At 47.9% G+C, this 57,671-nt stretch carries 47 protein-coding genes and 4 tRNA genes (2 of these 51 only partly in view); 18 read left to right on the top strand and 33 right to left on the bottom strand.

What is annotated here, in order from left to right; genetic code table 11:
• From larE to HZA49_08990, 4 genes are all read right to left on the bottom strand, one after another.
• Positions 1-1,204: the 5' portion of an ATP-dependent sacrificial sulfur transferase LarE gene (gene larE, locus HZA49_08975; GenBank protein ID MBI5779572.1), read on the bottom strand. Its footprint begins 35 nt before the window's first position; 1,204 of the gene's 1,239 nt are visible here — the first part of the coding sequence; the start codon lies at positions 1,202-1,204; the stop codon falls past the left edge of the window.
• Positions 1,204-2,049 (bottom strand): hypothetical protein, encoded by an 846-nt coding sequence (locus HZA49_08980; GenBank protein ID MBI5779573.1) that lies wholly within the window; start codon positions 2,047-2,049, stop codon positions 1,204-1,206. Before HZA49_08980 ends, larE begins: the two co-directional genes overlap by 1 nt.
• A 4-nt stretch (positions 2,050-2,053) precedes the next feature.
• Positions 2,054-2,455, bottom strand: coding sequence for a PilZ domain-containing protein (locus HZA49_08985; GenBank protein ID MBI5779574.1), 402 nt, complete (start codon positions 2,453-2,455; stop codon positions 2,054-2,056).
• A 120-nt stretch (positions 2,456-2,575) separates the two neighbouring features.
• Positions 2,576-2,665, bottom strand: a tRNA-Ser gene (locus HZA49_08990).
• A 232-nt stretch (positions 2,666-2,897) separates the two neighbouring features.
• Here HZA49_08990 and HZA49_08995 point away from each other — a divergent pair.
• From HZA49_08995 to HZA49_09020, 6 genes are all read left to right on the top strand, one after another.
• Positions 2,898-4,088, top strand: a complete 1,191-nt coding sequence (locus HZA49_08995) for an HD domain-containing protein (GenBank protein ID MBI5779575.1) — start codon at positions 2,898-2,900, stop codon at positions 4,086-4,088.
• A 121-nt stretch (positions 4,089-4,209) separates the two neighbouring features.
• Positions 4,210-4,286 (top strand) — tRNA-His (locus HZA49_09000).
• A gap of 28 nt (positions 4,287-4,314) precedes the next feature.
• Positions 4,315-5,451 (top strand): type III PLP-dependent enzyme, encoded by a 1,137-nt coding sequence (locus HZA49_09005; protein ID MBI5779576.1) that lies wholly within the window; start codon positions 4,315-4,317, stop codon positions 5,449-5,451.
• Positions 5,452-5,529: 78 nt separating this feature from the next.
• Positions 5,530-6,654, top strand: coding sequence for a deoxyhypusine synthase (locus tag HZA49_09010; GenBank protein MBI5779577.1), 1,125 nt, complete (start codon positions 5,530-5,532; stop codon positions 6,652-6,654).
• 25 nt (positions 6,655-6,679) lie between these two features.
• Positions 6,680-6,752, top strand: a tRNA-Lys gene (locus tag HZA49_09015).
• Between the two features lie 90 nt (positions 6,753-6,842).
• Positions 6,843-6,916: transfer RNA gene (locus HZA49_09020), tRNA-Arg, on the top strand.
• Positions 6,917-6,918: 2 nt separating this feature from the next.
• Here the strand turns inward: HZA49_09020 and aroB are convergent.
• Positions 6,919-8,010, bottom strand: coding sequence for a 3-dehydroquinate synthase (aroB, locus tag HZA49_09025; GenBank protein ID MBI5779578.1), 1,092 nt, complete (start codon positions 8,008-8,010; stop codon positions 6,919-6,921).
• Between the two features lie 56 nt (positions 8,011-8,066).
• Here aroB and ligA point away from each other — a divergent pair, with 56 nt between their 5' ends.
• Positions 8,067-10,052, top strand: coding sequence for an NAD-dependent DNA ligase LigA (gene ligA, locus HZA49_09030; protein MBI5779579.1), 1,986 nt, complete (start codon positions 8,067-8,069; stop codon positions 10,050-10,052).
• A 610-nt stretch (positions 10,053-10,662) separates the two neighbouring features.
• Here the strand turns inward: ligA and HZA49_09035 are convergent.
• The 4 genes from HZA49_09035 to HZA49_09050 form a co-directional block, all read right to left on the bottom strand.
• Positions 10,663-12,318, bottom strand: a complete 1,656-nt coding sequence (locus tag HZA49_09035) for a hypothetical protein (protein ID MBI5779580.1) — start codon at positions 12,316-12,318, stop codon at positions 10,663-10,665.
• 1 nt (position 12,319) lies between these two features.
• Positions 12,320-13,921, bottom strand: a complete 1,602-nt coding sequence (locus tag HZA49_09040) for a hypothetical protein (GenBank protein MBI5779581.1) — start codon at positions 13,919-13,921, stop codon at positions 12,320-12,322.
• Between the two features lie 4 nt (positions 13,922-13,925).
• Positions 13,926-14,711 carry a metallophosphoesterase gene (locus HZA49_09045; protein ID MBI5779582.1) on the bottom strand — a complete coding sequence of 262 codons (786 nt, stop codon included), beginning with the start codon at positions 14,709-14,711 and terminating at the stop codon, positions 13,926-13,928.
• 68 nt (positions 14,712-14,779) lie between these two features.
• Positions 14,780-16,120: an acetyl-CoA decarbonylase/synthase complex subunit gamma gene (locus HZA49_09050; GenBank protein MBI5779583.1), complete on the bottom strand. Its 1,341-nt coding sequence runs from the start codon at positions 16,118-16,120 to the stop codon at positions 14,780-14,782.
• Between the two features lie 306 nt (positions 16,121-16,426).
• On the opposite strand from HZA49_09050, the gene HZA49_09055 reads away from it, so the two are divergent.
• The 7 genes from HZA49_09055 to HZA49_09085 all read left to right on the top strand — a co-directional run bounded on the left by HZA49_09055 (position 16,427) and on the right by HZA49_09085 (position 22,905).
• The gene (locus HZA49_09055) at positions 16,427-16,819 is read left to right on the top strand and encodes a RidA family protein (GenBank protein MBI5779584.1); all 393 of its coding nucleotides are present in this window, start codon (positions 16,427-16,429) and stop codon (positions 16,817-16,819) included.
• A gap of 32 nt (positions 16,820-16,851) precedes the next feature.
• Positions 16,852-17,619, top strand: a complete 768-nt coding sequence (locus HZA49_09060) for a HEAT repeat domain-containing protein (GenBank protein ID MBI5779585.1) — start codon at positions 16,852-16,854, stop codon at positions 17,617-17,619.
• A gap of 70 nt (positions 17,620-17,689) precedes the next feature.
• The gene (locus HZA49_09065; protein ID MBI5779586.1) at positions 17,690-18,643 is read left to right on the top strand and encodes a metal-dependent hydrolase; all 954 of its coding nucleotides are present in this window, start codon (positions 17,690-17,692) and stop codon (positions 18,641-18,643) included.
• A 111-nt stretch (positions 18,644-18,754) separates the two neighbouring features.
• Positions 18,755-19,741: a hypothetical protein gene (locus HZA49_09070; protein MBI5779587.1), complete on the top strand. Its 987-nt coding sequence runs from the start codon at positions 18,755-18,757 to the stop codon at positions 19,739-19,741.
• A gap of 98 nt (positions 19,742-19,839) precedes the next feature.
• Entirely contained in the window at positions 19,840-20,322 is a 483-nt protein-coding gene (locus HZA49_09075) for an NAD(P)H-dependent oxidoreductase (protein MBI5779588.1), read from the top strand.
• A 77-nt stretch (positions 20,323-20,399) separates the two neighbouring features.
• Positions 20,400-22,571: a hypothetical protein gene (locus tag HZA49_09080; GenBank protein ID MBI5779589.1), complete on the top strand. Its 2,172-nt coding sequence runs from the start codon at positions 20,400-20,402 to the stop codon at positions 22,569-22,571.
• Between the two features lie 124 nt (positions 22,572-22,695).
• Positions 22,696-22,905: a hypothetical protein gene (locus HZA49_09085; protein ID MBI5779590.1), complete on the top strand. Its 210-nt coding sequence runs from the start codon at positions 22,696-22,698 to the stop codon at positions 22,903-22,905.
• Between the two features lie 303 nt (positions 22,906-23,208).
• Here HZA49_09085 and HZA49_09090 read toward each other — a convergent pair whose 3' ends face one another.
• The 6 genes from HZA49_09090 to HZA49_09115 all read right to left on the bottom strand — a co-directional run bounded on the left by HZA49_09090 (position 23,209) and on the right by HZA49_09115 (position 28,731).
• Positions 23,209-24,210: a hypothetical protein gene (locus tag HZA49_09090; GenBank protein ID MBI5779591.1), complete on the bottom strand. Its 1,002-nt coding sequence runs from the start codon at positions 24,208-24,210 to the stop codon at positions 23,209-23,211.
• A gap of 47 nt (positions 24,211-24,257) precedes the next feature.
• On the bottom strand, positions 24,258-25,157 hold the full coding sequence (locus HZA49_09095; GenBank protein ID MBI5779592.1) for an HNH endonuclease: 900 nt from the start codon (positions 25,155-25,157) through the stop codon (positions 24,258-24,260).
• 37 nt (positions 25,158-25,194) lie between these two features.
• Complete coding sequence (locus tag HZA49_09100) at positions 25,195-25,728, bottom strand: hypothetical protein (protein ID MBI5779593.1); 534 nt, start codon at positions 25,726-25,728, stop codon at positions 25,195-25,197.
• Positions 25,729-25,740: 12 nt separating this feature from the next.
• Positions 25,741-26,652 carry an FRG domain-containing protein gene (locus HZA49_09105; GenBank protein ID MBI5779594.1) on the bottom strand — a complete coding sequence of 304 codons (912 nt, stop codon included), beginning with the start codon at positions 26,650-26,652 and terminating at the stop codon, positions 25,741-25,743.
• A 71-nt stretch (positions 26,653-26,723) separates the two neighbouring features.
• Positions 26,724-28,058 carry a tetratricopeptide repeat protein gene (locus HZA49_09110; GenBank protein MBI5779595.1) on the bottom strand — a complete coding sequence of 445 codons (1,335 nt, stop codon included), beginning with the start codon at positions 28,056-28,058 and terminating at the stop codon, positions 26,724-26,726.
• Positions 28,059-28,131: 73 nt separating this feature from the next.
• Positions 28,132-28,731, bottom strand: a complete 600-nt coding sequence (locus tag HZA49_09115; GenBank protein ID MBI5779596.1) for a sigma-70 family RNA polymerase sigma factor — start codon at positions 28,729-28,731, stop codon at positions 28,132-28,134.
• Positions 28,732-29,060: 329 nt separating this feature from the next.
• Here HZA49_09115 and HZA49_09120 point away from each other — a divergent pair, with 329 nt between their 5' ends.
• Both HZA49_09120 and HZA49_09125 read left to right on the top strand, forming a co-directional pair.
• Positions 29,061-29,864 carry a hypothetical protein gene (locus tag HZA49_09120; protein ID MBI5779597.1) on the top strand — a complete coding sequence of 268 codons (804 nt, stop codon included), beginning with the start codon at positions 29,061-29,063 and terminating at the stop codon, positions 29,862-29,864.
• A gap of 82 nt (positions 29,865-29,946) precedes the next feature.
• Positions 29,947-30,882: a hypothetical protein gene (locus tag HZA49_09125; protein ID MBI5779598.1), complete on the top strand. Its 936-nt coding sequence runs from the start codon at positions 29,947-29,949 to the stop codon at positions 30,880-30,882.
• Positions 30,883-31,088: 206 nt separating this feature from the next.
• On the opposite strand, the gene HZA49_09130 is transcribed toward HZA49_09125, so the two are convergent.
• From HZA49_09130 to HZA49_09175, 10 genes are all read right to left on the bottom strand, one after another.
• Positions 31,089-31,415, bottom strand: a complete 327-nt coding sequence (locus HZA49_09130) for a YbaB/EbfC family nucleoid-associated protein (protein MBI5779599.1) — start codon at positions 31,413-31,415, stop codon at positions 31,089-31,091.
• A gap of 221 nt (positions 31,416-31,636) precedes the next feature.
• A complete protein-coding gene (locus tag HZA49_09135; protein MBI5779600.1) occupies positions 31,637-34,717 on the bottom strand; it encodes a fibronectin type III domain-containing protein in 3,081 nt (1,026 codons plus the stop codon).
• A 233-nt stretch (positions 34,718-34,950) separates the two neighbouring features.
• Positions 34,951-35,679: a nucleotide exchange factor GrpE gene (locus tag HZA49_09140; protein ID MBI5779601.1), complete on the bottom strand. Its 729-nt coding sequence runs from the start codon at positions 35,677-35,679 to the stop codon at positions 34,951-34,953.
• Positions 35,676-36,806, bottom strand: coding sequence for a molecular chaperone DnaJ (gene dnaJ / locus HZA49_09145; protein MBI5779602.1), 1,131 nt, complete (start codon positions 36,804-36,806; stop codon positions 35,676-35,678). The genes HZA49_09140 and dnaJ overlap by 4 nt, the downstream gene beginning before the upstream one ends.
• Before the next feature lie 88 nt (positions 36,807-36,894).
• Positions 36,895-38,517, bottom strand: coding sequence for a chaperonin GroEL (groL, locus tag HZA49_09150; GenBank protein ID MBI5779603.1), 1,623 nt, complete (start codon positions 38,515-38,517; stop codon positions 36,895-36,897).
• A 111-nt stretch (positions 38,518-38,628) separates the two neighbouring features.
• Complete coding sequence (gene groES / locus HZA49_09155; protein ID MBI5779604.1) at positions 38,629-38,916, bottom strand: co-chaperone GroES; 288 nt, start codon at positions 38,914-38,916, stop codon at positions 38,629-38,631.
• A 136-nt stretch (positions 38,917-39,052) separates the two neighbouring features.
• Positions 39,053-40,756: a chaperonin GroEL gene (gene groL / locus HZA49_09160; GenBank protein MBI5779605.1), complete on the bottom strand. Its 1,704-nt coding sequence runs from the start codon at positions 40,754-40,756 to the stop codon at positions 39,053-39,055.
• A 725-nt stretch (positions 40,757-41,481) separates the two neighbouring features.
• Positions 41,482-41,706 (bottom strand): hypothetical protein, encoded by a 225-nt coding sequence (locus HZA49_09165; protein MBI5779606.1) that lies wholly within the window; start codon positions 41,704-41,706, stop codon positions 41,482-41,484.
• A 42-nt stretch (positions 41,707-41,748) separates the two neighbouring features.
• On the bottom strand, positions 41,749-43,035 hold the full coding sequence (locus HZA49_09170; GenBank protein MBI5779607.1) for a hypothetical protein: 1,287 nt from the start codon (positions 43,033-43,035) through the stop codon (positions 41,749-41,751).
• A gap of 59 nt (positions 43,036-43,094) precedes the next feature.
• Positions 43,095-43,955: a site-specific DNA-methyltransferase gene (locus HZA49_09175; protein ID MBI5779608.1), complete on the bottom strand. Its 861-nt coding sequence runs from the start codon at positions 43,953-43,955 to the stop codon at positions 43,095-43,097.
• Between the two features lie 224 nt (positions 43,956-44,179).
• Here HZA49_09175 and arsB point away from each other — a divergent pair, with 224 nt between their 5' ends.
• Positions 44,180-45,619, top strand: coding sequence for an ACR3 family arsenite efflux transporter (arsB, locus tag HZA49_09180; protein ID MBI5779609.1), 1,440 nt, complete (start codon positions 44,180-44,182; stop codon positions 45,617-45,619).
• Between the two features lie 11 nt (positions 45,620-45,630).
• Here arsB and HZA49_09185 read toward each other — a convergent pair whose 3' ends face one another.
• Together HZA49_09185 and HZA49_09190 are read right to left on the bottom strand one after the other, a co-directional pair.
• Entirely contained in the window at positions 45,631-46,539 is a 909-nt protein-coding gene (locus tag HZA49_09185) for a hypothetical protein (GenBank protein ID MBI5779610.1), read from the bottom strand.
• A gap of 7 nt (positions 46,540-46,546) precedes the next feature.
• Positions 46,547-48,286, bottom strand: a complete 1,740-nt coding sequence (locus tag HZA49_09190; GenBank protein ID MBI5779611.1) for a hypothetical protein — start codon at positions 48,284-48,286, stop codon at positions 46,547-46,549.
• Between the two features lie 285 nt (positions 48,287-48,571).
• Between HZA49_09190 and HZA49_09195 the strand changes: the two genes are divergently transcribed.
• On the top strand, positions 48,572-51,847 hold the full coding sequence (locus HZA49_09195) for a PDZ domain-containing protein (protein ID MBI5779612.1): 3,276 nt from the start codon (positions 48,572-48,574) through the stop codon (positions 51,845-51,847).
• Positions 51,848-51,938: 91 nt separating this feature from the next.
• On the opposite strand, the gene dinB is transcribed toward HZA49_09195, so the two are convergent.
• The 6 genes from dinB to HZA49_09225 form a co-directional block, all read right to left on the bottom strand.
• The gene (gene dinB / locus HZA49_09200; GenBank protein MBI5779613.1) at positions 51,939-53,126 is read right to left on the bottom strand and encodes a DNA polymerase IV; all 1,188 of its coding nucleotides are present in this window, start codon (positions 53,124-53,126) and stop codon (positions 51,939-51,941) included.
• 21 nt (positions 53,127-53,147) lie between these two features.
• Positions 53,148-54,371 (bottom strand): DEAD/DEAH box helicase, encoded by a 1,224-nt coding sequence (locus tag HZA49_09205; protein ID MBI5779614.1) that lies wholly within the window; start codon positions 54,369-54,371, stop codon positions 53,148-53,150.
• A 63-nt stretch (positions 54,372-54,434) separates the two neighbouring features.
• The gene (asnB, locus tag HZA49_09210) at positions 54,435-56,333 is read right to left on the bottom strand and encodes an asparagine synthase (glutamine-hydrolyzing) (GenBank protein ID MBI5779615.1); all 1,899 of its coding nucleotides are present in this window, start codon (positions 56,331-56,333) and stop codon (positions 54,435-54,437) included.
• A 106-nt stretch (positions 56,334-56,439) separates the two neighbouring features.
• A complete protein-coding gene (locus HZA49_09215; protein MBI5779616.1) occupies positions 56,440-56,874 on the bottom strand; it encodes a PilZ domain-containing protein in 435 nt (144 codons plus the stop codon).
• Between the two features lie 12 nt (positions 56,875-56,886).
• Positions 56,887-57,315 carry a PilZ domain-containing protein gene (locus tag HZA49_09220; protein ID MBI5779617.1) on the bottom strand — a complete coding sequence of 143 codons (429 nt, stop codon included), beginning with the start codon at positions 57,313-57,315 and terminating at the stop codon, positions 56,887-56,889.
• Between the two features lie 19 nt (positions 57,316-57,334).
• On the bottom strand, positions 57,335-57,671 hold the end of the coding sequence (locus tag HZA49_09225) for a glycosyltransferase family 2 protein (protein ID MBI5779618.1). The gene runs 743 nt beyond the window's last position; the window shows 337 of its 1,080 coding nt (coding positions 744-1,080); its start codon lies off the right edge, out of view; its stop codon occupies positions 57,335-57,337.

Genomic DNA, 57,671 nt, shown 5'->3' on the forward strand with positions numbered 1-57,671 from the left:
TGAATATTCCGCGTGCCTGAAGTTTAGCCACCTCAGAACCGTTAATCCATCTGCCCTGGCAGATCATACAGGCCGAGATCTTTACGTCAGGCAATTCCAGGCCTCTGATTACCGACATATTGGTAAAGCAAGCCGGACATTTGGCGGTGGTCATGGTTTCCTGTGGGGTGGCCGACTGGGGCAGATTGAATCTAATTTTGTCGCCGACCGCCTTTTCCATTTCGTTGATATTAAACCAGATGCCGCCGCACTTCTCGCACTGTCGGTAGCGGGTATTCTTGGTGACGGTCTCGTAGAGTTTCTGGTCCTGGCAGTGCGGGCAAGTAAAATAGGCTACGGCCAAATCCATTTCGGCGCCGGGTGTCTGTGCTTCCTGAACCGCTTCTTCCGTTGAGAGAGTCGAGATATTCTTATTCATACTACCGCTCCTGTACCCTTCCAAGTCAAGGGTCACGTAATCAAAACCTAAGTCCTGGAGTTTGGTAACAATCGGCTCTCTCTGGCTGATGAGATTAGTTAACTGCGAGACCTCAACCTCAATCCGGGCCATATTCTGATGAGACCGCACCCGGCAGACCCTGAAGCCCAGTTTATGCAGCAGTTCTTCTGCCTCTTCCACCCTTTTCAGTTTGTCAACCGTGATTTCCTCGCCATAAGGGAATCTTGAGGCAAGGCAGGCATAAGCAGGTTTGTCCCAGCTTGGGACATTGAGTAACTGGGAAAGTTCTCGAACCTCCTTTTTGTTCAAACCGGCTTCTGCCAGCGGCGAGCGGACCTTCAATTCGCACGCCGCTTGTCGTCCGGGTCGATAATCTCCTTCATCAGAGAGAGTCGTTCCATCCAGAACATCTGGAACGTCTTCTTTATCGGCAATCTCCCGTAATTTCTTGAATAATTCTTGTTTGCAATAATAACACCGGTTTACGGGATTGCGGGAAAACTCCTCTGATGACAGTTCCGAGGTGTGGATAATGCGGTGGTTTAATCCCATCTGGCGGGCGAAGGCAACGGCTTCTTCGTACTCTTTTTGGGGATAGGTTTCGGAAACGGCCGTGACGGCAATACTCTTATTTTTCAGGATGGCATTGCAGGCAAAGGCCAGGAAGGTGCTGTCCACGCCGCCGGAGTAGGCCACCACAGCCGAGGGCATCCGGCGGATGATATCCTGGAGCTTTTGGTACTTTTGTTGCAACTCTTTTTCCATCAGGAATTGTTTCTCTTCGGAGGAGGCGCGTCTTTATGCTTGCTGAAAAGTGACATGGTTTCTTTTCTTTCTTTACGACCGGTGCGAACCACATAAAAGAAAATAAACATCAGGATTGCCCCTAAAACAACCGCGATCAGCCACTGGAATTTTCGGGCGGCTTCAGGCGGCGGATGGACCACTTTGGTTATCTTCCGTCCGATGATAAACGGCGCGGAATTATGGGTCTTGCCGCTTCGGCCTTTGGCCCGGGCATCCAATTCATATAGCGCTATTTTCAGGAATGCCCCTTCCACCTCCACCTCATCAGCCAGAGAACGGTCTTCCGCCAGGTTCTTCAACGGCTCATTGGGCTTGTCAATAAGATGGAAGAAATAAAATTCATCGGTGGATGGGTTGCCGATCATCCCCGAATAGTAAACGTCCACGCCGGCGGTATTGGTCCGCAATGTGTAAGGATTCAGAAATAAAAGGACTCCTTTACAATAGATGAGTTCTCCGCGGTATTTTTCTGGCGTCTTCATCAGGTTTTCAAAGGTGATTTCCGGCCTTATTTTTGCGGAAATCTTATCCGGATTAAGGCGGCTGATGTATTTAAGAAGCACGTTATACGGGGCGTCCTGTTCTATCGGCGTGCGGTCATTGACATTATCCAATTGCCCTTCAAACATTTTTATTATTACTGGCGGAGTGCCTGTAACCGGGGTCGGAGTAGTCGGGGAAATAGCCGTTGGTTCCGGCGGTAAGGTTTCTTTTGGTTGCGGAGACTGGGTAGCATTCTGACCGAAGACATATAACGGCAGTATTAGTAATGCCGACAAACCGATAATGTTAAGCAATCTCATAATTTTAAGACGGCAACTGGTTACGGATAATAAACCTGAATATTTTATCGGTGTCTTTAGTGGTGATTTCCTTAAACTTTAATCCCATTGTGCAGATATGGGCGTTCTCGTCAACGGTTTCAATCCAGGCGGCCCGGGTTAGGATTTTTATCGGCTCTTCTTCATTCGGCAGCGAGAAGTTAATCCCGATAACCATTCTCTGCATCAGGAGTTCAGGCACCCAGCGTGGGTCAGGGATGGGACCAGAAATCATAATACCGCCGCCGCTGATATTAGTAACCTTACCTTGGTAGATTTTGTCAAGGTTTGGGTCAGAGATACTGGAGCCCAAGAATTTATAGCGGACCACCAGTTCGCTTCTGATACGGACATATTCCCTGCGGTCAGAATCAAATAAACTTCCCATAATTATAATCTCCTTTTACTGCCCGTGCGATACGTAGTGAGTTTGCGGACAGTTAGACCCCGATGAATATCGGGGTATGCAATAATTCTTACTTCGCTGGCGTAACTAACCGGCTCTAAACGGAGAGGCTGGGATTTGAACCCAGGGTAAGGGAAAACCCCCTACAACGGCTTAGCAAGCCGCCGCCATCAACCACTCGGCCACCTCTCCTTAGAAGTTAGTTAGGACTCAGCTACTTACTAATTCTTATCTCAGCAGTTTTTGCCGGGATTAGTCAGTCACATTGTGTGACATCTAACTATATTTGTTAATTTATTTACCAATAATTAGCCAGCCTGTCAAGAAACTCCCGGACCAAAATAAAGGGTGTTATTTTGTGCTCGGTAATAATTAGAATGCTAAATTGTTTGATATTTCCGTTCCTTAATTATATTATTAGAATATGCCCGAACAGATAAGATTCTCGTTTAATAATCTAATCTCGGCTTTATCACTTTCTCTTGATTTACTCACTACTGAGACTATTAATCATCACCGCCGGGTTACCCTTATTGCCACCCAATTGGCTAAAAACCTGAGATTAAGCGAGGAAGAATACACAAAAGCCTTTTACGCATCACAACTCCACGATGTTGGCGTGATTTCTTCCAATGATAAACTTAATATAATGAAGTTTGACTATGTGGACAGCCAGCCGCATTGCGAGCGTGGCAGTTCGGTTTTACAGGAATCGGCGCTTCTCCGGGATTTATCTTTTATCATAAGGCATCACCACGATCGCTGGCTCGGCCCCAATAAATCAGGGTTAATTAAAGACAGCATCCCGCTACTGAGTCAGGTTATTTATCTGGCTGACCGTCTATCGGTCCTTATCTCAAACAGCAAGTACGTCCTAGAGCAAAAATCAGGCATCATTAACAAGATTAAAAGCTTCAGCGGGACATTTTTTAATCCTGATTTAGTCTTGGCATTAAATCGGGTATCACGCCACGACGGGTTTTGGCTTGACCTGACCAGTGGAATGATAGAACACCAGCTTATTTATTTTACGCCACCGAAAAAGAGCGAGGTGACATTGGAACAGGCAATAGATATCGCCCGCATTTTTGAGATTATTGTTGATAACAAGAGTCATTATACGCACACCCATTCTCAGGGCGTGAGGAAATTAGCCCTGCGGCTGGCCAAGGAATTGGGGTTCAATGACGATGGTTTGAAAAAGATAGAAATCGCTGCCTCATTGCACGATCTGGGCAAGCTGGCCGTGGCTGACGAAATATTGGAAAAACCCGCATCTCTGACCCCGACTGAATACAGCATGATAAAAAAGCATTCTTATTATACATATAATATTCTGCGGTTGATAGGGGGGTTTGACGAGATTACCAAATGGTCGGCCTTGCATCACGAGCGGCTTGACAGCAGCGGATATCCTTTCAGCCACGACCGGGATACCTTGCCTCTGGGTGCCCGGATTATTGCTGTGGCCGACGTCTTTACCGCGCTAACTGAAGACCGACCATACCGGCGCAAGTTGCCGGCCGACCAAGCCGTCAGGTTAATGGAACAGCAGGTCAAACAAAGCATCCTGGACGGGAATATCGTTGAAGTCCTCAAAAAAATCATATCATAAAAATCGTCGCTAACCGCATCTTAATCGCAGCCTCATTTAGAAATGTTGACATAGTTTTAATATTTAGTATAACTATGCACACTAAAAATATGTTTGCCTGTTTTAAAGTAGGTAACATTTGGTGGGTGTAGCTCAAATGGTTAGAGCGTCAGACTGTGGCTCTGAAGGTTGCGGGTTCGATCCCCGTCACTCACCCCACATTTGAAGCTTGCGAGAGAAAGATGCTATGAAGTTACAACATGATTGCAATAACCAGGTGTCTGAAAAAGAGATTGCCCGGCTGGTCCGTAAAAATGGAACACCGCTATTTATTATTAAGCGGTCCGGTTTATGCGCCAGTTTGAAAAGGTTTAAGACGCTACTGCCTCGGGTTGAGCCGTTTTATGCGGTTAAGGCCAATTCGCACCCCGAGATTCTTAAGGTCTTTGCCCGCAAGGGCGCCTCGTTTGACGTGGCCTCCCAGGGCGAAATGGAGTCGCTTTTTAAACTGGGCGTGCCGGCCAACCGGATGCTCTTTGCTAATACCATGAAACGGGCCGAGACATTGAAGTTCGTTAAGAAAAATGGTATTAATCTGATGACCTTTGATTCGGAATACGAGCTGTATAAAATAAGCGAAGTGGCGCCAGGATCCAAAGTCATGGTTCGGGTCAAGGTGTCCAATGTCGGTTCGATCGTAGAGCTTTCCGTAAAATTCGGGGTTGAACCGTCTGATGCGATTGCGTTGTTAATCAAGGCCCATAAATTGGGTTTAAAACCGGTGGGTGTGAGTTTCCATGTAGGTTCCCAATGCCTTAAGGTGGAAAACTACATCGAGGCCCTGGAAATGGCTTCCATTATTTTCCGCGACGCCAAGCTCAAGCAGCTGCCTCTTCAAATGCTCGATATCGGCGGCGGATTCCCCATCAGTCATTTTGATTTCGAGAGCGATTACTTCGCCGAGATGGCGCCGACGATCAACAAAGAGATTAACCGGCTCTTTGATCCGTCGGTCCGGATTATCGCCGAACCGGGCCGGGCTCTGGTTGGTTCGGCTTGCACCCTGGCCATGAAGATTATCGGCAAGTCCATTCGCTTTAACAAGCACTGGTATTATCTGGACGACGGCATTTACGGCTCGCTTTCCGGATTGCTTTACGATCATTGCAAATACCAGTACCGGGCGCTGAAGAAGGGCAAGCCCCAGATATCCACCCTGGCCGGGCCGACCTGCGACGGGCTGGATGTGATTTCCAATACCGAGGAAATGCCGGAATTGGAGATAGGCGATATTATTTATACACCGAATATCGGAGCATATAGTATTGCCAGCGCCACGGATTTCAACAGTATTCCCAGGGCCAGGGTCGTGGCCATTGATTAGTAATTTATAGGTTTTTCTAAATAAGGAAAGGAGACCATAATGAAACGAGACCATCGCATGCGAGAGGACTTGTCCGATATGCCGGACTGGCTAAAGAAAAAACACTGCCCGCATAAAGCCAAATATTTATCAGGCAAGAAAATCTGTCCTCCTCCGATTACTGGAAAAGAAACTCTGGTTACTTTAATTGACGAATCATTTTTGGCCTATAATTCAGCCCGACTCAAAGAGGGTTGCCGTTTGTTTACCGAGAAGATGTTGGGTAAGGATGTAACCGTGGGTATGAGTTTGGCCGGCGCTCTGACCCCGGCCGGTCTGGGTTCGGCCGCCATCGTGCCGTTAATCAATGCCGGGTTTGTTGATTGGATTGTCGGGACAGGAGCCAATATGTATCACGATATGCATTTTGCCTTTAACGTCCATCCTCGGGTCGGGACCCATTTGGCCGATGATGCGGACCTGAGGCGCAATGACGTGGTGCGTATTTATGATATCTTCCTGAGTTATTCTGATTCGCTCATGGGTACGGACGAAATCCTGCGCAATATCCTCCGGAGCCAGGACTTCCAGAAGGAAATGGGCACCGGTGAATTTTACTATTTACTTGGTCGATATATGAATGAATGGGAGGGGAAGACCAAACAGAAAAATGTTTCAGTGCTGGCCGCGGCCTACCGGGCCGGCGTGCCGGTCTACACCTCATCGCCGGGCGACTCAACCATTGGTATGAATATCGCCGGGGTGGAACTGGAAGGCAACAAGCTGCGTATCAATCCGTCCATGGATGTCAATGAAACCACGGCTATTGTGCTGGAAGCCAAGCGTTCAGGTGGAAAGTCTGGGGTATTATTAATCGGCGGGGGCAGCCCCAAGAACTTTATGCTCCAGACCGAGCCACAGATTCAGGAGGTGCTCAGGATAAAAGAAGTCGGGCACGACTTTTTCTTCCAGATAACCGACGCCCGGCCGGATACCGGCGGCCTTTCCGGCGCCACGCCGCACGAGGCGGTCAGCTGGGGTAAGATTGACCCGGATATGCTGCCTGATGCCTTGGTCTGTTATTTGGATGCCACCGTGGCGTTGCCGTTATTGGTTCATTATGCACTGGCCCGGCATAAAAAGCGGCCGTTAAAAAGATTGTATTTCAGACGTCAGGAATACCTGGAAAAATTGGTTCGGGAATACTTTGCGCATAATAAGTAGGTTTGATATAATCGGTGAATGTTATACGCCCGTAGCTCAGCTGGTAGAGCAGCTGATTCTTAATCAGCGGGTCGCCCGTTCGATTCGGGCCGGGCGTACTTTCAAATACAGAATAGAGATGAAAGCGGAAAGATGATAGGCGGATAATCTTTCATCTGTTTTCTCCCATCTTTTATCTCTTCATAAATGTCCCCGTAGCTCAGCTGGATAGAGCAACTGATTTCTAATCAGTAGGTCGTGTGTTCGAATCACACCGGGGATATTTTACTTAAATTTATTAAGCGGTATTTGATATGCATTGGCTAGGCCGATGCGATTAGGCAAGATTTCTGTAATCTTACCTGCTATAATCTTTTTATCCTGCTCTAAGAATTTTGCTATTCGTGAAAGCTTGATTGGCTCTCTTGGCCGAACAGGTAATCTATACGCATTCAGTATGGTTTCTTGCTGTCCGATAAAATCTTTTCCGATTAACCCCATCCGGCAGGCGATGCGGGCTGCGGTCATCATTCCAATCGCGACTGCTTCGCCGTGCTTGTAATTCCGGTATTGGCCCAGGGATTCCAGGATATGTCCGATGGTATGCCCGTAATTCAGCAGAATTCTTTTGTCCTTGGTGTCATATTCATCTTGTTCTACTAGGGCTTTCTTGACCATTATGGCGCGCATAATTATAGTTTCTAATATCGCCGGATTCATATTTATTATCTGCTGCTGATTGTCTAACAGCAACCTGAACAGTTGGGCGTCTTTTATGACAGCCACCTTAATCACCTCAGCCATTCCGTTTGAGAATTCCCGTCTGGGCAGGGTTTTGATGGTCAGCGGGTCAATCAGCACTGCCGATGGCTGGTAAAACATCCCAATAAGGTTCTTGCCCAATGGATGGTTGACTCCGGTCTTTCCGCCGATACTGGAATCCACCTGGGCCAATAGCGAGGTTGGTATCTGAATAAGTTTTATTCCACGCTTGTACGTCCCGGCCACGAAACCGGCAATATCGCCGACTACTCCGCCGCCTAAGGCGATTATTGCATCAGAACGTTCTATTTTATTCTGTATGAGAAAATTGTAAATCCGGTTAACCGTAGCCAATGATTTTTGTTTCTCTCCGGCCGGAATTACATAATAAAGGCATTTCAGCCCGGATTTTCCGAGTGAGGAAACAACTTTGTTTAGATACAGGGTCGCCACGTTTCGGTCCGTAATGATGACAAATCTACGGGCGTGGAGTGTAGCGTTCCGCTTTGAGCGGGATAAATTCCGAGCGCTAATCGTTCCGATCTTATCAAGCAATCCGTTTTGGATTATTATCGGATAACCCCGGGCACCCAAATTGATTCTAATAATAGACATATTATCTGTGGTTTCTTTTCCCTTGACGATTTATATTTAGCAATTATACTACCCCTATGTCAAAGATTCCGGCTGATATAAAATTCAGGGCTGACGCCCTGCGCCAGCAACTTAATTTCCACAACTACCGCTATTATGTCCTGGATTCGCCGGAGATAAGCGATATTGAATACGATCGCTTGCTCAGGGAATTGACCGGCATGGAAAAGCAATACCCTGAGTTAGTCACGTCCGATTCACCCACCCAGCGGGTTGGCGCGCCGGTCCAGGACACCTTCAAGACCATCGAACATTCCCAGATGATGCTCAGTTTGGAAAACGCCATGGATGAAGCAGAAATTCGGGAATGGTATGAACGCCTGGGCCTGATGGCTGAACTGGCCTGCGAGCCCAAGATTGATGGCACAGCCGTGGAACTGGTCTATAAAGACGGTATATTTGTCTCCGGTTCAACCAGAGGCGACGGCAAGACCGGGGAGGATATCACACTCAACATCAAAACCATCAAGAGTGTTCCCTTGCGGTTGATGGGCGACAGAATCCCGGAATATTTGGAGGTCCGGGGCGAGGTCTTCCTGCCCAAAGAGCCGTTTAACAAATTCAACCGCCAGCGCATCGAGGCCGGCGAAGAACCATTTGCCAATCCGCGCAATGCCGCGGCCGGAAGTTTGCGTCAACTGGACAGCCAGGTCACGGCCCTGCGGCCTTTGGACATCCTGATTCACGGCTCCGGCCAAATCAAGGGTATTGCCTTCAAGACCCATTCCGAGGCAATGGAGTATTTCACCAAACTTGGCTTAAAGGCCGTTAAACCGGTGTTGGTCTCCTCATTATCCGGCGCGGAAAAATATTTCTTCGAGATGGCCCTCAAGCGCGATGATCTGCCATTTGAGATTGACGGTATCGTAGTCAAGGTGGATGATTTGCGGGTCCGGGAGCAGTTGGGCCTACGGGCCCGAAGTCCGCGCTGGGCTATTGCCTATAAATTCCCGGCCCAGGAAGCCACTACCCAGTTACGGGAAATAGTGGTCCAGGTCGGCCGGACCGGCACGCTGACGCCGGTGGCTAATCTCAAGCCGGTCAGTATCGGCGGGGTTGAGGTCTCGCGTGCCACACTGCACAATGCCGGGGAAATCGCCCGGCTGGATTTGATGATAGGCGATTGGGTGATTCTCAAGAGGGCTGGCGACGTTATCCCGAAGATTATCAAGCCTATCCTTTCCCGCCGGACCGGTAAGGAAGAACCATTCATTATGCCCGTCAAATGTCCGGTCTGCGACAGTAAGGTCATCCAGGAGGAAGGCGAGGTGGCGTATCGTTGTCCCAATATCTCCTGTCCGGCTCAGGTCAAGGCTGGTATCGGTCACTTTGCCCAGCGTGAGGCCATGAATATTGAGGGCTTGGGCGACCGGCTGATTGAACAACTCATTGACAAGGACATCATCAAGGATGCGGCTGACCTCTATACTTTGGAAAAGAAAGACATATTGAAACTTGAACGGATGGGTGACAAACTCGCCGCAAATATATTGGATGCGATTGGCCGTTCCAAGAAGACCACCCTGGTCCGGCTGATTTATGGACTGGGCATCCGGCATGTTGGCGAGGCCATAGCCAAGACCCTGGCTGATAATTACAGGAACATAGACGAATTTATGGAGGCGGACGAAGTGGCCTTGCAGGAGATAGAGGAAATCGGGCCCATCGTAGCGCAGAGCATCAGGCAATTCTTTGACAATCCCAATAACCAGCGGTTGATTTGCAAACTAAAAGAGGCCGGCATTAATCCGCAGGGCGCGGCAAAGAAAAAAAGCGGGAAGTTAGAAGGCAAGGTATTTGTCTTTACCGGTGAGATGGTCAAGTTCAGCCGTCCAGAGGCAAAGCAGATAGTGGAAGACCAGGGCGCCAAGACCTCAGAAAGCGTCAGCAAGAAAGTGGATTATCTGGTAGTCGGCGCCAATCCCGGTTCTAAGTATCAGCAGGCCCAGAAACTGGGCATTAAGATTATTAATGAAGAGGAATTCCTGACTATAATTCGCTGATATAATAGTGCTTTACTGACAATCCTAAACGATTTTCCGACACACCGTATTCTTTTATAAACCGATACGGTCTCTGTTGATAACTATTTGCACACCTTATATACTGTATGTTTTAGTAAGTTTACAAGAGATAGCGCCTGTCTTGATTAGAAATGCCGTTTGTTTGTTAATCAGATGCCGGTCCTTCATCAATCAGATGCCATTTCTTTGCCTATCAAATGCCATCCCTTATATACTGTATGTTTTAGTAAGTTTACAAGGGATGGTGTCTGTTTACCAGACTGATGCCGGTTCTTTATCAATCAGATGCCATTTCTGAGGAGCAGAATGGGAATGTAAGTTGATAAGGGGGGTGGGGGGACTCCCCCCTGCACTATTTTATAGTAGGAAGGGGGCAAAATGGACAGGCATGGCGTGGAGTTTATCCCGCCTCGGCGGGAGCGCTAGTGGTGAAAGGGGCTATACCCCTCTTTGCAGCCGTTTCCACAACATCTGGTCCAGTTCGGCAATGCCCTGCATCCGGCTGACGGTCTTGTTGATGTCGTATTCCACCCGGTAGTGCGTGACATTAAGAAGGGTAGGAGACAGATCTTAAACTTTCCAAAATTCTTTATTTTATTCCAGCTAAATCAGCGTTGATAGTTATTTCGCAATGAGCGCCTTTGGTCCGCTTGCCCAGGTCAATCATTATCAGATTATCAAGCGCCAGGATTTTGAGTCCTTCCGGCACTGATTTAACCTGCGGATTACGGATGAGTTCAGGCAGGAATGCAGCGGCCGGCTGGCCTTCATAATCCTTATTGAAATCTATGGTGAAGGTAATCGTAACCTGCTTGTCCTTTTTGTCGAACTTGAGCGATTGATTATAAGGCGGCTCAATCTCGGGGCTGAGCCGGGCTTCCCATGCCGGGTCGCCGTAGAGAACTGTGCTCCGGCAGCATCGGTCAGAATCACCCTTGAAAACTATGGCCGCCCGGTTGAGATAGATTGATTCGGAGAATGTAAAACGCCCCTGGAGCGCCATAAAATATTCGGTAATATTAAATGAACGGCAGGAGCCGTCTGAAAACTGCCAGAGGGTGTGGCCGTAAAATTGGTTTGCTCCGCTATGCAGCCACGCCAACGCCATGCAATCCATATTCGCCGAGATATGGGCTATCAGGCAATTGCCTGGTGCATAATATATCTTGGAGTTGGTGGTGATAATTGGGTATTCATTGTTAGTCAGGTCCCGGCCGAACAATTTGCCTTTCTCCGGGAATAAGCGGCCATTCGGGTAACTATAACCGATTTGCCAGTCGCGCTCGGTGGCATGCCCGCTGGTGGACATGATTTGGTATTTATTGGTGTTAAGCGCATCCACGAAAGATTTGGTGGTGTCGTCGGGCCCCGGCTGTCTTTCCGGCGGTTTGCCGGCCTTCTTGACAAACATGGCATTCTTCTCGCCTTCGGAGAAAGCCAGCCCTTCGTTAAAATATTCCAGCCAGCCGCTGCCAACGCCGCTTAAGCCGTTTTTAATCACCAGTTTATCAGCCCGGGCCATGCGCAGGCAGTCTTCGTAATCATATCCGGTAATGATGCCCCAGAGCGCGTCTTCATACGGGTCCTCGTCTATGGTGCACATCATCTGTTTTGCCCGGGTGATGAAAGGAAAGGTGACTTCGGCCGGCGGAGCGATAAAAGCCACGTATTTGGGCGCATAGTTGACCAGCTCTTTCATTATTGCGGCCGGGTCAATGCCATCGTAAATAAATGCTTTGGCCTTGTATTTTTTGGTAAAGGCGTCAACTACCTGGGCCCAATCAGTATCGGCATTGGTAGATTTACCGACGATAATGGCATAGGCGAGTTTTGCCCGCTCCGTTGGATATGTCGGGCGTGGATAGGAATCCTTATCCATAAATTTTATTATTTGCTGATAACGCACCTCGGTGCGGATATTTTCAAAAGCCGATTCGGCTTTTATCCGGTTAAAATCATTCCAGCCCAAGCCGATGCATTTCTCCAGATAATCCAGGGCCACGGTTTTCCGGCGCAGGGCTGAATTAACCTGGGCCGCGGTAAAATAAATATCCGGATTGGTCGGGACGATTGCCAGAATTTCATCGAGCGCCGTGGCGGCTAATTCATACTCTTTATCCTGCAAAAATGTATTAACTAGCTGTTCCAGTTTATTAAGCCGTTCCGCTTGGTTGGATTCCCGGCTATACAGCGCCGAGCTGATTATCAGGATGAATATCAAGGTGGAGCACACTATCTTTCGCATCTTATCGGCCTTCCATCAACTTTTTAAATCTCTCCTCGTTACGAATGTTATCCAGGTCAGTATCTTTTTTGATATGCGTGAAATCATTCCAGCCGGCGCTGATGGCTTTTGCCAGGTAATCTAGCGCCTCACTTTTTTCTTCCAGCAATGAACAAACGCACGCCATATTATACAGCACATTCGGGTGAGCGGGATAGATTCCGGTCATCTTTAGGAATATTGTTTTCGCCTCTTTGAGCTTGCCGGATTCCAGCAATTGAACCGCCTGCTGGCTTAATAAGAGGATTTCATCACCCGGGTCAGGCGGGGTTGTTTTCATTGAGCCGTCCGGCTGAACACTTATTACCTGCGAGCAATATGCCGGCGTATCATTATTCCAGGTCATCAGGCGATAGCGGACCTCGCAGCCGACCTTTGGGAAAGTTACTTGGCCGTCCGGAGTTGACCGCGCGCCGGCTACCGGTTTCCACACGCCGGAATTTTGGATGGCCAGCCAGATAAGCGTATCGGCCGGCACATCAGCCCATTTCAGGTCAATGACGTTATTATAGCGTTCGGTCATATCCGTCATCGGCTTGGCAATGAGGTATTTTTCTATGCTGGGCGGGTAGGCCTCGCTGCCCTTAAGTTGCAGGTCGGTGAAGGTTGGCCCGGTTTCGTCGCCGGGCGTGACCCAATAAATCTTGGCGGCTTTCTTTTCCTGGTGATGGATGAATTTGCGGAAGTAATCTGGGTCGGACGCAGTCCCGCCCTGGCCCGAATCAATATCCAGCCATTCTTTGGTAACCGGATTGTAAACCGCGGTCCAGGTGTGGTTGTCGTTATGCTCAGGCCACCAGACCACGCGCACGCCGGTGGCCGCAATCCCGAAGGTCCGCAGGATGGCAATCAGCGTATTGGTCTGGTCGGTGCAGCGGCCGGTCCTGGCGTTAATCGCCTCAATCGGATTCATATCCGGCATCCCGCGTGGGGCATAAGGCACATTCTTGCCCACCCAAGCAGTGTTAATCTGATGGATCATCTCCCTGAATATATGATTCTTATCTTCTGCGGTCTGGGCTTGATTAAATCGTTTAGCGTAGTCATCAACCAGCGGTCTCAATTCCGGATGGTTCCAGAAATAGGTGCGCCAATCAACCGGTTTTTCCGTAGTTGTGCGGTAGGGCAGGACAAAAATCCGGAAGGTGTCGTCATCCAGGTTCTTAGCCCAGGGGAATGTCCGGCGGGCCTCGTCGCCCAGTTTGATATGGGTCGTAAGCAGTTCGGAGCTGACAGTTGCGGCATCAATTATTTTCTTATCCATGCTCGGAAAGAAGTAACGGTAGCCGGTTTGGGATATCAGGAAGGCCATGCCGGAACGATATTCCTCCGGCGCAGACATCAAGGCCATAACCAGCTCAGTTTTGTTAGTCCCGGCCTGGGAGAAGGCATGAGCCACTTTTGCGCGGTATTCAGCCGGCGACAGTTTTAGAACTGTTGCACAGTCCGATTCTTTGTATCTGTTCGTTGCGTCTGGATTGGTTATGCTCGGATTATTGCCCGTATTGCTACAGCCAATAAATAAAGCTCCGGATGTAATGATAACCCCGAGCAATCTTTTCATAAAACTACACCCCTCTTTGCAGCCGTTTCCACAACATCTGGTCCAGTTCCGCGATGCCCTGCATCCGGCTGACGGTCTTGGCGATGTCGTATTCCACCCGGTAGTGCGTGACATTGGTTCCGTCAAACGAGGCGTAACAGGCCCGGGTGTCATTGTCCCTCGGCTGGCCGACCGAGCCGACATTGACGATGGTCTTGGTGCCGGATAACAGCGGATAGGATTCATAGTTCTGCCATTCCGGATGGACCAGATACAGGTCGGTGGTGCATATATAAGGGATATGGGTGTGCCCAAGAAACCCTACTTCCTCAACCGACTCGAAGTTTTCCCTGAGGTTCTTTTTGACCTCGTCGGTCAGGTTAAACAGGTCGTCGCGCCGGATGACGTATTCGTCCACCACGCCCCGGGGCGAGCCGTGCGCATAGACAATCCCGCCGGAGAACGCGCTGGATTCGGTTCGGTATTCGTAAGTGAGCGATTTGAGGAACTGGCTGACCTTGGGATTGGCCAGGTTCTTCTGGATGATGGTCTTGGTCCAGAATATGGCCCGTTGGGCGGACGGATTGAAATTGGTCTTATCCTTGGACAGGGCCAGTTCGTGGTTGCCCATGATGTTGATGAGATTATGCTGGATGGCTAGCAGGATGCACTCTATCGGGTTCGGGCCGTAGCCGACTAAATCGCCTAACGATATAATCTGGATGTCCTTGCCGAATCGGGCCTTGATATCAGCTAAGACCGCTGAAAATGCCTCGAGGTTGCTGTGCACGTCGGAGAGGATGATTTGCATATAGCATAGAGCGTAGGGCTTAGAGCATAGAGTTAATCTACGCTCTATACTCTTTGCTCTACGCTATTTTACTTCCACACGTTCTTTAAGTACGACGGCAGAGACGATGCCTCGCGCGGGCCGACCAGCACTTCCCAGCCGGATTCGGCCTCCAGTTTGCCGCTTAAGGTGGCTACATAGCCCGGGATAATCACCTTCTTGTGCTTGATTTTCTGGGCGATATTGGATTCGGTCAGCGCCTTGGTGATTATCTTTTCGTTGAGTTTGTCAGCCGCATAGGCCGTCATTACGGACATGCCTTCGGTATTGACCACCAGGATATAACTTGGCACCTTGCTGCCTTCCACCTCGGGCTCGACCGTGAAATAGGTCAGCGAGAAATTGGTGGTAATCAGGACCGGCGAGGTCTCGGTGACATTGCCGATCGGATATAGTTTTGATTCCACCTGAATAGGTTTCTGCGGGTCGGTATAGACATTCTGCCGGGCCGTGACCAGCGGGAGCATCTGCCATAATTCGCTGCCTTTCAAGACCACGATGCCGGCGTATTTGAGGATGAAGGTGGCGGCAAAGAGTGTTTCGCTCATGGTGTCTGTGCCTTCAGCCGGGAATACGATGACCGGGAACCCCAAAGGCCGGAAGGTCTTCTTCAGTCCCAGGCGCCGAATCTGGTTTACGTCCGAGAGGAGCTGGCCCTGGGTCTTGGAATTGGGATTTATGACCAGTTCCTTGACGCCGAGAGCGGTAATCTTGGGGGTCAGGTCAGCCAGTTCATCCAGGTTATTTCCGGACACGCCCAGCGGACAGCTGTATTTCTTGGCCAGTTCTGCCATGGCCGCGTAATTCTGGGTATCAGCCGCATAAATCAGGGGTTTGCGGCTGGCCGTAATCTTTAAGCCGGCTTCCTGGACCGCCGGGTTATTGCTAATCTGTATCAGGGCTAATGTAGAATTGGCTGCAACGGTCTTGCAGGCATTGGCAAAGGTGTCGGGATTATTGCTGATGCTTCGGATGGCGATGAGTTCTACCCGCACCTTCTTGCCGACCCGGTCAAATACCAGGTTCTGGACATACTTGGCCTTTTTCTCTATCTCGGCCAAAGGCAGGTTATCCGCGATTTCCACGGCAATGCCGGTCGGATGGTAGAAGGTTTGTTCGTGGCGGAAGAGCACGGTCTCGTTGCCGATTTCCAGTTTGTTTTCTCCGGTGCCGATGGTCACCAGTTGGATAGGCGGAGCCGAGGCGCCGGCCAGGGCGGCCTTGGCCTGTTCCGAGACGTGCGGGCATTTATCCAGCGATGTTTTCTTGGTGGCCAGGGCCATGGCAAACGCCAGGCAGGTGGGCACGCCGCATTCGCCGCAATTAGTCTTGGGTAATAATTTATAGATATCTAAACCTGTCAATGCCATATCATGCCTCCTATTTCTTAGTCGCTGTTAGACCGCAGGTCGTTACAGCGACTTAGATCCCGCCGAATGGCGGGACAATCAATGTGAACAATAAATTGACGGATTTTATAACTCTTATTAAGATGGAGGTCAAGTAAAATGAGCAGATAATTTAGAGGTCATAACAAAATGAAATATCTTTCCCTAAACTGTCATACCTGCGCAGGCAGGTATCCAGTATTTCCTTATGGATTCCCGCCTTCGCGGGAATGACAAACGGGGCGGGAATGACAAACGGGGCGGGAATGACATTAGAAAGGAATAACTATGACCCACAAGAAGATAATCGAAACTGCCAATGCGCCGGCCGCCATCGGCCCTTATTCCCAGGCCATCGCAGTTGATGGCTGGGTGTTTCTGTCCGGACAGATTCCGATTGACCCGGCCACGGCTAAGATAGTCAGCGACGACATCGCCCGGCAGACCGAACAGGTCATGAACAATATCAAGGCCGTGGTGGAAAAAGCCGGCGGGACCATGCAGAATATCGTCAAGACCACCATCTATCTTAAGGATATGGATGATTTTGCCAAGGTCAACGAGATATATAAAAGGTATTTCCCAAGCGAGCCGCCGGCCCGGGCCACGGTCCAGGTCAGCCGCCTGCCTAAGGATGTCGGGATTGAGATTGATGCGGTGGTCTTCATAAAAGGCGTTTAACCACAGATTCCACTGATTACGCAGATTAAAATATGAATAGATTTATTCTTATAATAATCGGCATTACCTGCGCTATGATTACCGCCGCGGGGATAATGGGAATTGAATGGCTCAACAGCCCTATTAACGAACTCCGCTGGCATCTCCACGACAAAAACCCATCTGTGCGTTGCGAGGCTATCTATGCGCTTGGTGGACTCGGCGATAAAGAATCTATTTCTGAGATACGAGGAATGCTTAATGATGAAGATACAAAGATTATTTCATCTGTAATTTATTGTATAGGTAGATTAGGAGACAAGAAAGACATTCCAGAGATACGAAAATATCTTAATAATAAGGATGATTCTGTACGCTACTCAGCCGTACTCGCTCTTGGCGATTTAGACGACCAGGAATCCATTCCGCAAATAAGAGGAATGCTTAATATAGAACAATTACGTTGGGCAGTTATATATGCGCTCGGAAAATTAAACGATAGAGAATCCATCCCGGAATTGCGCAGATTTATTAACGACAAAGAGATAAACGCCCGTAATACAGCTATTTATGTTCTTAGCAAACTGGGCGACAAAGAATTAATACCGATAGCACGAAAATTTCTTAGTGCTGCTGATACAGAAATGCCTACGCGTCTTACATCGCTTGATGCTCTTGCTGAATTAGATGACAAAGAATCAATTCCTCGAATAAAAGAACTACTCAAAGATAAATATGAATGGATGCGTAAAACAGCCGGAGAAGCATTAAAGAAACTCGGCGTGCCGGAGGAGGAGATTAAGAAGGCGAAAGAAAAGTGATTTCTTGCCTCGTGTATTAAGAAATCTGTGTATATCTGTGTAATCTGTGGTTTAACTCTTTAATGTATTTATGGATTCTTTAACCCACACGCTTTCGGGTATAGTGGTCTCGTCCTTAGGACTCAGGCAGGAATTCCGCTGGCCCGGGTTTCTGGTCTTTACCGCGGCCACGCTGTTTCCTGATATTGACTTTATCTTCAACTTCATTGCCCGTTCCATCTACGTCCGGTTCCATCGGGGCTTTACCCATTCATTTATCTATCTGCCTGTGTTTGCCTTGTTGCTGGCTGTAATATTTTATTTCCTGTTCAAGAGCATAGGATTCAAGAATCTCTATCTTATCTGCCTGGCTGGGATAGCAATGCATCTCCTGCTGGATGTGGTCAATTCCTACGGAACGCCGGTGCTGATGCCGTTTTCCTCGGCCCAGTATTCCCTGAACCTGGATGTTATTATTGATGCCTATGTGTTGGGACCGCTATTGCTCGGAGCGGTGGCCGTCTGGGTCTGGCCGTCATTCCAGAAACCCACGGCGTTAATCGTGCTGGCCGTTATGCTCAGCGGATTCCTGTTCAGATTCATCCAGCAACAGCAGGCCGCGCGCCTGATAGCCAGGATAGAGTCATCGGACCGGACGGTCCTGATACCTGCGGGCATGGGCACGATATACAATCCCTTTACCTGGCAGGCGATAATTCCTCATGACAATGGGTATAATGTTTATGCCGTCAACAGCGCCCAGGGTCAGGTGGCTGGCCCGCATTCTATTGCCCATCAGATGGATGAGATAAATACCTTCCGGCCGAACTCCAGGGCGGTCCGGGATTTTCTTAACTGGAGCAGGTTCCCTTTCGGTCGGGTGGAGCAGACCGATGCGGGCACAGTGGTGAAATTGGGCGACCTGCGTTTCCAGTTCGGGACCCAGGAGCGGTATATGTTGTTGGTCAGATTCAATAAGGACGGAACGCTGGTCTCAGAAAAGTTCGGGTTTAGCCACAGATTAACACAGATGGATACGGATTAGGGCGTGGATCGAACAGTATCTGTTATCGCCGGATTATTCTATACCTTAAGATTGGTATTGACTTTCTCATTTAAGTTGATATAATAAATTACATTTGAGATAAAAACATTTATGCTAAAAAGCAGTTGCTTGCCTATTTGGGTGGTGGTAATCTGGCTGACATTTGTTACTTCATCATTATTTGCTGAAGCATATATTAATAACGAACAGCATAAAAAGGAAAAGCAACAGATAGAACAGTTTGTTAAAGGGAAAGATATAAACGGGCTGATAAAAGTTGTCAAGGACGGTGAAATCAGGAGCAAAGAAATTGCCGCAAAGTGGTTAGGAGAATTTGGAGACCAATCAGCTATTCCTGTTCTTGAAGAAATGAACAAGTTCTATGCTAATTTTGAATGTTATTCGAGCGGGGAGTTTGCTGTTGCAATCTGCAAAATAAAGAATAAAGGCAGAACAAACAAGGAGAAAATAAATGCTTTAATAGAATTGGCTAAGAGTAAAACAGGTTCGATTTCTTCTGCAGCTGCCATTGAAATATCTCGGTTCCAAGATCCTGTGGTATTGTCTGCACTTCCGGAGTTGCGTAAACTAGATGGCTATGGGGCAGTTCAAGCTGTGATTAAACTTGAATCATTTAATCTAACCCGGGAAGAAAAGATGCCTAAGTATATCCAGATATTAAAGGAGCATAAAACTCCAATGCTGGCAGAAGGAGCTGAAAATCTTTTAATAGAAATCGGAGAACCCGCAATCTCAAATACCATTGAATTATTAATCGGTCTTGATGCCGGTCATACCGAAATGTTACGTGAGTCATTCAGCATAACGGCAACGGTTATGACAAGATGTATTAGGATTTTAGAAAAAATAAGTAATAATAAGTGTATCTTAGCAATCGGGGAAAGAGTATACGACCATAATCTATACGTAAAATCTTATGCAATAATAGCCTTGCAGCGGATTACAGGAGAAAACTTTGGTTTCGACTATGACGACCTTAGAATGGGAGAAGATAAGTTTCAGAAAGCATTGCAAGGCATTGCGAAAGCGCAAGAATGGTGGAGCAAGAACAAATATCGTTTTGAGGAAAAGAAATAACTAAGAAATCAACCTTGATTTTCTTGTTGTGTCAATCTGTGTATATCTGTGGAATCTGTGGTTCCAAACGGTAATCTTATTATAGAAAGGATATGATAATGCAAGTTTTGGTATTATATCATTCCCGGAGCGGGAACACCAAGAAACTGGCCGAGGAGATTGCCCGCGGGGTGGAGGAGGCAGGCGAGGTCAAGGCGCTGCTCAAGTCCGCGGCTGAAGTGACCAAGGACGATTTCCTGGCCTGCGAAGGCATTATTGCGGGTTCCCCGGTCTATTTCGGGACCATGGCCGCCGAATTAAAGGCGGTGTTTGACAAGTTCGTCAGTGTCCGCAAGAAGATGGAGAACAAGGTCGGCGCGGCATTTGCCACCTCGGCCGATGCCTCAGGCGGCAAGGAGACTACTCTGATGTCCATTATCCAGGCCATGCTCATATACGGGATGGTCATTGCCGGCGACCCGCTCGATGCCACGGGCCATTACGGTGCCTCGTGCGTCGGCGCGCCGGATGAAAAGGCATTATCCAACGCCCGGAAATTGGGCAAGCGCGTGGCGATGTTAGCGAGGAAACTGAGGGGATGATAGAATGCCAGGTATAAATCAGAAAATACCAGAAACTACTTGAAATCCATTGAGGGAATGAGTATATATATAACTGTATGACAAAGATGAAATCTAGCTCAATTGGACTGATGGTCTTATTTCTGGCATATACGCTGTCCAGCGGTTGTGGCGGTTCGTCGGACAGCGGCAGTAGCGCTCCAGTAAACCGCGTCCCGATTCTGAACTCTATCGGCGATAAATCCATAGATGAAGGTCAGATACTGACCTTCACCATCAGTGCTACTGACCCGGATTCAGACACCATTATCTATTCAGCTACCGGATTGCCCACCAGTGCTGATTTCTATCCTATTACCCGGACTTTCAGCTGGATTCCGTCATACAGCCAGGCTGGCACGCATACCGGTATCACCTTCATTGCCACTGACCCTGGCGCTCTTTATGATGAAGAAACTATCACCATCACCGTGGTCAATGTTCCGCGTGCAGTAGATGACTATGTCTGGGTAGCAAATGATATTTCTCAGAATATAACTCATATTCTAAAATCAAGTCCTGTAATCTCGACCACGATTTCTGTAGTAGGAACTAGACCTCAAGGAGTTGCAGTAGACGAAACCTATTGCTGGATAGCTAATAGTACTAATAATGTTACTCGTATCAATAAATCAGATACGGCTATTTCGACTACGATTGAGTTGGGAGTCACTCCCAGTAGTATAGCCGTAGATGATGCTTACTGCTGGGTGGCAGCTTCAGATGACGTCGTCCGGATTTTAAAATCAAACTTAGCCATTTCGTCCACAATTGCAGTAGGAAATCACCTCCAAGGGATTACGGTAGACGGGACATATGTCTGGGTAACAAGGGATTCTGCTGATACGGTTATTCGTATACTTAAATCAGATCCGGCTATTTCGACTACAATTACGGTCGCGGGGGCTAAACCTATGGGAGTCGCGGTAGATGAAAACTATTGCTGGGTAGCAAATTATGATTTGAATAGTGTTACCAGAATATTAAAATTAGATCCGTCTATCTCGACAACTATAACGGTAGGAAATAGGCCTTTTGGAGTCGCTGTAGATGATACCTATGTTTGGGTAACAAATTATGGTGCAGGTACAGGTAATACTGTTACGCGAATCCAGAAATCAGACACTGCTATAACAACCACGGTTGTAGTAGGATATTGTCCTCAAGGAATTTCTGTAGATGATACCTATTGCTGGGTAGCAAATTATAATAGCGCTGGCACTGTTACACGTATACAGAAATCAAATTTAATTACGACTACAGCCATGGTGGGAAGTTGGCCAATTTCACTGGGTGACATGACTGGTTATGCCTATGATAATTATTCAATGAGAATGATGAATAATTATCTTTGGGTGGCAAATTATTATTCTTCTGTTACCTGCATAACGAAGTCTACTTCGGCCACGACCAATATTGCGGTCGGAACTAACCCCGAAGGAGTTGCAGTGGATAAGACCTATGTTTGGGTGACAAATGTTGGCTCTAATAATGTCACCCGAATCAATAAATCAGATCTCACCACGACCACGATTGCCGTGGAAAATCGCCCCGAAGGAGTTGCAGTAGATGAGACATATTGCTGGGTGGCGAATGTGAGTTCTAATAATATCACCCGAATCAATAAATCAGACCTCACCACGACCACGATTGCCGTGGGAACTGCCCCTGCTGGAGTTGCGGTAGATAACACCTATGTCTGGGTGGCAATTAGGGGGTCTGCTGCGATAGATGGGACCGATAGTGAACCAGCTAATGTTACCCGTATCCTTAAATCAGATACCGCCATCACGACCACAATTGTTGTGGGAACAGGTCCCTATGGAGTTGCTGTAGATGGAACCTATGTCTGGGTGGCAAATGTACTTTCTGATAATGTCACCCGTATCAGGAAATCGGACTTAACCACGACCAATATTGCGGTGGGAACTGACCCAATTGGAGTTGCGGTAGATGAGATATATGCTTGGGTGACAAATTACAATTCTCATAATGTTACCCGCATCCTAAAATCAAATCCGGTAAGTATGACCACGATTGCGGTGGGAGTACACCCTTGTGGAGTCGCAGTAGATGAAGTATATTGTTGGGTGACAAATGTGGATTCTGATAATGTTACCCGTATTAGGAAGTCGGACTTAATCACAACCGCGATTGTTGTGGGAAGCGCTCCCTATTCGCGGGGCGATATGACTGGCTATGCCTATGACCATTACGCAAAAGAACCATAAATCACTTGGGGATAGCATACCTAATTCTATTTAATTTCTGCCCTGATATTTCAAAACCCCCGCCACTGCCTCTACCGTCCGGGGCTACCGGATACATAGCCGGAATAGACCATCCTTCCGGCGCATGGGTATCGGATGCCAGACCTCCGGATTCCAGAGTTATAGCCGACATATCCCGGATACCGGTACGCCGGTCGGGACTTCTCCTGTCCGGACACCCGGCTTGACCATACGCCAGCCGGTAAATACCGGTCCTACGGCTATTACTTATCCCGGCGCCGGCTATCACGATTACCGGACATATCCGGCAGATACCGGTACGCCATACCCCTGACTTGCCTATAACGGCTACTGCCTTTCAATCAGGCATAGGGTATGATTCCAATATGCCGACATACTATATCCGGGCAATCTCTATATAGTATCAGGGTGTTCTCTACTGAATAGGGAATGACGGGCTATTGCCTGTAAGGCGCATAGATACCGGATATGCTAACGGCGTTTACTATACATTATAAGATGGCCTATGGAAGCATAACCGGCCCGACCTGGCCGGGCAGAAGGCGATACAGGGGGGTGGTATAGGGGGTTGATGATTTTTGCGGTATCCCTATAAAAGATAAGGAGTTGGGTTAATTTACATTGTGGAAAACGCTTCCTTAATAATAGAATTAGCAATTTGCTCAAATGCCATACCACCATGAAATAATTGCGAGGGATTAGAATCTCTTAATAGAGAACGCAATGCTATTAACCTTAAATAAGCGGGGGGATGCATATTATATAAACGAGGTTTCGCATAATATTTTTCGTAGAAGGTGTCTAGCATATGCTGTACGATAAAAACTAATTCTATGGCGGTATAGCTCAATATCTTCCGCAAATCTTCTTTTATAACCTCAAGCAATAATTGCATGCCAATTATGTCTGCGGCGATTTCTTCACCCCACTGCACTATTACATCAATCACGTTGTTATTAGTTAACGCTGGAATATCAGAAGAAATACGTCTCATCATTTCCAAGCCAACATTTAGTTCATTAATGTTTTGTGACGATGTTTTAATTATAATATGGCCAAACTCATGAGCTACTGCAAAGTGTTCAGCATTATGTAGAAGTCCTCCACCTATTTTTATCTGATTGTTACTGAGGTCCATAAAATAGAATCCTCTTTGTTTCTCTAAAGCATTGTCCCAATATGCTTTCATTAGATTGTTAGCCACAGAAACTTGCTTCTCAAATGAAATGCTTGATCGTTCTAATACTTTTTTAACTCGACCACTCGCCTCTATTTCTGCAACACCAGCACCACTGACAAACAGCTTAACCATGTGATGTAAAAACATCATCAATCCAGAATTAATTTCTATTCTAAATGTTTTCCAGTTATCTGACGAATACGCATGCCCATTAACTTCTGTATTCTTAATAACACTTACCTTCTTTATGCGGCTTTTTAGTTCATCCGTTTTTATGCCGATTTTTACGGCAGCAGGCGGTATTAATTGTTCTGCCATAGTTATTATAGCATTACGAAGCAATGCCTCTGAGCCTTCTTGAGTAAAATCCATATCTATATGATACCTTAATGCTCTTCGCTTTAAATCTTCAAGATGTAAATTATAGGAATCTTGCATAATATATGTTATGAATTCTAATCAATCGTGAACTGAAAGCTAAATGCCTACAAATCTGAATACCAAGTTTTACATTCTTTTATAATTTTCTTGCCTTCAATAAATAGTTTTGAATCCCTTTCAATATCGCAACTCTCTTCGCATGCTGTAAAATGCTGCAATATTTCTTTTTCCAATTCATCTAACTTATTAATCTGTGCATACCTTAGAATCCTGGCAAGTAAATCAGCTCCCTTCTTAACAATCTTAATTTCTCTAAAATATTTAGATGCATCATATAGAATATTAAAACCAATCTCACCTGCCGTTTTTATAAGTTCAATATCTTTCTTGGTTATTTTATGACTTGCCGGCCCTCTAAGACTGTAGAGAGGTATTGAATTATACACCACATTAGTTGCAGCCCGTATGAGGTCAATTGTTGTTCCAAATCTTACATAATCGGTCGCCTCGTATACGGCGGATAATACTTCCCGTCGAACCTCATATCCAAACTCTCTACCATAAGAATTGAGTTTAATTAATAATTTCTCAATCTCTTTCCAGTCGTCACGAACAATCTCAATTTCATAACGAATGCGCATAACATCATGTTGCGCCAATGTAGAGAGCATACCAAAATTTTTACTTTTAGAGCGTGATTCTATTATATCGTCTTGTTTTTCCCTTATAGGTGTTCGCTCTGCTACTTGCCTATACCACTCATCGCGATACTTTCTTATTAATTTTGGGCTATATGCCTTACTTGTTCCACCGGTCTTATGGGTTTTATCCTGACAATTAGGGCAGAGCGGAGCAAGATTATCAGGATTATTATTAGAAGGATTCCCGTCAATATGATGCATCGAAGGATTACTGTCAGGGCTTTTACAAACACAGCATTTACGGTCGGCCCGGAAGATAATATCCGCAGAAACTTTATCAGAAATTTTTGGTCTCTTTTTCACTCTTTTCTCCTATTTAGGAAAGTAATTTGACATTAGATTATGCTTTGACCACGATTGATGGCTCGTCATAAACAATCTTGCTCCAATTTGATTCAAATAGCTCTTTCAAATCCTTATTTAATTCAACATCCTTAATAAACTTGTCGAGGCCATTTGCAATAGCACAATAAACTTTATCAATAGAATAAAACTTTGAGTTCTTAAGGGAATTACTTGGTGGCGTAGCAGGTTCTTTATATGGAATCAGCCGAACGACCCATCCTTCCCTTACTTTATCGGAATCCAGAGCCGTCATATGTAAAAGTGCGTTTCTATGCTCCCATAATTCATCAACGGTAACTCCTGTTGCAGAAAGGTTAACATATTTATTCAGCCATTGTTTAAACTCGTTTCCTCGGTTATTCCCTGTTTCAAGAAAAGCCATAGTATCAACTGCACTTAAGAGAAGTTTCATTGAAGAAACATATAGCCCCATATCAAGAGTATTGCAAGCACCCTGCATTAATGCCTTGTATACTTTTAAGCCCAAATCAGATTCTGTAATATCGGGATTAATTTTTATTTGCTGCATACAATGAATTTATTACTTTAGTTCATCAAATCTATGATGATAGACATTTAGCGACCGAGCAAAACCGTCAAGGCCTGGGAACAATGAATCTGCTGATACGTTCATTCCCAAAAGCTCCCGGAGCCATTTCCGGCGTTCCTTACCTTTAGCCACTATATGAAACCTCCAGATATTCTTTTCGTTATCGTTTTTGTATTTATAACCATTATTGAATCCTGGCATACTTATAAGATTGGCAATAAATGTATTAGTAAGACTACCTAAAGACATAAACAAACCCTTTTGCACTGCCAACCGCTGGTTAAGATTAAATGGGGTGGAGGGAAAAATAAATCTTATAGACTGTTTATACAACCAATTACTGACTTTCTGTTTTTCCTTAGCTGTGGGAGCCTTGAGCATAAAATGTCTCACCATTTCTTTATCTTCTTTATTCATATTTTTATATTTAGAATACCTCTCGACTACTTTCATTCCCGCACCTTGCAGCCATCGAAGGTCTAACGCCCATACAACGGCGTGCTTACCATTTGAGGCCTCTCGTTCTAATGCATTATAAAGCGCAACATATGGTGAATATGTCCAATCAAGTAAGCGTGTTGCAGCGCCATAATGCTGCATAATAGCAAACCATTCAAGATTATCACTAGGTTGGGGCACATGTGTCTCGTAGTGATAAAAACGCCTTTTAAATTCACGTAGAAGAATTTTCTCTACTTGACGATAATGCTCTGGTTCTATACCCAAAGATACGCATAACCGTTCTAATGTCGTAGCCAGTGGCCAATCTTGAGTTTGACCACGGAAGACCCACTTTCGGCTCAACGGATACGAGGTTTTTGTCCTATCGGTTAAATCATTGGGCGTCTTAATAGTTAACGGTTCGATACTATCTATTTTTTCTTGTTCATTAAATACCTTCATATCAGAATGATATCCTTTCATATTCTGAAGCTGTTAGGGTTTATAGTCAAATATTTGTATCTCTATACAAATTACTCCTTCTTATTATTACTTGGTCTTTCTACTACCGGCATTACTATGGTGCTATAGGGTTTTCGGGAGAATATACCGCTGGTAATCTCCGGCGTCTGCTGGATATGATAGTGGTATTCCGGCTTCTGCTTAGCTATCTCCAGCACCAGTTTCATGGTATCCTTCAGTGATTCTATCTCCTTACGTAATTCGTTAATCTCACTCTTTTGATTCTCTTCTGTCTTTGCCTTGGCAATGGCTTTCATAATGGATTTTTCTATCTTGGCCGTGGCCTGCATCATCAGGAGTTCTTTTTCGGCTTTGGCCAACGACTCCGTGGCATTGATATCTCTGGGCTTGAGTTTGAGCGAATGCCTGAAGTCCGCAATCGCCTCTTTGAGTTTGCCGTCCCGGGCATAAAGCACCCCGCGGTAGAAATAGCCTTCCCCGACTCGGGGGTTTAATTGGATTAACTTATTGAAGTCAGCCATGGCCTTGTCAAACTCACCTAAGATTCCATAACTCCTACCTCTAACCGTCCAAGCTATTGTTTCATTTTCCTCTATCTTGAGAAGTTCATTGCAGTCCTCAATGGCTTCATAATAAAGCCCCAACATCTCGTAACTCATTGCCTTGAGAAGATAGCACAAAGGATTCAAAGGCGGAATCTCTAACCCTTTGGTGGCATCAGCAATCGCGGATGCGAAATCATTAATCATAAAATATAGTAGTCCCCGGTCTAAATACGCCTCGGTATAATCCGGATTATTCCTAATGGCAGAGGTATAATCCTGCAAGGCGGACGGAATCTGGCCCAACAGGTTATAAACCACGGCACGATGGTAATAGGCGTCCGCATCATAGGGTTCATGCTCGATGGACTTGGAGAAATTATTGATGGCCTCTATGGGATTATTGAGTTGCTGGTCAACCAAACCCAGATGATAATAGGCATCGGCCAACACTTCCCGTTCGGCGTCCGGCAATTTCTGGTTCATTACCAGAACCTGGGCCAGTCCGCTGAATACAACCCTGGCCTCGGTGTATTTATGCTCTTTATACAAGGCAATGCCCTGCTTTAAGGTAGCCCGCAGGCTGGCCACCGGACCGGTCGGCTGGGGCGGCGTCTTCTTGAAGATGTCCTTGATGGCCTGCATTCGTTTGGCCGTCTCTTCAGGCGGGACCGCGGCCTTCTGGAATTCATAGACCACGCCCTTCATCCCGAAGAGCTGGTTGCGACAATCCGCGCATTCCTCAAGATGCCTGAAGAACGCCTCGTAATCCTTGATATACTCGTAGCGCCCCAGACAATAGTCCGCAATGTCAGGTTGGAATTTGATGCAATCTTTATTCATAATACGCTCCTTTGCAACCACAAATACACATAGATTAATCTGGATTCCTGCCTTCGCAGGAATGACATCTGTGTCAATCTGTGTTAATCTGTGATTTCTTCTTCGGCACCCATTTAGCCACTTCTTTATTTCTCTGTTCCCAGACCTTGCGCCAGGCCTGGCCGAATATAGTCCGCAGTTCTTCCTCGGTCTTGCCCCTGAATAGTTTCTCATCCTGGGCAATGGCCTCGTATTTCCAGCCCTTGGTCACGACCAGTTCCCAGAGTTTATGTTCCTCGTGGGTCAGGACGGCCAGGATTCTGAACCGGACCTCCATTGATTCGGCGACTTCCTTAATCGGGCCGGGCTTGAGTTTCTCTATCTTATCAGGCAGGTCGGAGAAAGCGGTAAACCTGTTCCGGCCCCGCTCCCGCATCTTCATAAAGCAGAAGTTCTGGCAGATTTTATAAAGCCAGGAGGAGAACTTGTGGGTGTCGTCAAAACTGGCCAGGCTCTGCCAGGTCTTGAACCAGGTGTCCTGAACCGCGTCCTGTGCGTCCTGGTGATGCCGGAGTTTATCCCAGGCGAATATGAACAGGCGCCCGTCGTAGCGCTCTACTATTTCCTCAAAGGCGGGCTTGTCACCGGAGAGGTAGGCGGCCACTAATTGTTCGTCGCTTCGCACTTCTGGCATGGATGACTTTATACCATAAATCAGGCGCAAGTCAAGGAAAATTCTCGTTGACTAACGAGATGATATTTATGGAGTTATAAGAATCTGCATAGAAATATCATTTTCCCGCGCCGGAGGGTGGGGGGTCGAGCATAGTATAAGTTAGAGGGGAGCAAGGGTCCCCGGCTTAAGGGATGTATCCCCCGGGCGCTGGTAGGGATACCCGATGCCCGGATTCCTGAAAGCCAAGAAACCCTTGCTCAATCTCACGTTGCCCGCTATTCGTCATTCGCGGTTCGGATACCCAGACAACGAAACCTTAACACTAACTGCGAGTTGGAGACATTAATATGTTTACCAAGAAGTTTGAACTGAGGCTTTACGTGCCGGCCACCTGGGAGCCGTCCGGCGATATGCCCACCAGATGGAGGGATAACCTCAAGAACGCGGCAGAGATTCTGCACAGCCGACTTGTGGCCAAGATTCCGGATGACGGGACATACATCAACGAGATGGTGACCAGGGCCAACAAGGAGTATGCCGGGATGCTTAATCCCGGATTTATCTCCAAGGGCGGCCGCACGGCAGAGCGAATCAGGGAAGCCCATGCCAAGAACATGGGTAAACGGTTCACCAGATGGCTCACTAACCTGAATAAGGCCTTTGAGACCAAAGACGGTGTGCCGGCCAAGGCATTCAAGGACAAGGTGGATGCTTCTATAGATAATTGGGCGATAGAGGCCGGGGATAAAATCCTGCGCCTGACGGGTGACAAAATCCGAGGTCGGAGTGTGGCCCCGATAGTGGCCTTTTATCTGGTAGGCGACGAACGCGCGACATCCTGGACCAAACAGGGTGACACGGTCGACGGCTTACCTTACAGCATCACCTCGGAACTTGAGAGGACTGCGGTCAAGGCGGCTGTCCAGCAACGGCTGGTTCAGGGCGGGATGCTCGTCATCAACTCTGAATACCAACCCGCTGTGATAGCCGAACAGAACGCGGTTAACGCCTCTCTCCTGAGCAAGATGAGAGACCCCGCAAGGGCGGATGCCTTTGTGGTAACTCCGGCACCGGATAAGTGCTATTGCTCCTGGGAGATGGAAAATAACCTGCTGGTTCTCCATGTTCAGGTCGGAATAACCGTACCGTAGTCCCTAACGGGATAACGCGTTGTAACGCCCGTACGGGCTAACAGCGAGTAAGAAAGATGGTTAGCGTGAGTGGTCCTGCCCTTTGCAACTCAAAGGGCGGGGCCCGACCACGCTTGATAATAATGAAGGTGGCGCCTTTGGCGCCATCTACGAAAGTGAGAATTTTATGGAATACAGAAGAAGATATTCTGATGGCGGGGTTACTTCACCCCAAATCGTTGAAGGCGCGGTGACCGAAGAGAAGATTGCGGATAACGCAGTTACCTCGGAGAAAATTAAGGATGAGGAAGTCAAGTCCGTGGACATCGGACAAGGCCAAGTCAGGACTGAGGATATTGCGGACGGAGCCGTAACCTTAGCCAAACTGGGCGGAGATGTTTCGGTCATCCCGCTGATGGACGGCTCGGTAACGAACACCAAGCTGGCAGGTAATGCCGTGTCCAGCGAAAAGATACAGGATGCCAGCATCGTGGCTGATAAGATTGCGGCCGGCGCGGTTACATCTACCAAGATACCGGACGGGTCTATCACCAACGCCAAGATTGCGACCAACACCATAACCCAGGGCAAGATTGCCAACAACGCCATCGGCACAGGCGAGATACAGAACGGTTCAGTCACACAGGATAAGCTGGCCCCGGGCGTGGGCGGGAACAGGATAATATGGTTTGGGACGAGATTACAGTTGACCAGTTTAATCGTGACCGGCAATCAGGATTGGATACCCGCGCCTCCATATCCCAGTATTCCGGCTAACGCCATTGGTTTAATCCTGCAGGTAGAACTGATAAACAACCTCAACGGTGCCAACGGGTTTATCAACTGCCGCATCAGGAAAGACGCCGGACAACAGGGCGCAATAACCATCGGCATAGAATCCAATTACCAGGGCAAGATTGCCAGCGATAATGGGATTGTGCCGATAGCTTCACCGGGGTTTTTCGAGTATGCCTTCACGGATGCTTTTGGCGTGGTGAATGTTACTTTCAATCCGTATGTGATTGGGTACATTCTGTAGATGCCCTTCGACAGGTTCAGGGTAAACTCGATACAGGATGCAAGATGCAAGTGGGATGCGGAGAAGATTTATAAGGAGGCCAGGAAGGCAGGAGTGTTTTCTTGGTCTCCTTATTGTAGTTTATCTGTGAGCATCTGTGTAATCTGTGGTTTAGCCCCGTCATGCGACGGGATAAGAGTCAGTAACTCATTGCATTCGAACTGACTCTAAAACCCCGGTAGGCCGCCTAAGCCGCCGGTTACCTTGCCCATCTCGGCCTGTGAGAGTTCCCGTGATTTCTGCAGTCCCTGATTAACAGCCGCCATGACCATATCAGCCAGCATCTCGGCATCCTCGGGTCTGACCACGTCCGGATTTATCTTGATGCCCATAACCTCCTGCGCGCCGTTGACAAATGCCGTGACCGCTCCGCCGCCGGCGGAACCTTCCACTACCCGTTCCTTGAGTTCTTCCTGGACCTTGGCCATCTTGGTCTGCATATCCTCAGCCATCTTCTTGAGATTGCCCAGATTCATTCCGCCTTTTCCGAACATAATTTAATTCCCTTCACCACAAAGGCACTAAGACACAAAGAAATACTGAACACGAATGGCACGAATAATACGAATCGCACGAATTAGTAATTGTTATTTACATTCGCTGGACGCGGTCGCTCTGGGTTCGTGAGCATCGGAACTGGTATCTGGGGGCATAGCATTATCTTCAATTTATTTAGTTGTTGCATCCCCATAATTCCAGACAATTCTAATAGTTTTTATTTTCCCTGCCCTTGACCGTATGGAGGCGGATATTTTCTCAATAAGCCAAACCAGTCGTCTACCCCAGGTATTGTGGGATCTGGGGGGCCGGGTACCCAGCCAGGTCCTGTTCTGCTTGCGGAGCCGGGTCTAATACTTATACCCGCTGAGGAAATGTCTATTATATAGCTGAAACTTTCCGCAAAATAGCCTATGAGTTCCAGAGGCGGCCCAGTATCAATTACTAAAGTACGAAATTCATAACTTACCTCTATCCAGCCTGGTGGCTCCGGTGCAATATTTCGTAAGCCAGGATGGTCTAATGAAAATCCCGCCCCGGCTCCTTGTCTTCCCCATCGACCAGCATATCTTGGATCTTGAGGAGAAATAGGCTGGTCGACTTGCCAACCGGGATTGTCATCAGTTATTATTGTTCCGTCTGCGGCTTTTCTTGTAATACGTTTCTTTACAAACTGGATTGTCCAGTAAACTCCTTTTTTATCGCCAGTGGCCGCCATATCCACTATAAAAATTTTCCCAAATTTCACTAGGCCGGTCGCAACTTCAACGGAAGAAATTACTCCCTGAAACCAGGTGACATATCCATTGGCTGAGTCGTTAAGCCAGGTGTGAATAATGCTCGGTAGTGTCTCTGTCACACCGGTGGCGGTAAATGTTATTGTAAGTGTGCAATCAAGATTCCTGGTTATTGTAAAAAAGACCGTTATTCCATCTAATTCAAACTTATCTTTTTTTGTCCAAGCATGTTTCGGTGGAGGAGTAGGTGATGTGGTTGGCTTAGTAGGATTTGAGGTGTTTTGAGTAGCAAGAGTTGCCCCACCTAACACAGGAACATTATAGGGAATAGTTCCTCGTTCTGTTGTTTGAATGTTTGCATATTGCGGCTGCATAGGACAGAAGGTACCGGTGTGGTGTATCTCCATCGGTAATGGCGCCAGACCCACTGATTCAAGATAACTGCTGTTTACCAAGAGCCGCTGGGTAATATCAATATGTCCGGTTCTCATATTAAGAGTTCCGGCAGAAGGATTATCGGGGTTTTCCGAGAAGAATAGAACGCCTGAATCTATGCCCTGGTATATAATCGGCGTTCCCCAGCAAGAGGAAGAAATGATACTGATAGAAGCAGTCTCTGGGTCTACGGTAGTGGATAATTGGAGCGCAAAACTTCCTTCTAATGAAGTAATCAACGTCTCGCCGTTAGGCGCAATTATGGCCGACTCGTTTGGAATATAATAAAGATAAAGTTGGAGTGTTTGCGGTAAGGCGAACGGAGGCATTGGTAAGGTAGTTCCTTGTGTCAGATAATCATTGTAGCCGGCTGTATTATAGGCCCGGACACGATATAGATAGGTAGTAGATGGCTGGAGGCCGGAGTCAGTATAAAACATAACATCCTTACCAACCATAGCAATAGGTTCATAGGTTTGACCATCCAATGAGCGTGCTATTTCATAACCGTCCTCATTATCCGCGTCAAGCCAGGAGATTGTAAATGACGAGGGTGTTTCATTATCGGCAAAGTCACCTCTGGTTCTATGAGGAAACTTCGGCGGAATCCTGGTCGGATTTACTGATGCCTCATTGGAATATAAGGAACTGCCCATATTATTAAAGGCATAGATACGATAATACTGGGTTTTGTCATTATGAAGAAGCGGGAAATATGAGGTATCTATGTACCCGGTAACATTCGGCCCTACCGTAACAAGGGGCTGATAAACACCGTCTAAAGATTCTTTCCATTCTATCTTAAAGCTAATCTCATTATTGGAATTATCTGTCCAATGCAGTGCAACTTGTTCAGCCGATAACGCATTGGCGGATAATCCTGTGGGCGTAGATGGCGGATGGGAATAATCAATTATTTCATTTGCCTGCGCCGTAAGGGCTGTGACCGCATTATGAGAAATACCTTTATTATCCTGGGCTTTCAGCTCATTAAGGAAGGCATTGAGTTGCCCGAGACCGCCTTTAAGTTTGGCAAGCAGCGAATTATAAATCCCCTTGTTCTTAATGGCTCCCTGTTGATAGTAGTAAGTAAGCAAGGCGCTTAAGTCATCAATGGTTGGAATCTTTGGAAAAGTAGTTACAACTGCTTCATTAGAATACGGACTTTCTGCTATCTGATTGTATGCCTTAACACGATAATAATACTGCGTGGCTGGCAGAAGACCTGAATCAGTATAAACCATAGAAGCAAATTCGCCGGTAGTATCACGCGCAACTATGGCTATTTGAGCATATTCTCCTGTTTCTCCTATTTTTCTTTCAACCTTAAATCCATCTTCAAGATGAGATTCATCAAGCCAGGATAATTCCACCTGTGAATCAGAGATGATTTTTGCCTCTAATCTTGTTGGTGTTTCAAGCGGTGTGGTAGCGCCATCTATGTTAGAGTAATTGCTATAGCCCGCATTATTATGCGCCCTGACTTTATAGTAACAGGTAAATCCTCCGGGTAATCCTTGTTCATTATCAACAGTATAAAGATATGGCTGTATATGAGAATAATTAGTGGTATTGTAAACCAGCGGTACATAAAGATAGAAGTTTGTACCATCATAGGAAAACCATAATTCAAAGCCGGTTTCATTATTAGAATTATCAGTCCATTGGACTTTTATTTCAGAGGTAGAGATTGCAGTTGCTACTAAATTGGTTGGTGCGGCGGGCGGTGGTGATGAGACATTAACAGTAATAGATACTTCGGTATATGGTGGGAATCCGTGCGCTCCGGCAATGCCCCTGAATCGTAATAGATATGTATGAGAACCGGCGGCGGATTTGGTAAATGAGTATGTCTTATTCAATGCCTGTCCAAAGACGAAACCGCTGCCTGCTACAAGAACATTATCCTGATAAAAACCCCACTGATAAATATTGGCGTCTGTGGTTGCAGAAAGCGTAATCGTATAGGTTTGACTTATCGAAGCATTAAATGGGCCTGTTATGGTTACGGTTGAACCGTATTCAGTCTTAGTCTGAGAATTGTCCTGGGCAAGGAGAGAGACAGGATTATAGATTAGGGCAATTAATATCATTGTCCCTAGAAAGAACCATCCTGATTTATTCATAATAATCTCCTTTCCTTAAGGAAGTTATGTGCTGTGTTAATATACCCATTACTTCTGAGAAATCAAGTAAAATCTTAAATTTATTGGCGTTTTGACAGGATGCCTCATTCAGATGATGGTGTTAAACGTCAATACGAATCACACGAATTAATAATTATTATTTCCTATTTGTGATATTCGTTCCCATTCACTTCGTGGTCACGCTTCGCTTAGTGCGTCATATTCGTGTTAAACTATTTGTGTTCCTCTTGTCTTTGTGGTTCTCCTGAGGTTTTTACTTCGCTGGACGCGGTCGCTCCGCGGTCTTCTTTAGGTTTGGGTTTCATGGCAATCCTGACCTTGGCCGCCCGGATGAGCCGGTCATTGAGCATAAATCCGGGCGCTACCTCTTCCAGTATCTCATGGTCCTTGTGTTCGCTGGACGCGGTCCCTTCGGGTTCGGCTATCTCGGTTACGGCCACGGCTTCGTGGAGATTGGGGTCGAATTTCTCGCCAAGGGTCTTCATCTGTTTCAATCCCCGCTTTTCCAGAATCCTGAAGACCTCGCGCTTTATCAGTGTCACGCCGTCCATGATGCATTTGGCCTCGTCCGAATTACATTCCAGTTTGAGCGTCCGGCCGAAATTGTCAAAGGCCGGCAGGAGTTCCCGGAGCAGGTTTTCATCCTGGTATTTATCCCAGCATTCCCGCTCGGACTTGATACGTTTCTGATAATTGAGGAAATCCGCCTGGACCCGCTGGAGCAGTTTCAGGAATTCGTCCCGTTCCGTGGCCGCCTTACGCAGGGCCTCAATCTCTTTCTGGAGTTTTTGCAACTCAGCGGTTGAATCGTCAGTTGGCAGGGCGCAGGCCTTGTCCTCGGCCGGGGTTTCAGGCGCTGATTTGGTCGGCGTCTCGTCCGTATTCTTGCAGGTTCGTCCTGAGGACTCACTGTCCGAAGGATCAGTCGGTTTAGTTTTCATTCGTGTTTCGGCTCCTCCCAGAGTTTTACCTTGCGGGCCACGTTTATATTAGAATAATTCTCGGTGGCGGACAGCTTTTTCAGCAGTTCTTTTTGGTCGGCTGAAATATCCTTGGGCACGTCTATAATCACCCTCACCAGTTGATGGCCCTTTTGCCTGGGGCTGTGCAGGTTATTGAATCCCAGGTTCTTCAGCCGGAACACCTGGCCGTTGGTGGTGCCGGCCGGGATGGTCATATCAATATTTCCGTTCAGGGTCGGGACGGATATCTTCGCGCCCAGCGTGGCCTGGGTGAACGAGACCGGCATTTCGCAGACCACGTCGTCATAATGGCGGTCAAAGACGGTGTCCGGCGCCACGAAGATATCGCAATATAAATCACCCCGGGCCGAGCCGTCCTGGGACGGTTCGCCTTCACCGGCCAGGCGCATCCGGGTGCCGTCTTCTATGCCGGCCGGAATCTTTATCTTTATCTCGCGCTCCTTGCGGTGGCGTCCGCTGCCCTGGCAGGCCGGACAGGGTTCCTTGACGATTTTGCCGGCGCCCCGGCATTGGGGGCAGATGGTCTGGATAGTGAAGAATCCGCCGCCTTGCTGGACCTGGCCCCGGCCCTTGCAGACCGGGCAGGTAACCGGCGGCACGCCCTTTTTGGCGCCCGAACCGCGGCAGTCGTCGCAGAGTTCGTTGCGTTTGAGCGTGATGGTCTTTTCAGTGCCAAAGGCCGATTCCTTGAACGAGATGGTCAGTTCGGCGCGCAAAGAAGCCCCGCGCTGTCTTTGACGGCGCGCGCCGCCCCCGCCGAAGAAACTGGAGAAGATAGAATCGCCTTCGAACAGGTCGCTGAAGTTCTCAAAGATATCCTCGTAACTGCTGTAAGCCCGGCCGCTGGAGCCGGACAGTCCTTCGTGTCCGAAGCGGTCATACTTGGCCTTTTTATCGGCATCGCTCAGGACTTCATAGGCCTCGGCGATTTCCTTGAACTTCTTCTCGGCCTCCTGCTTGTTATCCGGATTCTTGTCCGGGTGGTATTTCAGGGCCAGCTTGCGGAACGCCTTCTTGATGTCGTCCGGCGAGGAGTTGCGCGTCACGCCCAGCAGTTCGTAATAATCTTTCTTACCGTCGCTCATGTTTGGTTATTTAGTAAATCAATAATGGAAATCACCCTCTCCCTAACCCTCTCCCCTCGAGGGAGAGGGCAGGGTGAGGGGGTAAGTATTACACAACGCTCTCAGCAATCTTCTTGGCGTTATCCTTAAGGTCGGTCAGGAAGGTCTTGGCCGTCAGCATCAGGCCGCCGGAACTGGCCGCGTTCTGCAGGGCAATCCGGAGCAGCTTGGCCGGGTCAACGATGCCGGCCTTGACCATATCAACCATCTCGTTCTGGCTGGCGTCATAGCCGATTGATTTGGATGACGATAATTTCTCCTTGACCTCGTCTAAGACCAGCGAACCATCGCCGCCGGAGTTGGAGACGATTTGTTTAAGCGGTATCTGGAGCGCCTCTTTGATAATCCTGATGCCGGCGATTTCAGCCGGGTCATCGGTGGTCTTAAGTAGTTTGTCCAGTTCCGGCAGTGCCGCCAGGTAAGCCACGCCGCCGCCCGGCAGGAATCCCTCTTCCCGGGCCGCCTGGGCCGAATGGACCGCGTTCTCGACCAGATTCTTCTTGTCCTTCTGTTCGGATTCGGTTACGGCGCCGACCTTAATCAGGGCCACGCCGCCGGAGAGTTTGGCCAGGCGCTCTTCCAGCTTTTCCCGGTCATATTCCGAGGTGGTGGCCTTTATCTGGGTTCGAATCTGGTTCAGCCGGGCGTCTATCTTGGACTTGGCGCCGGCGCCCTGGATGATATAGGTATTCTCTTTTTCTATCTTGGCCGACTTGGCTTTGCCCAGTTCGGATAATTGTATCTTTTCCAGTTTCACGCCCATCTCTTCGGAGAAGAACTTGCCGCCGGTGACGATGGCGATATCCTCCATAATGGATTTCTTCCGGTCTCCGAAGGCCGGGGTCTTGACCGCCGCCACCTTCAACACGCCCTGGAGTTTGTTCAGGACCAGAACGGTCAGCGCCTCGTTCTCCACCTCGTCGGCGATAATCAACAGCGACGCGCCGGTCTGGGCTACCTGCTCCAGCAGCGGCACCAGTTCCTGGACACTGCTGATTTTCTTATCGTAGAGCAGGATGAACGGCTCGTCCAGCACGCAGGTCATGTTGTTGGTATTATTGACGAAATACGGCGAGATATAGCCCTTGTCAAAGGACAGGCCTTCGGCGAATTCCAGGGTGATTTCCCGGCCCTGGGATTCCTCAACCGTGATGATGCCTTCCTTGCCGACCTTTTCCATGGCCGAGGCGATATGTTTGCCGATGAGTTCATTATGATTGGCCGCGATGGTGGCGATATTCAGGTAATCGGCCTTGGTCTTGACCGGCGTGGCCGCCTTCTTCATGGACTCAACCACGGCCTCGGTAGCCCGGTCAATGCCTTTCTTGATGTCCAGCGGATTCAGGCCGGCGGTGAGGTATTTCAGTCCGGATTCGTAAATGGCGTGGGTCAGGATGGCTGTAGTGGCTGTGCCGTCGCCGATGATATCGGATGTTTTGGACGCGGTCTCGGCAATCATTTTGGCGCCCATATTCTCGAACGGGTCAGCCAGCTCCACCTCTTTGGAAATGGCATGGCCGTCCTTGATGATTTCCGGCGAGCCGAATGATTTTCCGACCAGGACATTGCGGCCGGTCGGTCCCAGGGTGATTTTCATCAGGTCAGCCAGGCTCTTGGCGCCCTTGAGCACCTTTTGCCGGCCATGGTCATCGAACATCAATTGCTTGGACATAACATAACCTCCGTCTGTGCAAGTAGAGTCAAGTATTGTCAGGCATGGTCAAGTGTTGTTTTGGCGCTACCTCTTGACTACGTTTGACTACCCTTGACGGTTTTTACGTATTTACTCAACCTTGGCCAGTATCTCTGATTCAGTCATAATCAGGTATTCCTGATTGTTGACTTTAATCTCATTGCCGGAGTATTTGCCGTAGAGAATCTTATCACCCTTCTTGACGGAAAGCGGGGCTCGTTTGCCGGTATCCAGCAGTTTGCCGTTGCCGATGGCCATGACTTCGCCTTCCTGCGGACGCTCCTTGACCGTATCCGGCAGGACGATGCCGCCCTTGGTCTTGCCTTCACGCTCTAGGGGTTTTACCACGACTCTGTCTGCTAATGGTCTGAGGTTCATATTGTTCTCCTTGTCTCTTACGCGCTGTTAAAGTTTCTAACAAACCCTCTCCCCTTGTGGGAGAGGGCAGGGGTGAGGGGAATAAATTAATCACCCGCCCCTAACCCCTCCCATCAAGGGAGGGGATATTTATATATTAGTAATCCATCCCGCCCATATCAGGCATACCACCCATTCCGCCCATGCCTGGCATTCCACCCATGCCGCCCATTCCTCCCATCCCGCCCGGAGGCATTCCGGCCGGCATCTCGGGTTCGTCGCCCTTGACATCGGTGATGGCCGTGTCGCTGGTCAGCAATAATTCCGCGATGGATGCGGCATTGATAAGGGCGTAGCGTTCCACCTTAATCGGGTCGAGAATCCCGGCCTTGACCAGGTTCTTGAACTCGCCGGCGATGATATCGTATCCGAACTGCAGGTCCGGGTTGCTCTTTATCTTGCGCATAGCCACGGACGGCTCAACGGCGCTGTTGGCCAGCAGTTGGCGGAACGGCGCCTCCAATGCCTGGCGCACGATGGCCAGTCCGATGGTCTCATCATTTTCCAAGTCCAGTTTGGCGCTCTTCAGGTTATCAGCCAGGCGCATCAGGGTCACGCCGCCGCCCGGCACCACGCCTTCGGCATTGGCCGCCTTGACCGCGGCCAGGGCTGACTCAGCCCGGGCCTTCTTTTCTTTCATCTCGGCTTCAGTCGAGGCGCCGATATTTATCTGGGCGATGCCGCCGCTGAAACGGGCTATCCGCTCCTCAATCTTCTCCCGGTCGTAATCCGAATCGGTCTTGGCTATCTCGGACCTGAGTTTATTGACCCGCTCCTGGATTTTCTTATCCGCGCCCGCGCCTTCGATAATCGTGGTGTTCTCGGAATCGATGATAACCTTCTTGGCCCGGCCCAGCGAGGTCAGTTTCAGTTTCTTGAGTTCGATGCCCAAATCCTTGAATATGGCCTCGCCGCCGGTCATGATGGCGATATCTTCCAGCATATCCCGGCGCCGGTCGCCGTAGCCGGGCGCCTTGACCGCGACACACTCCAGGATGCCCTTGGTCTTATTGACCACCAGCGTAGCCAGCGCGTCTGACTCGATGTCATCCGCGATAATCAGCAGGGGCTTTTTGGCCTCAGCCAGCTTTTCCAATAGCGGAATCAGCTCGGCATTGGACGAAAACTTGTCTTCATAGATAAGAATGTAGGGCTCTTTGAGCACGGCCTGCATATTCTCCTGGTCCGTGATAAAATAAGGCGAGGCATAACCGCGGTCGAACTGCATGCCCTCGACGATTTTCACCTCGGTCTCAATGCCCTTGCCGTCGTCGATGGTGATGACGCCGTCCTTGGACACCTTCTTCATGGTATCGGCGATAATCTTGCCCAGGGCCGAATCGTTGGCCGAGGCAATGGTGGCAATCTGTTCAATCATCTCAGGCGTGGAAACCGGGATAGCCATCTTCTTCAGTTCCTCGACGAGGTAGGTCACGGTCTTCTTGATGCCCCGGCTGATGGCCATGGAATTAGCGCCGGCCACCACATAGCGCAGGCCTTCGGAAAATATGGCTTCGGCCAGGATGGCGGTGGTGGTGGTGCCGTCGCCGGTCTGGTCCGAGGTCTTGGAGGTGGCCTCCTTGATAATCTGGGCGGCCAGGTTCTCGTGCTGGTCGTGGAGTTCGATTTCATCGGCGACCGAATTGCCGTCCCGGGTGATGTTCGGCCCGCCCCAGCCCCGGTCAATCATGACATTGCGTCCGGCCGGCCCGTAGGTGGACTTGATAGCCCGGACCATCTTATTGACCCCGGCCTTCAGGGCATTACGCACCACATCGTCAAAAACTATATCTTTCGCCATAATTATAATCTCCTCTGTCCCCGCCTGTCCCGAATTTATTTCGGGGGCAGTATTTGTCGGGACTATTGCTGTCAAAGCTCTGTATTATATCAGCGCGTGTTTGAGATGTCAAGAAAAATATTATGGTGTGGCCATATTGTCAGGTGATGTGCGGTTGCTGACCCCGTTAGAAAGTCACCTAATTACATCTATACCAATGGTATAGGTTTTATTACCCAAGGGGTGGTCTTTCTAACGGGGCTGACACCCCACTGGGGGAGGGGTGGGGGACACTCCCCCTCGTTATAGGGGAAACCAGGTTTATATATAGTAGGCATACCGTCTATCTACGGAAGAAATACAGTTCTTCCGGGAAAGTAATGCAGTTTAATAACGGAGGAAATGCAGTTTGGCAACGGCGGTAATAAAGTTTAATAACGGAAGTAGTAGAGTTTAGCAGCGACGGTAATATAGTTTGGTAACGGAAGAAATGCAGTTTAGCAGCGTAGGAAATGCAGTTTGCCGGTGTAAGTAATACAGTTTAGCAACGTAAGAAATGCAGTTTATATAGGAAAGACATACAGTCGGGCGGCAGGTGATATTCCCCGCGATATTTATGAATTAGGTGTTGCGTTTCCGGAAACTGCGGAACTGCGGGAATTTATTTCGCCCTATAAGAATGCTTTTTTTCCCTTAACAGCATCAGTTGGGGTTGGTTGGTTTCCATCTCCTCTTTTCGCATGCTGTTATTTAGTACCTTTAAAAACAACCCTTTTATTTTCTGCCGAGATTTTCTCGTCAATTTCATTCCCGCATTCACGACAAAAAACCCTACGTTCTTCATCAATAAGTTCTGATTTAGCAACCTCGAAATTTCCACTGACAAATTTCAAAAGGTCATACCGGTTAGGCCCCGATACAAAATCTTCCGAGTTGCAACCTGGACATTTAATATTGCTTGTTGATTTCATATTGCACCTCATATATTCTATTGAATCTTTTTATAGAATAATCTAAGACATTAATCCGCCCCCACCCTCATCTACGGTTGCTCTGGCACTATCCCAGCCGGTCTGCCCTAAAATGCTTATTGATTTGGGAGGGTTTAATTTTCTAAACATCTTAGTTTTCGGATTACACACAATTACAAATGGACATTCCTTAAGGTTAGGAAGCAAAGGTTCCCTTCCTGAAACAAAATCCGATTGCTCAATTGCTATATATCCATCATTATCAGAACAAGGTAATACTTTATTCAGTATATTGGCTTTGTTTTTAGTATTATTCTTAAAGCATACTTGACAAGTTTTATTCCTACCTGAATGCCATTTGAAAGTATGCTTTTTAGTTTCACATTCAAAAATACATAGCGACTCTTTACAAAAATCCTTTCCTATCACCTTGTAGACAAAATAATCAATTAAGCAGGGACTTTCGACACACTCGTCAGGATACTTATGATTCCAGATTTCCCATACCTTTCGCCAAGCCAACGCATTCATTTGATCTATTAAACCATATTGATAGCAAAAAATATCCAGGAAACTGCTAATCAAAATAATATCTGTTTTTAGAATACGACTTCTTAGGGCGACCTTGGTAGTATTGATGTCACTGGCAACATCAATCTTGTCAAAATTCTTTGGATTCTTCCATACTCCTAAAACAACCATATCTCTCAAAAACATATCTGTCTTTTTATTCCCAAAACCAGACCCCCGGTTATCTATCAAAAGATTTCGCACCTTCTCAATATCATTATTGCAGAATGACAGAAAATCATAAGGTTCGATTTTATTGTCTATTAGAATTTGTGATGCGGTGATTGCGTATTTAACACGCTTGTCACTTTGGGATAATCCGGTAATTCCAATATTCTTTAAAAAATCTTCCGGATTCTGGTTGATATTTTTAATATCAAATATACTTGGGTCGTCTTTATATTTCTTAAATAGGTTCTCGAAATCTCTTGTGCCTCTAAAATCTTGATTAGCAGAAAAATACCTTATTCGACAAACCTCTTTAGGTTTCAGAGAATAGGTATCATACAATTCAGTAAAGGGTCGTCCCTTGTACTTAACGAAAACATCATGCAACACATCAGCAACAAGGGAACATTGAGACTCGTCTACTTTCGGATTTAATATCTCTTTATGATGTTTTTCCCAAACTTTATGGAATTCTGAGAAATATGCGAATTCTTCATTATCAAGGGCTTTTGTAACTCCTAATTCCGGATAGGATTGATAAAAGAATTGATTAATCTTTGATATAGAGCTTTGAATATCATTTAGACTAATCTCATCTTTCGCATAAGATTTAAGATCCTTTAGAAACTTTTTGAATAAATCTAATTCTTTCATAACATTGCTATTTTCGCATAAGAGAAAATATTGGAATGTTTTTCAGATATGGCATCCTTTAATCTCTTTGCGGACAACTCCAAATATTCCGCTTCCTTGTCAATCCCGACATATTTACGGCTATTTAAATGTGCGGCCACCCCAGTAGTTGAACTTCCGCAGAAAGGATCTAATACCAAATCACCTTCTCTAGTAGATGCCTGAATGATCCTGGTCAAGAGTTCCACCGGTTTCTGGGTCGGATGTTTACCAAATTTCTTTTCCCCGTTTTGTGGCGCTGACATTTGCCAGACATTACGCATCTGCTTATCGTTATTAATTTTCTTCATCAGCGCATAATTAAAACAATGCTTGCTTTTACTGTCTTTCGCCGCCCATAAAACTATCTCTGTGGAATGTGTAAAATAACGGCAGGAAAGATTGGGCGGCGCATTACGTTTATACCAAACAATGTCATTAAGAATCTTATAGCCCAGTTGCTGCATTGCAAAACCGATTGAATAGATAATATGGGTGGTGCCGGAGACCCAGATGGTGCCATCCGGTTTTAAGACCCTCTGGCAGGCACGCAGCCAATCCGTGGTAAACCTATGAGTTTCCTCTATGCCTTTTGACTTATCCCATTGGCCTTTATTGACTGAGACCATCTTGCCGGCGTGGCAGGTAATACCTCCGTTAGAAAGGAAATAAGGAGGGTCGGCAAATATCATATCAACGCTATTTTCTCGCGCCTGATTCAGTATCTCAACGCAATCGCCTTTAAGAAGTTTTACGGAATGTTCGGGATTATCGTAATAGACGCTAAAGGGTTTAGTAGCGTTATAAGTTGCTGAATCTTCACGGACATAAAACTCCATGGGATTTTTCGAGATGCCATAAGCATGTTCTGCTTTGAGTTTATTTTTGGGTTTCTTTGCCATAATAGAATAAGTATATCCTTTTAGTTTGTAAGGTCAATGATAATTGGATTGCTTTTATTCTACCATTTGCCTTGGGCTTGGGCAAGGTTTTGCGCCTACCTTATTAATGTTTTACCAATTAAATCTGGATTTCCAGATTGAATCGGATATGATGGGATGATATGGACCATAAGAGATTGTCATTCCTGGACCGGTTCCTGACGCTCTGGATTTTCCTGGCGATGGGCATCGGTGTGGCTATGGGTTACCTCTGGCCGTCCGTGGCCCAGTTCTGGGATAAGTTTATATCCGGCACGACCAATATCCCGATTGCCGTCGGACTCATCCTGATGATGTATCCGCCTTTGGCTAAGGTGAAATACGAGGAGCTGGGCCGGGTCCTGCGCAATACACGAGTCCTGATTCTCTCGCTGGTGCAGAACTGGGTCATCGGCCCGATTCTGATGTTCGCTTTGGCCATCATCTTCCTGCGTGGATACCCGGAATATATGGTAGGTCTCATCATGATAGGCCTGGCCCGGTGCATTGCCATGGTCATTGTCTGGAACGAATTGGCCAAGGGCGATAGCGAATACGCCGCGGCACTGGTGGCCTTCAATTCCATATTCCAGGTGCTGTTCTTCTCGGTCTATGCCTGGGTGTTTATCACGGTCCTGCCGCCTTTATTCGGGTTGCAGGGCGTGGCGGTCCAGATTACTATCTCCCAGATTGCCCAGAGCGTCTTCATCTATCTGGGCATCCCGTTCCTGGCCGGACTGATTACCAGATTCACCCTGATTAAACTGGTCAACAAGGATTGGTATCAGAACCGGTTTATTCCGGTCATCAGCCCGATTACCCTGGTTGCCCTGCTGTTTACTATTATAGTAATGTTCTCGCTCAAGGGCGAATACATCGTCAATCTGCCCCTGGACGTGGTCCGGATTGCCATACCGCTGTTGATTTATTTTGTGGTCATGTTCCTGGTGTCGTTCTATATGGGCAAGAAGGTCGGGGCGGATTATTCCCAGTCCGTGACGCTGTCATTCACGGCCGCCAGCAATAACTTCGAGCTGGCTATCGCCGTGGCCGTGGCGGTATTCGGGATTTCATCCGGCGCGGCATTCGCGGCCGTCATCGGCCCGCTGGTCGAGGTTCCCGTGATGATAGGGCTGGTAAATGTGGCGTTCTTTATCCAGAAGAGATATTATGCCGTAAAGCGGGTCCTGTTCCTGTGCACGCACAACTCGGCCCGGAGCCAGATGGCCGAGGGGCTGGGCAATTCATTCGGCCCGGAGAAGATTCAGGCCTTCAGCGCCGGAATCAAGCCCTCAGCGCTTAATTCTTATGCGGTCAAGGTGATGGCGGAAATCAATATTGACATTTCTAAACAACACGCCAAGGACGTGAAGGAATTCCTGGGCCAGCCTTTTGATTATATCGTGACTTTGTGCGACAGCGCCCGGCAATCCTGCCCGGTATTCTCGTCCAATGCCAAGAGATTGCACTGGGATATCGAAGACCCGGTTGATGTCAAGGGAACAGAAGAGGAGATTTTACTGGCATTTCGTCAGGCGCGGGATAAGATAAAGGGGCAGATAGAGCAGGATTTGCTTACTTAAGAAATTAATAATCAATTTGGCGTTACCGGGTTAATTGTGGATTCTGTCGCCTTAACAGAATTGTCATTTATCGTGCAAGTAATAAAAACAAGGAGTCGTTTTCTTTTTTCTGCCTCGGTTAAGTTTATGCCATAAGGTAAGCATTCTATAACTAGTGTTTTACTTTTCGGAATGATTATCTTACCTTTATATTTCAGCTTTAGAATATCTTCTTCGTTTATTGTTGAAATACTCTCTGCGCCATTAATAATAACTCCCCTATCTTCGCGGGAAAGGGAATATTCAAGAAGATAATTCACAGCGATTGCTTGACTGTCCGGTTGAATTTCAGGCGTAATTGTTATTTCGTAACCTGCTAACATCTCTCTTTTTAAGGATATCTTTCTTTCATTACCATCTTTTCCAACGTAGTGGAAATAATGAGGATAAAAACCCGTTCCGATAGAAACCGTACCTGTTCTGCCATTAAAAGTTAATATAGGAATTTTATGTGAACCAAACAACCTTCCCTTTTGGGCCGTGTGCACATCAAGAAACTGTTTTATTTGTTCGCGGTCAGTCAGATAATGGGTTTTAGTCCCATCCCGTAACACACAACGCTCATATTTTTCTCTCAATTCTTTTAAGATTTGCTGGTCGATTACTTCATCTAAAGCAACAAGGATACGGGAGTCAATAACAATTTGTTTAATGTCTTGCGGTGCTTGCCTGTCTTTTTGCGCTTGTTTGCTCAAGTCAAGTTGAGCCCGTAGTTCCTGCGCATATTGTTCAATTAAAGCAAGCAGTTTTACTTTTTCCTCTTGAGAAAGGACATTGATTTCTTTTATTGGGTTTTCCGATGGAGCGATATTACTATTTGCAGCGCATCCTACAAGTCCAAGAAACATTACAATTACTACAAAATAGTAATAGGTCTTCATTGCTAACTTATTGCGGCGGAGTATAAGTTACTGTCACTGATATCGTTTCTGGATTACAGACCAAGGGAATTATTGTAATACTTATTGTTAAGGATGCTGGTTGGTTCCCGTCTCCCTCATGTATTATCGTACCAGAACCCTTGTAAGTACCAGACCCTGGTGGGTCTTGACTTATGCTACTATCTGGGAGGCGCCACCCGCCTCCCCCTGTCTGCGCATAACTTACCTCAATCCTAACGCCATTTTTTATAGCGCATGGGGTTAATTGGAATCCACCACCTAATTCCCATGTAGTATCACTTGTCTGGATGGCTGTTAGGTTGGATGACTCTATAGAATTCTGTTTTTTCCCGTGGCTTGTTTCTACCTCAGCATTTGCAAGATATGGCACATCTGATGACATTACGCTATGCCCATAGAAAGACATATCTGAAGTATAAATATCAGGCCATCGTTGAACCCCGACTAAATCCATCACAAATGGATAAGGCCCATAGGTCTGGCCGTCAACAGTTAATGTAAAGAGATTTGAGATGTGTTCTGTTATTAAACCACACATAGCAAGATTTATTGTTCCGGCGCTGGGGTTATTGGGGTCCTGCCAGGCGGTGTAACCAACATTATGACCATCTATTTGGAACTGAACAAGCGGAACCTGATAATTGACCACATTATATCCTATGATATTAGGGTCTGAAGTGGTGTAAAAATTCATGGTGTATTCGCTACCTCTAAGGGAAATATCTATTGTTTGGTCAGAGTTTGGTAATGTTATTTTTGCATAACTGTCTAATTTTGAGATGTACGGTAGCGTTTGGGGCAGGTCAGCCAGAGGCGGAGAAAGTTGCGCTAATTGACTTTTAGCATACTGGAATAAAAACGGCACTATTTCACTCTTAATATGTTTTTCGCTACTCGGGGTATTAATAAGATAGTTAATAAAGGCGTTTAATTTACCAGTTGCCGCATTGGGATTATCCATAGGAGATGGCAGTTTGGCTTTTAATGCCTGTCCAATACCTTTATTATCTATTAAACCCTGAGCGACATAAGAATCTATAATATTTGCCATCTCGGCAGATGAGAGATTTACCTTAAATGTCACATAAGCAATTGCCTCAAGACCGGCATTATTAACCGCCCTAACTATCAGGATATGATTACCATAGCCCAACGATGATGCCTGAACATTGGTATTATTCTGGACAATAGTGGTATCAATTCTCGAAGAGACCTCTTTGATTCCTGACTCAGGGTCTGTTACATAATAATTAACAGGAACCTGTTGCGCCCAGTCATAATTGGCACATTGATAGGGATTAATAATAGTAATCACAGGAGGCGTTGTATCAACAGGCATTATTTCTACCGTAATAGATACCTCGGTATAAGGCGGCCAGCCGTGCGCGCCCGCAATGCCTCTGAACCGTAATAAATATGCATGTGAACCTTCTGATGTCTTGGTAAATGAGTATGTTTTGTCCAAGGTTTGCCCAAAGACAAAGCCACTTCCGGCTATAAGAACCCCATTCTCATAAAATCCCCATTGATAAATCGGGGCATCAGTATTTGCACTGAGGATGATATCATAAGATTGATTGGACGGCACTGTGAAAGGACCAGATATGGTAACTGTAGAACCGTATTCCGTTTTGGTTTGGCTGTTATCCTGCGCCAAGACCGGACTGCCGATTAGCAGGAATGAGATGAGAACCGCTAACCCCACTATCTTTGTTATGTTGTGCATACGAACTCCTTTCTCTTGACGCTGTCAACGCTATTATCATTTAGAAGTTATTTAATTTAATTATAACCATCATTTACAACTTGTCAAGCAGAATCTGATATTTTTATTGGTATGTTACCATTTCTTTCCTCCGAGTCAAGCGAAAGTGGCAATTCGAAGATACTATACTTAATTACCCCCCCCCTGTCATTTTCCCTTTAATTGCACAAGGATTTTTCCCGGGTAAATCTTGGATTTTATAGTTGAATAGAATATGATGCTGATTAAGAAAGGGTTTATAAATATATGAACAAATATACATTATTTGCCTTGATTGTGCTGGCGGCGTTTATCACATCCTGCACCACGATTACCACGGAGATTCCCAAAGCGCCGGCTAAGGTGGTGGTCCCGACTGACCGGACCATCTTTACCAAGGATGCCTGGCTGGGCATTGTAGGTAAACCTGTGGCCAATGGGGTAGAGGTCACGGATATCTATGTCAACTCTTCGGCCAAGGAGTCCGGTATAAAGAAGGGTGATATAATAGTAGGGTGCGACGGGATAGTATTTGACGATGGGATTAAAATCGCCAATATTGAATCGCTTTTATCAGCCATCAGCCAGAAGAAGGCCGGGGATGCGTTCAAGATAAAGGCGCTCCGTCAGGCGGAGATCATAGAGATAATCAATTCTATTTCTAATACCACTATGGCTATATCCAAGGAGGAGTTCCTGAAGAAATACCAGGGGTTCAAGGATGGCGGCAATCCGGGTGATAAGATGGAGTTTACGGCCCTGAAGAAGATAGAGGATAAAGAGTTTACGGTAACACTCGGTTCTGAGCCTAATAAGTTTCATCTGATTGAGCCGTCCAAGCCGCCCACTGAGCCCAAGCCGGAGATAAAGGATGGCAAGAAGGCCGGATGGATGGGCATCAGTATGGGCCCGGTCAAAGGACTGGCCACAATGGGCATGGCCAGGGAACAGGGCGGAATCAAGATAAACTCGGTCTCGCCGGCCTCACCGGCAGAGCAGGGCGGACTGAAGACCGGGGATATCGTTATCTCGTATGATGGCAATACCTTTTCAGGCGAGGAACCGAAATACCAGGAGAAGATGGCTGAGCATATCAAGGCCGTGGGTAGCGGCGGCATCGTATCGCTGAATATCCTACGCGCGGCGGATGAGATTGAATTGATGATTAATGACAAAAAGGAACCGACTGAATCAGATCCCGCTAAGGCGGGAGGGGAAATGAAGGATAGTGTTTCACCCTCTAATATCACGGATGTTATTAATAATCTCAAGGTGGGCGATGTGATGAAGGCCGGGATAACCAGGAATATCAAGAATATTTCATTGAAGATAACCCTGGGCACGAGGATGGCAGCCAGCGACAAGCCGGAGGTGGAGCCGGAGACCAATGACCAGATACATCCGGAACTGATGGATTACACCACGCCCATAGAGCAACTGGCCAAGCGGATTATCAGCGATACCAATATCACGGACAAATATGAAGACCTGCTCAAGCGCTACAGCGACGACCAGAAGAATGCCGATGATTTCCGTCTGCGTGATATGCGCTATCTGCAGCGCGACCCGTTCAAGATACCTAATATCTGTGATACCTTGATAGATAACCTGCAGAAAACAATTACTTATTATGAGTGGACATTAGTTAAAGTTATTGATGAACTAGATGAAGGAATAGTTTTATGTTCGCGTGGAGGGAGGGGACCGTTCACGCCTGAACTTAAAACTGGCATATCATTACAAGAACAGTGTAATCAGATTGAGGAGCTGCTTAAACGGGCAGAGGGATATCGCAAGCGGGCCTTTGCCGGGTTGACTGAGGGAGATATGGCATTTCTCAAGGATAATATCTATGGACTGACCGACCGCTGGATACTTGATAGTAATTTTGAAATGCCTGAGACCAACGAACGGGACAGGAAACTTCTGCAATTATGCGGCTATGTCAATTACCGGAAACTGTTTACCGCAAGCAATTTGCTTGCTGGTGTTTTATTGCCATCATATCTTGATGGGCTAAAGAAAGACATTGAACGCGAGGCCGGGGATAAAGAAGGGGTTCTTTTTAGCAAGGATACGCCATTTGGAAAGATTATCATCGGAGGCAAAGGTAATGACCGATACCAGGAGAATGCCGCAGTCATCATAGACATCGGCGGGGATGATTTCTATGCCAACCAACAAGGCGGGTCGGTTTATGAGACCGGCAAGCCGGACCAGCCGTTTTCTATTATCATTGATTTTGCGGGCAATGACCGCTATTCATCTTATAGATACGGATGCCAGGGCGCGGGCGTGATGGGCGTAGGCATACTCTATGACGGCGCCGGGGATGATATCTACATTGCCCAGGATTGGGCCCAGGGCTCCGGGCTGCTGGGCGTGGGAATTCTGGTTGACGCGGATGGCGAGGATTCCTACAAGGGACAGGAATATGTCCAAGGCTGCGGGCTGTTCGGCATCGGGATATTAATTGATAAGTCCAAGACGCAAGATGAGTCGGCTGGTGCCAACCCCGTTAGAGACCCGCTCCGCTCTAGCTTAAGCGAGGCAAGTAATGTTCCGGAAAGTGAAATCAAGACATCTGAGTCTGAATTAGATACTAACCAATCATTAACCGATGATGATATTTTTGATGAACCTGAGGATGAAGATGACATCTCTAACGGGGCGAGTGATTCCTATCAGGCCAATAAATTTGCCCAGGGCTTTGCCGGTCCCAAGGGGTTCGGCTTGCTGATTGACACGGCCGGGGATGATAATTATCTGGCCAGCACCAAGCATCCCAACGGCTATCCGGACAATCCGGGCACCTTTGACGGCTGGTCCCAAGGATGCGGCACCGGAATGCGGGCCTATACCGACCCGTCCATGAGCCGGTCCGGCGGCATCGGCGTATTGATTGACCAGGCCGGCGACGATTATTACGAAGCCGGCACATTTTCCCAGGGCGGCGGCTATTACTTCGGCTGGGGCATGCTGGCTGATGAAGGCGGGAATGATGAATACCTGGGCACCAGATATGCCCAGGGCTTTGCGGCGCATTCGGCCATCGGGTATTTCATAGACGAATCCGGCGACGACCAATACCGGACGCTCTGCGGGGTGGTGGCCGGGCTGTCCTGGGACCTGACCTGTGTGGCGTTTATAGACAAGGCCGGGAACGATACCTACGATGCCGGCGGATTCTCGCGCGGCGCTTCGGCGCACAACGGGTTCTGCCTGTTCATGGATTTAGGCGGCAAGGATATCTACAAAGACAGCGTGGCATTGGCTGGCGGCAATACCTATCACGGTGGGTATAGCTTATCCATCTTCCTGGATAAGGGGCTTGAAGAAAACATCTATCCCAAAACTATCAATGACAAGAAGATGGAAGTTTCCAGCCGGGTTCATAATAGTATAGAAGTCAACACCGAATACTCCATCTTCATTGACACGGACAAGGAATTGGAAGACCTGCTCAAGGATGACAGTTACAAGGGGATATTGAAGAATAATATTAAGGAAGAGACCAAGGAAGAGACCAAGGAAGAGAAGTAACCCAGTATATAGTATGTAGTATACAGGATACAGGATGCAGAATACGGGATACAATCATTCCGAGTTCACGTCCGCAGGCCGCATTTCGGGTTCACTTTTTGCCTTTTATGGATGTGCCGCGGCAGATGGCATTATCACCGAACTTTTCTTTCAGCTTGTCAATGGCCTGATGGAGTTTGGCCGCTTTGGCGTCAGTTGGTTTGGCGGTGTTACTGAACAGTTCGGCCTGGACTGTTGGGGCGGAGAAGTTGGCGGCCTTGACGCCCAGGAGCCGGATTTTCTTTCCCTTACAATCAAAGCCGGAATAGAGCTGTTTGACGGCTTGATAAACCATATCATCAAAACAGGTAGGCGCATCCAATGTCAGGGCCCGGGTATAGGTGTCGAATCCGGTCAGCCGGATTTTGAGCGTGACAGTCCGGGTCTTGAGGTGGTGCTGCCTGAGCCGACCGGCCACCTTTTCGCTCAGGCGCATCAGGGTTCGGTCGATGACCGCGCGCTCTGAGGTGTCGCGGTCAAATGTGATTTCGTTACTGATGGATTTGACCTCGCCTTGGGCCTGGACCTCGCGCGGGTCAATGCCGTTAGCCAGTTGATGAAGCTGGTAGCCATTGGCGCCGAGCAACGCAGTGAGTTTGGCCGGCTGGGCATCAGCCAATTGGCCGATGGTGGTGATGCCGATGCGGTTTAGAATGATTTCGGTCTTTTCGCCCAGCCCGGATATCTTGCGGATGTTAAGCGGCCGGAGGAATTCCTGCAGGCGCTCGGGCCGGACCTCGACCAGACCGTCCGGTTTACGGAATTCCGAGGCGATTTTGGCGGCCATCTTATTGGGCGCCAGTCCGACTGAGGCGGTCAGGCCTAATTCCTTTTTTATCCTGTCCTTTATCTGCCGGCAGACCTCCATCGGGCCTTTGAACAGGTGATGGGTCCGGCTGATATCCAGAAACGCCTCGTCCACGCTGATGGGTTCGACATCGGGCGTGAAGTCAGCCAGTATGGCGAATATTTCTTCTGATACGGACATGTATTTTCCCATATCGACTGGCAGGAATACGCCTTTGGGGCATTTGCCATAGGCGATGGAGATAGGCATGGCCGAATGGATGCCGAATTTACGGGCTTCGTATGAGCAGGTAGCTACCACGCCCCGGCCCTGGCCGCCTTTTGGGTCTGAGCCGATGATAACTGGTTGGCCTTTGAATTCGGGATGGTCGCGCTGTTCCACAGCCGCAAAGAAGGCGTCCATATCTATATGGACAATGTAGCGAGCGGACATAAGTAAAGTTTTATCGGCCGATTATCTCCGTCTGCCCCGGAAACGGCCCGGCCGGCGCGCGGCCCAGACCACGGTCCGGACAAATTGTTCCTGGGGTATTTCCGGGTGCCGGGAAATAGGCAGCGGGGTCCGGATAAGTTTCTCGATATCGGCCACATCGCGGCTCTGGTCCGGCGTGGCAAACGAGATGGCATGCCCGGGACGCCCGGCCCGGCCGGTCCGGCCGATGCGGTGCACGTAGTATTCGGTATCATCCGGCAGGTCGAAGTTGATGACCAGTTCGATGCCGCGCACGTCAATGCCCCGGGCGGCCACGTCGGTGGCGACCAGGACCTTGTGCCGGCCTGATTTAAATCCGTCCAGGGCTTCCTTGCGCTGGGCTTGGGTCCGGTTGGAATGGATTTCCGAGGCGCTGTAGCCCATCATCCGGATGGCCTTGGCAATCTTGCCGGCCTGGTGTTTCATCCGGACAAAGAGGAGCACCGAGCCGGGATAACGGGCCAGCATCTTGTTGAGTAATCTCAGTTTGGCGTCTGATTTGACAATGAACAGTTCCTGGGTGATTTTATCGGCTGTGGTGCCGGACGGCGCGACTTCTATTGATAGGGGCAGTTTCATATGCCGGGTGGTGACATCCATGATTTCCTTGGCCATGGTGGCTGAGAAGAGCATGGTCTGCCTTTTCTTGGGAATGAACGACATTATTTTCTCGACCTGCGGGGCGAACCCCATATCGAGCATCCGGTCCGCCTCATCCAGCACCAGCATAACCACGTTGTCCAAGCGGACGTTGCGGCGTTCCATATGGTCCATCAGCCGTCCCGGGGTGGCGATGATGACTCTGGGATTGCCGCGCAGGGACCTGGTCTGGTCATATAGCGGCACGCCGCCGACCAGGAATGTGGTTTTAAGCCCGAAGGCCTGGGCGATCGGGCGGAAGGCCTCGTCAATCTGCATGGCCAATTCACGGGTGGGCGCCAGCACCAGGCCGACTCCGGGCCTTTGGGCCAGACTTTGGATCATGGGAATGGCGAAGGCGTGGGTCTTGCCGGTGCCGGTCTGGGCTATGCCGACGATATCAGCGCCCTTGATGGCCTGGGGGATGACCTTTGACTGAATCGGAGTGGGGGTTTTGAATTTGATGCGCTCGAGTACGTCGAGTATCTTGGGCGCAATACCCAATCCGTAAAAACCCTGTCCGGGCTGGTTGCTTGGTTCGTTCCGGCCTATTTCGGGAAATGGCATATTTAATTCCTTCTGTATTTTTTGGTTAATGTTATTAATGGGATTTTACACATTTTTAGCTTATTAGTCCATATATTTCCGGAACCAGAGTTCCAGCATCAGCAGGGCCCAGAGCCGGTCGCCGTGGTCGACATTGCCTGAAAGGTGTTCATTAATTAAGCCCTGAACCGGTTCGGGCTGGAGATAACCTCTTTTCCTGATTATTTCAGGCGCTAGGATAGACTGGAGATATCCTTTCAGTTCGCCCCGGAACCAGCGACTTACGGGTACGCCGAATCCCATCTTGCCCCGCATCAGGATTTCTTCAGGCAGGAATTCCTTCAATGATTTCTTGAGCAGATGTTTGAGCGTAAATCCCTTGAGTTTCATCTGGGCCGGGATGCCGGCGGTGAATTCCATGAGTTTGTGGTCCAGGAAGGGCGAGCGGGATTCCAGGGAATTGGCCATGCTGGCGATATCCATCTTGACCAGCAGGTCTTCAGGCAGATAGGCCATCACGTCCGTATAGAGCATCCGGTCCAGGTGATTATCAGCCTTGGAGTTGTTATAGATATCCAATAAATAATTCTCGGCCGGTTGGATCAGGGATTCCTTCATCCGGTTGGAATATAGCTTTTGCCTGAGGGTGGAATTAAAGCAGAGTTGCCAGACCAGGTAGCGCTGGGCCGGCGGCAGGCTGGCCACGGCCGTAAAGCGTTTCAGGCGGGTGAAGAAACTCTTGGGGTCGGCTATGCCCAGTGGCGGAATCAGGAAATGCGCCATCCGGCTGAATATCCGGGCCAGGGGCAGTGACATCAGTTTCTGGGCCAGATAGCGCGGGTAGCCGGCGAAATTCTCGTCTCCGCCGTCGCCGTTCAATGCCACGGTGACATGTTTGCGGGTTTCCAGGGCTACATAGTAACTGGGCAGCATGGACGAATCCGCATAGGGCTCGCCATAATACCAGGCCAGGTCCGGCAGGATATCTATGACCTTGGGGGTGACGATGAATTCATGGTGCTCGGTCTTGAAATGTTCAGCCACGATTTTGGCGTATTTGAGCTCGGAATAATCCGTTTCGCTGAACCCGATGGAGAATGTTTTGATAGGCTGTGAGGAATTCCGGGCCATCAGGCCGACAATGGCTGAGGAATCAATACCGCCTGAGAGCAGGGCGCCCAGGGGCACGTCGCTGACCATTCGGATTCGGGTGGATTCTTCAAGCAGTTCCATAATCCGGCGTTGGTATTCCTCTTGGGAGAGCGAATGCTTGGCCCGGTAGTCAATTTGCCAGTAACGTTCTATCTTAATAGCGCCGGTGGCATTACATATAAGATAGCTGGCCGGCGGGAGCTTTCGGATGCCCTTAAAGATGCTCAGGGGTGAGGGTATATAATAGTAGGTGAGATAATTATCCAGCGCGGCTGGGTCTATTTCCTTTTTGACCTCGGGATTAACCAGGAGTGCCTTCAGTTCAGAGCCGAAGATAAGATATTTATCTGTGTGCGCATAATAGAGCGGCTTTTTGCCCAGCCGGTCCCGGGCCAGGAAGAGCTGTCTTTTGTTATTATCCCAGAGCGCCAGGGCAAACATGCCTCTGAGGTGTTTCAGGCATTCAACGCCGTATTCCTCGTAGAGATGGACAATCACTTCGGTATCAGTTTTGGTGTAGAAGGAATGGCCTTTTTTGAGCAGGTCTTCGCGCAATTCCTGAAAGTTATATATCTCGCCGTTCAGGACCAGCCAGATGGATTTATCCTCGTTATGGATGGGCTGGTCGCCGGTAGTCAAATCAATAATAGCTAATCGCCTGATGCCCAGCCCGACTGGCGTTTGGTTATTGGCGTTTGGTGATTGGTGCTTGTTATTGTAGATGCCTTCGCTGTCCGGGCCGCGGTGGATGATGGTGTTGCACATCCGGTGCATTAGGTTGTCAGATACCGGGGTATTGTCAAAGTTTATTCTGCCGCAAATACCGCACATATGAAACGATTCAACCAAACATCCATGATGGGGTCAAGGAAAATTGTTCCGCCTTTAGCGGGATCTGCCTCGAGCATGACAATCATAGATGATCCCGGTTGCGGCGCTATTTATGGAGCTTAATAAACAGGGTGTCGCTCTTGAGCAGTTTTGAACGCAGGTATGGCGTAGTTCGGTCCTTGTCATTGCCGACTTTCTCCATCATCATTTTCAGCTCGGCCTGCTGTTTTTTGTTGATTGAAACGAACTGTAGTCCGGCCAGCCCAAAACTCATATCATCCGACAGTTTAAACCAAACCACCTGCGCCTTGGCGCGGATGGGCTTGTTCCGACTGGTGGGTATGGAGATGTCCAGGAGGATCTTGTTCTGGAGCTGTAATTTCTGCTTGGTGGCGCATTGGATCCCGCTTTCTGAGATATCCAGGCAGGGGTATTCGTAAGAGGTAGGCTTGCTTGACAAACCGAAGAGGATTTTTTCCCGCTTTCGGGCTCTCAGTCCGGGGACGATATAACGTTTATGAATGCGACGTTCTTGTCCCATAGGATCCTCCTTTTATTTTTGGAACCGGCCATACAGGGAATCGCCTTTAAGCATCTTGGAACGCAGATAAGCCGTGGTTTGGTCCTTGTCACTACCGAATTTTCCGATTAATTCCTTTATGGCGGTTGTTTGTTTGTCATCCAGGTCGGAGAATTGCAGGCCGACCAGGCCGGAATTACCTGAGAGCTTGACCCAGACCACCCGGGTTTTAATCCGGATGGGATTATTGCGATTGTTAGGGATGGAAACATCAAGAATAAGCTTATCTTGGGGTTTCAGTTGTTTGTTAACGGCTATCTGAAGCCCGCCTTCTGAGATGTCCATGCAGGGGTATTCCTGCGAGGTGGGCTTGCTGGATAATCCGAACATAGTTGATTCGCATACCCGCGCCCTTAAGCCGGTAACCACATAACGTTTATGAGCTCGACGTTCCTTATCCATTTATGCATTCCTCTCGTAATTAATCATGTCGCATCAGGTATCTTTTCAGCGTCCCCAGTAATCCACCGGTTCCAATGTCCATCGGGAGATGGGTTGAATAAATGCCCGCAAGCGGCAAGAGCATCTTTAATAAATCAGTATAGGAAAATATGATACATAGTAAAGATATTATGCTGTTAAAAATCCCCTTATTTTTTTGCCTGAGGTACAAACTAAAATACTGCCTGGCCTGTTTATTATAACCATATACCAAAGTGGTCAGCCCTCCTGCATAATTACGGTGCATATCGGCATAGGATAATTGTCCGAGGTTTATTTTCTGGAGTTCTTCCTGATTGATTTTGATGCCGAGGGTT

Source organism: Planctomycetota bacterium, assembly GCA_016235865.1.
Classification (GTDB): Bacteria; Planctomycetota; MHYJ01; order JACQXL01; family JACQXL01; genus JACRIK01.

Coding starts and splice junctions, on each gene's coding strand:
- HZA49_09105 (MBI5779594.1), bottom strand. CDS start 26,652: ATGAAGGTATTTAATGAACAAGAAAAAATAGATAGTATCGAACCGTTA.
- aroB (MBI5779578.1), bottom strand. CDS start 8,010: ATGTCTATTATTAGAATCAATTTGGGTGCCCGGGGTTATCCGATAATA.
- HZA49_09080 (MBI5779589.1), top strand. CDS start 20,400: ATGACAAAGATGAAATCTAGCTCAATTGGACTGATGGTCTTATTTCTG.
- HZA49_09100 (MBI5779593.1), bottom strand. CDS start 25,728: ATGCAGCAAATAAAAATTAATCCCGATATTACAGAATCTGATTTGGGC.
- dnaJ (MBI5779602.1), bottom strand. CDS start 36,806: ATGAGCGACGGTAAGAAAGATTATTACGAACTGCTGGGCGTGACGCGC.
- HZA49_09005 (MBI5779576.1), top strand. CDS start 4,315: ATGAAGTTACAACATGATTGCAATAACCAGGTGTCTGAAAAAGAGATT.
- HZA49_09090 (MBI5779591.1), bottom strand. CDS start 24,210: ATGCAAGATTCCTATAATTTACATCTTGAAGATTTAAAGCGAAGAGCA.
- HZA49_09055 (MBI5779584.1), top strand. CDS start 16,427: ATGACCCACAAGAAGATAATCGAAACTGCCAATGCGCCGGCCGCCATC.
- HZA49_09110 (MBI5779595.1), bottom strand. CDS start 28,058: ATGAATAAAGATTGCATCAAATTCCAACCTGACATTGCGGACTATTGT.
- HZA49_09075 (MBI5779588.1), top strand. CDS start 19,840: ATGCAAGTTTTGGTATTATATCATTCCCGGAGCGGGAACACCAAGAAA.
- HZA49_09190 (MBI5779611.1), bottom strand. CDS start 48,286: ATGCACAACATAACAAAGATAGTGGGGTTAGCGGTTCTCATCTCATTC.
- HZA49_09165 (MBI5779606.1), bottom strand. CDS start 41,706: ATGAAATCAACAAGCAATATTAAATGTCCAGGTTGCAACTCGGAAGAT.
- HZA49_08995 (MBI5779575.1), top strand. CDS start 2,898: ATGCCCGAACAGATAAGATTCTCGTTTAATAATCTAATCTCGGCTTTA.
- groL (MBI5779603.1), bottom strand. CDS start 38,517: ATGTCCAAGCAATTGATGTTCGATGACCATGGCCGGCAAAAGGTGCTC.
- HZA49_09115 (MBI5779596.1), bottom strand. CDS start 28,731: ATGCCAGAAGTGCGAAGCGACGAACAATTAGTGGCCGCCTACCTCTCC.
- dinB (MBI5779613.1), bottom strand. CDS start 53,126: ATGTCCGCTCGCTACATTGTCCATATAGATATGGACGCCTTCTTTGCG.
- HZA49_09185 (MBI5779610.1), bottom strand. CDS start 46,539: ATGAAGACCTATTACTATTTTGTAGTAATTGTAATGTTTCTTGGACTT.
- HZA49_09205 (MBI5779614.1), bottom strand. CDS start 54,371: ATGCCATTTCCCGAAATAGGCCGGAACGAACCAAGCAACCAGCCCGGA.
- HZA49_09035 (MBI5779580.1), bottom strand. CDS start 12,318: ATGCGAAAGATAGTGTGCTCCACCTTGATATTCATCCTGATAATCAGC.
- HZA49_09070 (MBI5779587.1), top strand. CDS start 18,755: ATGCTAAAAAGCAGTTGCTTGCCTATTTGGGTGGTGGTAATCTGGCTG.
- HZA49_08985 (MBI5779574.1), bottom strand. CDS start 2,455: ATGGGAAGTTTATTTGATTCTGACCGCAGGGAATATGTCCGTATCAGA.
- asnB (MBI5779615.1), bottom strand. CDS start 56,333: ATGTGCGGTATTTGCGGCAGAATAAACTTTGACAATACCCCGGTATCT.
- HZA49_09175 (MBI5779608.1), bottom strand. CDS start 43,955: ATGGAGTTTTATGTCCGTGAAGATTCAGCAACTTATAACGCTACTAAA.
- groL (MBI5779605.1), bottom strand. CDS start 40,756: ATGGCGAAAGATATAGTTTTTGACGATGTGGTGCGTAATGCCCTGAAG.
- arsB (MBI5779609.1), top strand. CDS start 44,180: ATGGACCATAAGAGATTGTCATTCCTGGACCGGTTCCTGACGCTCTGG.
- HZA49_09220 (MBI5779617.1), bottom strand. CDS start 57,315: ATGGATAAGGAACGTCGAGCTCATAAACGTTATGTGGTTACCGGCTTA.
- HZA49_09065 (MBI5779586.1), top strand. CDS start 17,690: ATGGATTCTTTAACCCACACGCTTTCGGGTATAGTGGTCTCGTCCTTA.
- HZA49_08980 (MBI5779573.1), bottom strand. CDS start 2,049: ATGAGATTGCTTAACATTATCGGTTTGTCGGCATTACTAATACTGCCG.
- HZA49_09195 (MBI5779612.1), top strand. CDS start 48,572: ATGAACAAATATACATTATTTGCCTTGATTGTGCTGGCGGCGTTTATC.
- ligA (MBI5779579.1), top strand. CDS start 8,067: ATGTCAAAGATTCCGGCTGATATAAAATTCAGGGCTGACGCCCTGCGC.
- HZA49_09140 (MBI5779601.1), bottom strand. CDS start 35,679: ATGAAAACTAAACCGACTGATCCTTCGGACAGTGAGTCCTCAGGACGA.
- HZA49_09135 (MBI5779600.1), bottom strand. CDS start 34,717: ATGAATAAATCAGGATGGTTCTTTCTAGGGACAATGATATTAATTGCC.
- HZA49_09010 (MBI5779577.1), top strand. CDS start 5,530: ATGCCGGACTGGCTAAAGAAAAAACACTGCCCGCATAAAGCCAAATAT.
- HZA49_09130 (MBI5779599.1), bottom strand. CDS start 31,415: ATGTTCGGAAAAGGCGGAATGAATCTGGGCAATCTCAAGAAGATGGCT.
- HZA49_09215 (MBI5779616.1), bottom strand. CDS start 56,874: ATGGGACAAGAACGTCGCATTCATAAACGTTATATCGTCCCCGGACTG.
- HZA49_09040 (MBI5779581.1), bottom strand. CDS start 13,921: ATGAAAAGATTGCTCGGGGTTATCATTACATCCGGAGCTTTATTTATT.
- HZA49_09060 (MBI5779585.1), top strand. CDS start 16,852: ATGAATAGATTTATTCTTATAATAATCGGCATTACCTGCGCTATGATT.
- HZA49_09085 (MBI5779590.1), top strand. CDS start 22,696: ATGGGTATCGGATGCCAGACCTCCGGATTCCAGAGTTATAGCCGACAT.
- groES (MBI5779604.1), bottom strand. CDS start 38,916: ATGAACCTCAGACCATTAGCAGACAGAGTCGTGGTAAAACCCCTAGAG.
- HZA49_09045 (MBI5779582.1), bottom strand. CDS start 14,711: ATGCAAATCATCCTCTCCGACGTGCACAGCAACCTCGAGGCATTTTCA.
- HZA49_09050 (MBI5779583.1), bottom strand. CDS start 16,120: ATGGCATTGACAGGTTTAGATATCTATAAATTATTACCCAAGACTAAT.
- HZA49_09120 (MBI5779597.1), top strand. CDS start 29,061: ATGTTTACCAAGAAGTTTGAACTGAGGCTTTACGTGCCGGCCACCTGG.